64 protein-coding genes (2 of these 64 running past the window's edge) are annotated in these 56,075 nt (G+C 48.1%); 43 read left to right on the top strand and 21 right to left on the bottom strand.

Going from position 1 to position 56,075, the window contains the following annotated elements:
- Positions 1 to 624, top strand: the 3' portion of a protein-coding gene (locus RQP18_RS08090; RefSeq protein WP_342387225.1) for a dipeptidase. 360 nt of this gene lie to the left of the window's left edge; only the last 624 of its 984 coding nucleotides appear in the window; its start codon lies off the left edge, out of view; its stop codon occupies positions 622 to 624.
- Positions 625 to 665: 41 nt separating this feature from the next.
- Here RQP18_RS08090 and RQP18_RS08085 read toward each other — a convergent pair whose 3' ends face one another.
- On the bottom strand, positions 666 to 1,160 hold the full coding sequence (locus tag RQP18_RS08085; protein ID WP_342387224.1) for a hypothetical protein: 495 nt from the start codon (positions 1,158 to 1,160) through the stop codon (positions 666 to 668).
- Positions 1,161 to 1,255: 95 nt separating this feature from the next.
- Between RQP18_RS08085 and RQP18_RS08080 the strand changes: the two genes are divergently transcribed.
- Both RQP18_RS08080 and RQP18_RS08075 read left to right on the top strand, forming a co-directional pair.
- On the top strand, positions 1,256 to 2,401 hold the full coding sequence (locus RQP18_RS08080; protein ID WP_342387223.1) for an MFS transporter: 1,146 nt from the start codon (positions 1,256 to 1,258) through the stop codon (positions 2,399 to 2,401).
- A 25-nt stretch (positions 2,402 to 2,426) separates the two neighbouring features.
- Complete coding sequence (locus RQP18_RS08075; RefSeq protein WP_342387222.1) at positions 2,427 to 2,726, top strand: hypothetical protein; 300 nt, start codon at positions 2,427 to 2,429, stop codon at positions 2,724 to 2,726.
- A gap of 69 nt (positions 2,727 to 2,795) precedes the next feature.
- Here RQP18_RS08075 and RQP18_RS08070 read toward each other — a convergent pair whose 3' ends face one another.
- Complete coding sequence (locus tag RQP18_RS08070; RefSeq protein ID WP_342387221.1) at positions 2,796 to 3,422, bottom strand: hypothetical protein; 627 nt, start codon at positions 3,420 to 3,422, stop codon at positions 2,796 to 2,798.
- Between the two features lie 331 nt (positions 3,423 to 3,753).
- Between RQP18_RS08070 and cls the strand changes: the two genes are divergently transcribed.
- Together cls and RQP18_RS08060 are read left to right on the top strand one after the other, a co-directional pair.
- On the top strand, positions 3,754 to 5,175 hold the full coding sequence (gene cls / locus RQP18_RS08065) for a cardiolipin synthase (protein WP_342387220.1): 1,422 nt from the start codon (positions 3,754 to 3,756) through the stop codon (positions 5,173 to 5,175).
- Positions 5,176 to 5,226: 51 nt separating this feature from the next.
- A complete protein-coding gene (locus tag RQP18_RS08060) occupies positions 5,227 to 6,417 on the top strand; it encodes a DUF418 domain-containing protein (RefSeq protein ID WP_342387219.1) in 1,191 nt (396 codons plus the stop codon).
- Between the two features lie 13 nt (positions 6,418 to 6,430).
- Here RQP18_RS08060 and RQP18_RS08055 read toward each other — a convergent pair whose 3' ends face one another.
- From RQP18_RS08055 to RQP18_RS08045, 3 genes are all read right to left on the bottom strand, one after another.
- Complete coding sequence (locus RQP18_RS08055) at positions 6,431 to 6,892, bottom strand: DUF421 domain-containing protein (RefSeq protein WP_423246908.1); 462 nt, start codon at positions 6,890 to 6,892, stop codon at positions 6,431 to 6,433.
- An 88-nt stretch (positions 6,893 to 6,980) separates the two neighbouring features.
- Positions 6,981 to 8,033, bottom strand: coding sequence for a C45 family autoproteolytic acyltransferase/hydolase (locus tag RQP18_RS08050; protein ID WP_342387217.1), 1,053 nt, complete (start codon positions 8,031 to 8,033; stop codon positions 6,981 to 6,983).
- Positions 8,034 to 8,048: 15 nt separating this feature from the next.
- The gene (locus tag RQP18_RS08045; protein WP_373446002.1) at positions 8,049 to 8,621 is read right to left on the bottom strand and encodes a histidine phosphatase family protein; all 573 of its coding nucleotides are present in this window, start codon (positions 8,619 to 8,621) and stop codon (positions 8,049 to 8,051) included.
- A gap of 134 nt (positions 8,622 to 8,755) precedes the next feature.
- Between RQP18_RS08045 and RQP18_RS08040 the strand changes: the two genes are divergently transcribed.
- The 3 genes from RQP18_RS08040 to RQP18_RS08030 are packed head-to-tail and all read left to right on the top strand — an operon-like array spanning position 8,756 to position 10,914.
- Entirely contained in the window at positions 8,756 to 9,478 is a 723-nt protein-coding gene (locus RQP18_RS08040) for a metallophosphoesterase family protein (RefSeq protein ID WP_342387215.1), read from the top strand.
- Between the two features lie 3 nt (positions 9,479 to 9,481).
- Positions 9,482 to 9,976: a GNAT family N-acetyltransferase gene (locus RQP18_RS08035; RefSeq protein WP_342387214.1), complete on the top strand. Its 495-nt coding sequence runs from the start codon at positions 9,482 to 9,484 to the stop codon at positions 9,974 to 9,976.
- A gap of 17 nt (positions 9,977 to 9,993) precedes the next feature.
- Positions 9,994 to 10,914 (top strand): alpha/beta hydrolase, encoded by a 921-nt coding sequence (locus RQP18_RS08030; RefSeq protein WP_342387213.1) that lies wholly within the window; start codon positions 9,994 to 9,996, stop codon positions 10,912 to 10,914.
- A 12-nt stretch (positions 10,915 to 10,926) separates the two neighbouring features.
- Here the strand turns inward: RQP18_RS08030 and RQP18_RS08025 are convergent, their stop codons facing one another.
- Positions 10,927 to 11,133: a hypothetical protein gene (locus tag RQP18_RS08025; RefSeq protein WP_342387212.1), complete on the bottom strand. Its 207-nt coding sequence runs from the start codon at positions 11,131 to 11,133 to the stop codon at positions 10,927 to 10,929.
- A gap of 91 nt (positions 11,134 to 11,224) precedes the next feature.
- On the opposite strand from RQP18_RS08025, the gene RQP18_RS08020 reads away from it, so the two are divergent.
- The gene (locus tag RQP18_RS08020; RefSeq protein ID WP_342387211.1) at positions 11,225 to 11,851 is read left to right on the top strand and encodes a GNAT family protein; all 627 of its coding nucleotides are present in this window, start codon (positions 11,225 to 11,227) and stop codon (positions 11,849 to 11,851) included.
- A 22-nt stretch (positions 11,852 to 11,873) separates the two neighbouring features.
- Here RQP18_RS08020 and RQP18_RS08015 read toward each other — a convergent pair whose 3' ends face one another.
- Positions 11,874 to 13,397, bottom strand: a complete 1,524-nt coding sequence (locus RQP18_RS08015; RefSeq protein WP_342389394.1) for a BCCT family transporter — start codon at positions 13,395 to 13,397, stop codon at positions 11,874 to 11,876.
- Positions 13,398 to 13,563: 166 nt separating this feature from the next.
- Between RQP18_RS08015 and RQP18_RS08010 the strand changes: the two genes are divergently transcribed.
- A complete protein-coding gene (locus RQP18_RS08010) occupies positions 13,564 to 13,917 on the top strand; it encodes an STAS/SEC14 domain-containing protein (protein ID WP_342389393.1) in 354 nt (117 codons plus the stop codon).
- Here the strand turns inward: RQP18_RS08010 and RQP18_RS08005 are convergent.
- Complete coding sequence (locus tag RQP18_RS08005; RefSeq protein WP_342387210.1) at positions 13,908 to 14,660, bottom strand: YqjF family protein; 753 nt, start codon at positions 14,658 to 14,660, stop codon at positions 13,908 to 13,910. The genes RQP18_RS08010 and RQP18_RS08005 overlap by 10 nt on opposite strands.
- 125 nt (positions 14,661 to 14,785) lie before the next feature.
- Between RQP18_RS08005 and RQP18_RS08000 the strand changes: the two genes are divergently transcribed.
- The 3 genes from RQP18_RS08000 to RQP18_RS07990 all read left to right on the top strand — a co-directional run bounded on the left by RQP18_RS08000 (position 14,786) and on the right by RQP18_RS07990 (position 17,230).
- On the top strand, positions 14,786 to 15,166 hold the full coding sequence (locus RQP18_RS08000; protein ID WP_342387209.1) for a YndM family protein: 381 nt from the start codon (positions 14,786 to 14,788) through the stop codon (positions 15,164 to 15,166).
- Positions 15,167 to 15,279: 113 nt separating this feature from the next.
- Positions 15,280 to 15,963, top strand: a complete 684-nt coding sequence (locus RQP18_RS07995; protein ID WP_342387208.1) for a DUF421 domain-containing protein — start codon at positions 15,280 to 15,282, stop codon at positions 15,961 to 15,963.
- 88 nt (positions 15,964 to 16,051) lie between these two features.
- The gene (locus tag RQP18_RS07990; protein ID WP_342387207.1) at positions 16,052 to 17,230 is read left to right on the top strand and encodes a M20 metallopeptidase family protein; all 1,179 of its coding nucleotides are present in this window, start codon (positions 16,052 to 16,054) and stop codon (positions 17,228 to 17,230) included.
- Between the two features lies 1 nt (position 17,231).
- On the opposite strand, the gene RQP18_RS07985 is transcribed toward RQP18_RS07990, so the two are convergent.
- From RQP18_RS07985 to RQP18_RS07960, 6 genes are all read right to left on the bottom strand, one after another.
- Complete coding sequence (locus RQP18_RS07985) at positions 17,232 to 17,645, bottom strand: hypothetical protein (protein WP_342387206.1); 414 nt, start codon at positions 17,643 to 17,645, stop codon at positions 17,232 to 17,234.
- Between the two features lie 147 nt (positions 17,646 to 17,792).
- Positions 17,793 to 18,449: a potassium channel family protein gene (locus RQP18_RS07980; protein ID WP_342387205.1), complete on the bottom strand. Its 657-nt coding sequence runs from the start codon at positions 18,447 to 18,449 to the stop codon at positions 17,793 to 17,795.
- Between the two features lie 171 nt (positions 18,450 to 18,620).
- Entirely contained in the window at positions 18,621 to 19,703 is a 1,083-nt protein-coding gene (locus tag RQP18_RS07975) for a helix-turn-helix transcriptional regulator (RefSeq protein WP_342387204.1), read from the bottom strand.
- A gap of 183 nt (positions 19,704 to 19,886) precedes the next feature.
- A complete protein-coding gene (locus tag RQP18_RS07970) occupies positions 19,887 to 20,540 on the bottom strand; it encodes a 3'-5' exonuclease (RefSeq protein WP_342387203.1) in 654 nt (217 codons plus the stop codon).
- 122 nt (positions 20,541 to 20,662) lie between these two features.
- Positions 20,663 to 21,118, bottom strand: coding sequence for an ImmA/IrrE family metallo-endopeptidase (locus tag RQP18_RS07965; protein WP_342387202.1), 456 nt, complete (start codon positions 21,116 to 21,118; stop codon positions 20,663 to 20,665).
- A 9-nt stretch (positions 21,119 to 21,127) separates the two neighbouring features.
- Positions 21,128 to 21,457, bottom strand: a complete 330-nt coding sequence (locus RQP18_RS07960) for a helix-turn-helix domain-containing protein (RefSeq protein ID WP_342387201.1) — start codon at positions 21,455 to 21,457, stop codon at positions 21,128 to 21,130.
- A gap of 172 nt (positions 21,458 to 21,629) precedes the next feature.
- Between RQP18_RS07960 and RQP18_RS07955 the strand changes: the two genes are divergently transcribed.
- The 9 genes from RQP18_RS07955 to RQP18_RS07915 all read left to right on the top strand — a co-directional run bounded on the left by RQP18_RS07955 (position 21,630) and on the right by RQP18_RS07915 (position 26,903).
- Positions 21,630 to 21,839: a helix-turn-helix domain-containing protein gene (locus RQP18_RS07955; protein ID WP_342387200.1), complete on the top strand. Its 210-nt coding sequence runs from the start codon at positions 21,630 to 21,632 to the stop codon at positions 21,837 to 21,839.
- Positions 21,840 to 21,972: 133 nt separating this feature from the next.
- Positions 21,973 to 22,677 (top strand): helix-turn-helix domain-containing protein, encoded by a 705-nt coding sequence (locus RQP18_RS07950; protein WP_342387199.1) that lies wholly within the window; start codon positions 21,973 to 21,975, stop codon positions 22,675 to 22,677.
- Between the two features lie 8 nt (positions 22,678 to 22,685).
- Positions 22,686 to 23,030 (top strand): hypothetical protein, encoded by a 345-nt coding sequence (locus RQP18_RS07945; protein ID WP_342387198.1) that lies wholly within the window; start codon positions 22,686 to 22,688, stop codon positions 23,028 to 23,030.
- Positions 23,023 to 24,306: a DnaB-like helicase C-terminal domain-containing protein gene (locus tag RQP18_RS07940; RefSeq protein ID WP_342387197.1), complete on the top strand. Its 1,284-nt coding sequence runs from the start codon at positions 23,023 to 23,025 to the stop codon at positions 24,304 to 24,306. Before RQP18_RS07945 ends, RQP18_RS07940 begins: the two co-directional genes overlap by 8 nt.
- Positions 24,306 to 24,659 (top strand): hypothetical protein, encoded by a 354-nt coding sequence (locus RQP18_RS07935; RefSeq protein WP_342387196.1) that lies wholly within the window; start codon positions 24,306 to 24,308, stop codon positions 24,657 to 24,659. The genes RQP18_RS07940 and RQP18_RS07935 overlap by 1 nt, the downstream gene beginning before the upstream one ends.
- Positions 24,660 to 24,728: 69 nt before the next feature.
- A complete protein-coding gene (locus RQP18_RS07930; RefSeq protein WP_342387195.1) occupies positions 24,729 to 25,181 on the top strand; it encodes an ArpU family phage packaging/lysis transcriptional regulator in 453 nt (150 codons plus the stop codon).
- A 261-nt stretch (positions 25,182 to 25,442) separates the two neighbouring features.
- Positions 25,443 to 25,700 carry a hemolysin XhlA family protein gene (locus RQP18_RS07925; RefSeq protein WP_342387194.1) on the top strand — a complete coding sequence of 86 codons (258 nt, stop codon included), beginning with the start codon at positions 25,443 to 25,445 and terminating at the stop codon, positions 25,698 to 25,700.
- Between the two features lie 16 nt (positions 25,701 to 25,716).
- Positions 25,717 to 25,968 carry a phage holin gene (locus RQP18_RS07920; protein WP_342387193.1) on the top strand — a complete coding sequence of 84 codons (252 nt, stop codon included), beginning with the start codon at positions 25,717 to 25,719 and terminating at the stop codon, positions 25,966 to 25,968.
- A 53-nt stretch (positions 25,969 to 26,021) separates the two neighbouring features.
- On the top strand, positions 26,022 to 26,903 hold the full coding sequence (locus tag RQP18_RS07915) for an N-acetylmuramoyl-L-alanine amidase (RefSeq protein WP_342387192.1): 882 nt from the start codon (positions 26,022 to 26,024) through the stop codon (positions 26,901 to 26,903).
- A gap of 259 nt (positions 26,904 to 27,162) precedes the next feature.
- Here the strand turns inward: RQP18_RS07915 and rpsD are convergent, their stop codons facing one another.
- Positions 27,163 to 27,765, bottom strand: coding sequence for a 30S ribosomal protein S4 (rpsD, locus tag RQP18_RS07910; RefSeq protein WP_342387191.1), 603 nt, complete (start codon positions 27,763 to 27,765; stop codon positions 27,163 to 27,165).
- A 225-nt stretch (positions 27,766 to 27,990) separates the two neighbouring features.
- Positions 27,991 to 28,461, bottom strand: coding sequence for a GAF domain-containing protein (locus RQP18_RS07905; RefSeq protein WP_342387190.1), 471 nt, complete (start codon positions 28,459 to 28,461; stop codon positions 27,991 to 27,993).
- A 103-nt stretch (positions 28,462 to 28,564) separates the two neighbouring features.
- Between RQP18_RS07905 and RQP18_RS07900 the strand changes: the two genes are divergently transcribed.
- The 4 genes from RQP18_RS07900 to RQP18_RS07885 all read left to right on the top strand — a co-directional run bounded on the left by RQP18_RS07900 (position 28,565) and on the right by RQP18_RS07885 (position 33,417).
- Positions 28,565 to 30,259 carry a septation ring formation regulator EzrA gene (locus tag RQP18_RS07900; protein ID WP_342387189.1) on the top strand — a complete coding sequence of 565 codons (1,695 nt, stop codon included), beginning with the start codon at positions 28,565 to 28,567 and terminating at the stop codon, positions 30,257 to 30,259.
- Between the two features lie 64 nt (positions 30,260 to 30,323).
- A complete protein-coding gene (locus RQP18_RS07895) occupies positions 30,324 to 31,442 on the top strand; it encodes a cysteine desulfurase family protein (protein WP_342389392.1) in 1,119 nt (372 codons plus the stop codon).
- Complete coding sequence (gene thiI, locus RQP18_RS07890) at positions 31,439 to 32,638, top strand: tRNA uracil 4-sulfurtransferase ThiI (protein ID WP_342387188.1); 1,200 nt, start codon at positions 31,439 to 31,441, stop codon at positions 32,636 to 32,638. Before RQP18_RS07895 ends, thiI begins: the two co-directional genes overlap by 4 nt.
- Before the next feature lie 5 nt (positions 32,639 to 32,643).
- Positions 32,644 to 33,417 carry a TSUP family transporter gene (locus RQP18_RS07885; protein WP_342389391.1) on the top strand — a complete coding sequence of 258 codons (774 nt, stop codon included), beginning with the start codon at positions 32,644 to 32,646 and terminating at the stop codon, positions 33,415 to 33,417.
- A gap of 17 nt (positions 33,418 to 33,434) precedes the next feature.
- Here the strand turns inward: RQP18_RS07885 and RQP18_RS07880 are convergent, their stop codons facing one another.
- Positions 33,435 to 34,235, bottom strand: coding sequence for an NAD kinase (locus RQP18_RS07880; protein ID WP_373446001.1), 801 nt, complete (start codon positions 34,233 to 34,235; stop codon positions 33,435 to 33,437).
- A gap of 83 nt (positions 34,236 to 34,318) precedes the next feature.
- Between RQP18_RS07880 and sppA the strand changes: the two genes are divergently transcribed.
- From sppA to RQP18_RS07855, 5 genes are all read left to right on the top strand, one after another.
- Positions 34,319 to 35,317, top strand: coding sequence for a signal peptide peptidase SppA (gene sppA, locus RQP18_RS07875; protein WP_342387186.1), 999 nt, complete (start codon positions 34,319 to 34,321; stop codon positions 35,315 to 35,317).
- Between the two features lie 12 nt (positions 35,318 to 35,329).
- A complete protein-coding gene (locus RQP18_RS07870; protein WP_342387185.1) occupies positions 35,330 to 35,869 on the top strand; it encodes an RDD family protein in 540 nt (179 codons plus the stop codon).
- A 23-nt stretch (positions 35,870 to 35,892) separates the two neighbouring features.
- Positions 35,893 to 36,390 (top strand): thiol peroxidase, encoded by a 498-nt coding sequence (gene tpx, locus RQP18_RS07865; RefSeq protein WP_342387184.1) that lies wholly within the window; start codon positions 35,893 to 35,895, stop codon positions 36,388 to 36,390.
- A gap of 69 nt (positions 36,391 to 36,459) precedes the next feature.
- Positions 36,460 to 37,356, top strand: a complete 897-nt coding sequence (locus RQP18_RS07860) for a class I SAM-dependent methyltransferase (RefSeq protein WP_342387183.1) — start codon at positions 36,460 to 36,462, stop codon at positions 37,354 to 37,356.
- 17 nt (positions 37,357 to 37,373) lie between these two features.
- Positions 37,374 to 38,564: an acetate kinase gene (locus RQP18_RS07855; RefSeq protein WP_342387182.1), complete on the top strand. Its 1,191-nt coding sequence runs from the start codon at positions 37,374 to 37,376 to the stop codon at positions 38,562 to 38,564.
- Between the two features lie 50 nt (positions 38,565 to 38,614).
- Here the strand turns inward: RQP18_RS07855 and RQP18_RS07850 are convergent, their stop codons facing one another.
- Complete coding sequence (locus RQP18_RS07850; RefSeq protein ID WP_031544499.1) at positions 38,615 to 39,112, bottom strand: universal stress protein; 498 nt, start codon at positions 39,110 to 39,112, stop codon at positions 38,615 to 38,617.
- Between the two features lie 156 nt (positions 39,113 to 39,268).
- Here RQP18_RS07850 and ald point away from each other — a divergent pair, with 156 nt between their 5' ends.
- Entirely contained in the window at positions 39,269 to 40,381 is a 1,113-nt protein-coding gene (gene ald, locus RQP18_RS07845) for an alanine dehydrogenase (protein ID WP_342387181.1), read from the top strand.
- A gap of 71 nt (positions 40,382 to 40,452) precedes the next feature.
- On the opposite strand, the gene RQP18_RS07840 is transcribed toward ald, so the two are convergent.
- Positions 40,453 to 41,583: an alcohol dehydrogenase catalytic domain-containing protein gene (locus RQP18_RS07840; RefSeq protein ID WP_342387180.1), complete on the bottom strand. Its 1,131-nt coding sequence runs from the start codon at positions 41,581 to 41,583 to the stop codon at positions 40,453 to 40,455.
- A gap of 62 nt (positions 41,584 to 41,645) precedes the next feature.
- Positions 41,646 to 42,224, bottom strand: coding sequence for a hypothetical protein (locus RQP18_RS07835; RefSeq protein ID WP_342387179.1), 579 nt, complete (start codon positions 42,222 to 42,224; stop codon positions 41,646 to 41,648).
- Between the two features lie 99 nt (positions 42,225 to 42,323).
- Here RQP18_RS07835 and RQP18_RS07830 point away from each other — a divergent pair, with 99 nt between their 5' ends.
- The gene (locus RQP18_RS07830) at positions 42,324 to 43,010 is read left to right on the top strand and encodes a metal-dependent hydrolase (RefSeq protein WP_342387178.1); all 687 of its coding nucleotides are present in this window, start codon (positions 42,324 to 42,326) and stop codon (positions 43,008 to 43,010) included.
- 79 nt (positions 43,011 to 43,089) lie between these two features.
- A complete protein-coding gene (locus RQP18_RS07825; protein ID WP_342387177.1) occupies positions 43,090 to 44,355 on the top strand; it encodes a DRTGG domain-containing protein in 1,266 nt (421 codons plus the stop codon).
- 19 nt (positions 44,356 to 44,374) lie between these two features.
- On the opposite strand, the gene RQP18_RS07820 is transcribed toward RQP18_RS07825, so the two are convergent.
- Positions 44,375 to 44,722 carry a YtpI family protein gene (locus RQP18_RS07820; protein WP_342387176.1) on the bottom strand — a complete coding sequence of 116 codons (348 nt, stop codon included), beginning with the start codon at positions 44,720 to 44,722 and terminating at the stop codon, positions 44,375 to 44,377.
- Positions 44,723 to 44,799: 77 nt separating this feature from the next.
- On the opposite strand from RQP18_RS07820, the gene RQP18_RS07815 reads away from it, so the two are divergent.
- The 9 genes from RQP18_RS07815 to RQP18_RS07775 all read left to right on the top strand — a co-directional run.
- Complete coding sequence (locus RQP18_RS07815) at positions 44,800 to 45,762, top strand: DHH family phosphoesterase (RefSeq protein ID WP_342387175.1); 963 nt, start codon at positions 44,800 to 44,802, stop codon at positions 45,760 to 45,762.
- A gap of 15 nt (positions 45,763 to 45,777) precedes the next feature.
- A complete protein-coding gene (locus RQP18_RS07810; RefSeq protein WP_342387174.1) occupies positions 45,778 to 48,918 on the top strand; it encodes a DNA polymerase III subunit alpha in 3,141 nt (1,046 codons plus the stop codon).
- A gap of 71 nt (positions 48,919 to 48,989) precedes the next feature.
- Positions 48,990 to 50,213, top strand: coding sequence for an NAD(P)-dependent malic enzyme (locus tag RQP18_RS07805; RefSeq protein ID WP_342387173.1), 1,224 nt, complete (start codon positions 48,990 to 48,992; stop codon positions 50,211 to 50,213).
- A gap of 11 nt (positions 50,214 to 50,224) precedes the next feature.
- On the top strand, positions 50,225 to 50,650 hold the full coding sequence (locus tag RQP18_RS07800) for a FadR/GntR family transcriptional regulator (RefSeq protein ID WP_342387172.1): 426 nt from the start codon (positions 50,225 to 50,227) through the stop codon (positions 50,648 to 50,650).
- A gap of 18 nt (positions 50,651 to 50,668) precedes the next feature.
- On the top strand, positions 50,669 to 51,520 hold the full coding sequence (gene accD, locus RQP18_RS07795; RefSeq protein ID WP_342387171.1) for an acetyl-CoA carboxylase, carboxyltransferase subunit beta: 852 nt from the start codon (positions 50,669 to 50,671) through the stop codon (positions 51,518 to 51,520).
- A 2-nt stretch (positions 51,521 to 51,522) separates the two neighbouring features.
- The gene (locus RQP18_RS07790) at positions 51,523 to 52,476 is read left to right on the top strand and encodes an acetyl-CoA carboxylase carboxyltransferase subunit alpha (protein WP_342387170.1); all 954 of its coding nucleotides are present in this window, start codon (positions 51,523 to 51,525) and stop codon (positions 52,474 to 52,476) included.
- Positions 52,477 to 52,586: 110 nt separating this feature from the next.
- Complete coding sequence (pfkA, locus tag RQP18_RS07785) at positions 52,587 to 53,546, top strand: 6-phosphofructokinase (protein ID WP_342387169.1); 960 nt, start codon at positions 52,587 to 52,589, stop codon at positions 53,544 to 53,546.
- 11 nt (positions 53,547 to 53,557) lie between these two features.
- Complete coding sequence (pyk, locus tag RQP18_RS07780) at positions 53,558 to 55,318, top strand: pyruvate kinase (RefSeq protein ID WP_342387168.1); 1,761 nt, start codon at positions 53,558 to 53,560, stop codon at positions 55,316 to 55,318.
- A gap of 113 nt (positions 55,319 to 55,431) precedes the next feature.
- Positions 55,432 to 56,075, top strand: the 5' portion of a protein-coding gene (locus tag RQP18_RS07775) for a hypothetical protein (protein ID WP_373446000.1). Its footprint extends 64 nt past the window's final position; only the first 644 of its 708 coding nucleotides appear in the window; its start codon is at positions 55,432 to 55,434; its stop codon lies off the right edge, out of view.

Below are 56,075 nucleotides of genomic sequence, written 5' to 3'. Positions count from 1 at the left end.
CTGATGAAGCTGCGGACCCTCTTCAGGCTGGGTGTACTATCTGTCGGCCTGACATGGAACGATACCAATCTTGCTGCTGACGGGGTTGGAGAGCAGAGGGGTGCCGGACTGTCCAAATTCGGTCTTGAGCTTGTAGAGTGCTGCAACAGTCATGATATCCTCGTCGATGTCAGCCACCTGAATCCGGAAGGGGTGGATGATGTGATTGGAAATGCCGACCGTGTCATTGCAACACATTCCAATGCAAGAGGTGTATTCGACCATCGAAGGAATCTCTACGATGAGCAGATCAGGGCGCTGATTGACAAAGGCGGCATGGTGAACATCGTATTCAATCCGCCATTCATTAAAAAAGGGAATCCCGGCATAGAAGATCTTTTCCCTCACATAGATCGCATCATCGAGCTTGGGGGAGAACACGCCATCGGACTCGGATCGGATTTTGATGGCATCGGATCATATGTAGGTGGGCTCGAGGATGCAGGCGATTATCAGAATCTTGTAGAGGCGCTTGTCCAGAACTACGGAGAGGCATTCACCGAAAGAATCACACATCTGAACTTCAAAGAAAAGTTCGTAAAAAAAGACTTGTCCGGTACCGACCCCCAAAAGTTAGAGTTGTAAATCTAACTTTTAGGGGTAACCACCTCCTAGGACAAGTCTTTTTATGAGCTTTCATCTGAAGTCAGTGATTCGTATTTTTCCTGGATCTGGCTATGGCGTTCCTCCACCTGATTCTCCTGAGATTCTATTTCAGCAAGGAGGTCATCGACTTCCTCTTTGAATTCAGTGTCTCCAAGCGGATTGTAGCTGATGACTGTACGGTTGAATTCCCCATTCAATTCGACCAGTGTTTCCAGGGAATCGATATAGGTGAGCATCTCTTCCTTAAGCTGCTCGTGTTCTGTTCCGGTGACCGAATAGTTATGGATGGTCCTTCTGAAATCTTCAATTCTTGGAAGCATCTCATCATATATCATCTTGAGTTGGGCTTCCCGGTCACCGCCGTCTTCCATCTCACTGAGCATATCGGAAAATTCATTTTCAAGTTCATTATGATTCCTTTCAAAAGCCTCGTATAGTTCATCCAGCGCATCCTGATCAGCCTGTGTACACCCTGCGAGAAGCAGAAATATCAACAACGGGAGAAATTTTCTCATAATACCACCTCCAATACATTTTAACATGTATTGGTTTGATTGGACCGTGTTATGTTGTATAATAGCCAGGTTGACTTTTTGAATAGGTGATTATAATGAACAGAAAATTATTAATAACATTTACTGTCGGCGTCTTTCTTCTGGGCATGATGGAACTCATCATTTCAGGCATATTGGAACTGATGAGTTCGGATCTTGGTATTTCAAATGCCCTGACAGGACAGCTGATTACAGTATATGCAGTGAGTTTTGCGGTTTTTGGCCCCATACTCGTCAAAGCGACTGAAAAATTAAGGCCGAAACCCGTCATTCTTGTTTCCCTGGTTGTCTTCGTCCTTGGGAATATAATCTTCGGACTGTCCAGCACATTCATGATGCTGGCGTTGGGACGGGTCATTACAGCGCTTGCAGCAGCAGTCTTCATCGTCAAGATCATGGATATGACTGTGCTGCTTTCAGAGCCGGCCATACGCGGACGCATGATTGCACTGGTCTATATGGGCTTCAGTGCAGCGAATGTCTTCGGCATTCCGATCGGCACGATCATCGGTCAGCAGTTCGGCTGGCGAATCATTTTCTGGCTTGTCATTGCCATTGCGGTTATAGTAGGATTAGGCATCATTGCTCTGGCTCCGAATAAAAGGGGCGAGGATCTGGGTGATCCCGTTCCGGACAAGATACTGGACAAGAGGAACATCGTACTCTACATAGGGGTGACGATGTCTGTACTGATCGGAAACTATATTGTGCTCGGCTATATTTCGCCGCTCATGACAACCAACGGCTACAGCATAGAAAATGTCTCCATTGCACTGTTGATTGCCGGTGTAGGCGGCATGCTCGGGACCATCCTCGGCGGCAACCTGGTCGATAGGATCGGTACAAGGCGGACGTTGATGATCATGCTGTCGCTGTTCATCGTATCAATGGCGATCATGCCGCTGATATATGGAATTCCGGCGCTGTTCTATATCAACCTCTTCCTCTGGAGTCTCTTCCAGTGGAGTACAAGCCCGGCAGTCCAAAGCGGCCTGGTCGAGAATGTGCAGGGTTCTGCAGCTGTCGTCTTCAGCTGGAACATGTCCGGGCTCAACCTCGGCATCGGCATCGGCGCCGTCATCGGCGGCATCTACATCAGCCAGTTCGACATCGGGTATGCACCATGGCTCAGCGTATTCATCATTGCGCTGGGACTTGTATGTGCGATATTCGTCAAAGAACCGGAGCAGACATACCAATAAGCCAGTAAAAAGGGTGTGAGGTCAAATGTTCATCAGATTGATACTAATTATTGCGCTCTCATTTTTCGTCATATACGGACTCAACTACCTTGATCTGGCAGACATCGGCTACAGTTTCCAATCTGTGGCGGTCACTGCCATCACGTTGGTCGTCCTCGGGTTGCTTTATCGCGTCTTTACGAAATTCCTGAAAGTGTTTCTGTTCATATTCGTATTTCTGCCCCTTGTGGCACTGCTCATATATTATCTCTATTCATATGTCACAGGCACTCCGGTGGAGACGATTGATATAGATTGGATAGGAAAAGGAACTCAATGGTTTTGAGTTCCTTTTTTAATATCTGAAAGTATAGGTGCAACTGCAAGTCCGCCTTCGGTCAATCGGGAATCAGGCTCAAGATCTGAATAGCGTAACCAGTGCTGCAATAATGAGTGCACCTCCCAGGAAAGCGAAGTAATTTTTGAAAGTGCCTTCCTTCAATTCATCTTTGAAAACGTTGAAGATGATTCCTCCGGCAAGAAGAGAGACGGCGATGCTTACTGCCACTTCGTGCACCTTCAATGTGATGCCGATCAGCCATCCGATCAGGATGGCTGCACTCAGAAGCCATCTGCCATATTTTTCATAGTTTTTCTCATGAATCTCCTTCAGTGTGAAATCCGTAGCAATGAAGTGTGCGGACAAAGCGATGAAATAGGTTGCCATGCCCATATGGCTTGAGAATTCTTCTCGTACCAGCAAGTATCCGATTGTGACATTGTACAGAAAGAAAGCAGTCATATGAACGAGAAGTACCGGCAACGAACGGGAGGGCGGATTGTCACTTTCCATCCCATCCCTGCTTTTGGCCAGCATATCCATACCGTAGTATATAAGCAGCCCGAAAAGGGCGAGCAGATACGTATAGTTGTCCAGGTATATCGTCCAGCTTTCCACTGCCGTCTTGACCCTCTCGAGATACTTGTTCAACTCAGGCAGAAGGATGAGGAATACATAGGCAAGTGCAGCACCCCCAAACATTGAAAACCAGAGACTCCTCGGAGAAGCGGTCGAGAGTTTTATATATTTAGAAGTGAAATGTACAGCTATGAAGCCGACGACAAATAAAAGACTTAGCCAATGCGTGGCTGACACAAAACCCCTCCTTTTACCCCGCAAGATCTGAGGATGATATTCTTCCATGTGCTGTTTAGTAGTTATATCCGAAACAGTGCACTCTATTCAATATATTACAAAAATGCAGGAGTTTTAAGGGATATCAAAAAGGAAACAGTACAATATTGAAGTAACAGAAAGAGATCAGGAAGCAGGTGGCAGTATGTTTTGGATGGATTGGCAATGGTGGAATACAGTGAGCAATATCGCTCTGATCATGAATATTATCCTGGCAGCTTTCATTGTCATTTTTGGAAAAAAGGATGCCACATCCTTGTGGGCATGGCTGATGGTCCTGTTCTTCCTCCCGGTACTCGGCTTCTTCCTCTATCTGCTCCTTGGCAGGTCGGCTGGAAAGAAGGAATGGTCCAATGACACGCTTCCATCAAGCGAGGGGATGCTGAAAGACCAGAAAGCAGCATTTGATGGGAATCGTCTGTTTCTTCCGGACTCGCTTCCCGAAAAATTCAGTTCCTTGATTGGCATGCTGCTAAAGAATGACGATTCCCCGCTTTCCGAGAACAATAAGATACAGATGTATACGGATGGCCACGAGAAATTCGAAGCGCTTTTTGAGGACATACGGGCAGCCAGACAGCATATCCACCTGCAATACTACATTATGCGGAAAGATGAGCTCGGCAGCCAACTGCGCGACTTGCTTACGGAAAAGGCGAAGGAAGGTGTCCAAGTGCGTTTCCTGTACGACGGCTTCGGTTCGCGTAAAATTGGAAGAAAATTCTTTTCTGAACTTCATAGACATGGCGGAGAAACGCAAGCCTCCTTTCCCATTTTCTCGTCGCTTCTGAAATTCCGTCTGAATTTCAGAAACCACCGTAAACTGGTGATGATCGACGGCAGGATCGGCTACATGGGCGGGTATAATGTCGGCGATGAATACCTTGGAGGCAACAAGGATCTCGGTTACTGGAGGGACACGCATCTCCGTATGGAAGGAAGTTCTGTCCACAGGCTCCAGGAGCGTTTCATCTCGGACTGGAACAAGGCCAGGCGAAATGGAGGAATCGACTTTGACGACCACTATTTCCCAGCCTCCTCTTCAGATGGGGACGTGCCGCTGCAGATTGTTTCCAGCGGACCGGATGCGCGGGGCGGAGAGATTTTGCACGGCTTCATCAAAATTGTCCAGGAAGCTGAAGACTATATCTACATTCAGAGTCCCTATTTCATTCCAACACCGGGTTTCCTCGCTTCCCTCCGTGTCGCAGCTTTGAGTGGTGTGGATGTGCGGATCATGATACCCAACAAGCCCGATCACCCGTTTGTCTACCCGGTAACATTCTCCTTCGTAGCCGAGATGATGAGGGCAGGTGCAAAAATCTATATATACGAGCACGGTTTCCTCCATGCAAAGTCGATGGTGATCGATGACAAAGTCTCTTCAGTCGGAACGGCAAATGTGGACATGAGGAGCGCCGAACTGAATTTCGAAATAAACACTTTCATCTATCACGAAAGATTTGCAGAAGAGATGAGAGAGACCTTCCAAAAGGATATGGCATCTTCCACACAGCTTACTGAAGAGATGTATGAGAGCCGCTCCTTCTATCAGAAAACAAAAGAATCCGTCTCCCGTATGCTTTCTCCACTGCTCTAGCTGGAATATGGTATGATTTAATAAAGAATTCTGTATTTCAGGAGGCATGCTATGCAACAGGACTACTCGCCCGTACAGTCATCAGAAAGGGTGTTCGAAATTGATGCGGTACGCGGATTTGCACTTTTCGGCATTCTGATGATGAATATCATGAGTTTTGCCGGACCACATATGGAGGACCAGCTGACGATGAATACGAGTGACATCTATTCCGGTACCAATTCAATCGTCATCTTTCTGATCAATACGCTTGTGACGTCCAATTTCTACACGATGTTTTCCTTCCTTTTCGGACTCGGTTTCTATATTTTCCTCTCCAGGGCTGAAAAGAAATCGGGTTCCACATATCTTCTGTTCATTCGCAGAATGATCATACTGCTCGTCATCGGCCTCATCCATGCGGTATTCATCTGGTATGGTGATATCCTTACCGTCTATGCGATAACAGGATTGCTGCTGCTTTTTTTCTATCGGCTGCCTCCGAAGTTCAACCTCGTCATCTCGGGTGTGATTCTTCTGCTCGGCACCGTATTTGTACTGCTGCTCACACTCCTGATGTTTTCGATACGGGATATGGACATGGGTGCGGTTTCCGCTTCCAGTTACGGTGTGGATATGATGGCGGCGGCTTCCGGTTCCTATGGAGACATCATATCCCTGAATATGTCGATACTCGGACTGATGATGACGAACAATGTAGTGATGGTGCCTCTTGTACTGGCAGTGTTTCTGATTGGTCTGTATGTTGGCCAGAAGGGCTATTTCGATAGACTGTCCTCCATCCGTGGACTGCTGTGGAAAGTAGCGCTTTTCGGCATTGGCATCGGGCTGCCGATAAAGCTGGCTACCGGATACGGGATGACATACGGCATGGATGACCCCGCATGGTCGATCGCAACCATGCTTGCCTATACTGCGGGCGGACCATTGATGTCACTCGGCTATGTAGCGGTGCTGCTGCTCATGCTCGGACGGTTCAAAGGACTGACCAGGCTTCTCCAGCCGGTGGGCCAGATGGCACTGACGAACTACATCCTGCAGAGTGTTCTGATGATCGTCCTATTTTTCGGTTTCGACCTGTTCAATACGATCGGGGCAGTGTGGTTCCCTGTAGTTGTGCTTGCAACGTTCATGTTGCAGATTGTACTCAGCCATCTGTGGATGAAGGCCTTCAGCTATGGTCCGCTCGAGTGGATCTGGCGTACATTGACATATGGCAGGATATTGCCGATAAAAAAATAAGACCTCACAGGTCTTATTTTTTTACCTCTTTGAACAGCTTATCCAGACTCGGCTCATCGGATTGATTGCTGATGACGGAAATGCTGCCGTCGGTTTCAAGCACGACTGCCATGACTTCGGCCATGTCGTCCTTGCCGCTGGAGCGGGCCGCCTGTCTGATTTCGATTTCCAGCACCCGTTCCTTCTTCATGTTCTGTGTCAAAAATTCTCCATTGTAATAGAGCAGGGCGGGCTGAGATTTTATGAGATTGCTGAATGCTTGGCTCTTTACAGACAGCTTGGTGAAGATATACTGCATGATGACAAGCACAAGGAATGCAGTGATGCCCTGGGCAAGTGTGATGTCCTTGCTCGTGATGATGCTGGCCAGGATGGAACCGAGTGCGATTGTTACGATGAAATCGAAGGCATTCATCTTGGTCAGGGTCCGCTTGCCGCTCACCCGGAGGAGGACAACAAGGGAAAGGTAGGCCATGACTCCGACCAGCACAGTCCGTATAATGACATCAAAGTTACTGAATATGACTTTATCGAATTCGAGGATACTATCCACCTCCCTGGGTTTATATTCTGGATTTCAACTGCCAGTCGGCACTGGTGAAGCTGAGATCCGTATCAATCTTTCCATCAATCTGTGTCTGCATGATGTCGCCACCATCCAGCCAGTCTGCAAAATCAAATTCATGTACGTGTCCCTCTCCACCGAGGCGTATGCCGGCTTTCAGGTTCTTCCTGTCATACAGGGATGTATGGATGGTGCCAGCCCAGCTTCTGTAGTTGTCCACGAAAAGTCCGTGGGCCGGACCAGTGAAGAGGGCGAGTAGTTCGCTCTTTGAAGTGGAGTGTATATCCTGAAGGATATCAAGACGCTCCTTCGAGTCGACAAGGTATCTCCTGTTTTCATGTGCAAGCTTCTCGTAGTGGTTCGTACATATGTGGGCTTCGCGGAATTCCATGCCACGGGCGGAAGTTTCTGCAATGAAGGAATCATTCTCCCTGTCCTGAATGATATAGCTGAATCCGCCACGATGGGGGAGTGCCTGAAGCAGTGCTTTCGCCTCATCCGCCGTTTTGCACAGTTCCAGGATGAAGCGGCCGATGATGAAGCATGTAAAACCATCGAACGGTTGTTTCCTGTTCATGAAATTGTAGGCCATGATGAGGCCGTGTTCGTTCATGCCGTCCATTCTACCCGTTACCCGGGACGCAGGACCGATATGCGCATATCCATGATCGGGCTGAAAAAGTTTGTACATCCCATCGTAAGTATTCGGATGATAATCATAGTTTCTGATGAATACATCATCATCCATATAGACACTGCATCCATTATCGCGTGGTGAGACCCTGTAATGGGCAAGATTGAGCAACACCTCACGGTCGGTGATCCCGAGTGACTCCTGGAGCCCCATGATCTCCTCCCAGATGCGGGGGGCAAAGTGCATATAGAGCTGCTTTGTTTCATCGTAGTCGAGGTCGAACTTCGGTCGGCGCTTTATCCACTCGTAGTTCCTGTTCTGCATGTAATGGGTCTGTTCCAGCCATCTGCCCTGCTGTATGCCATAGTCGAAATGGCTCCCTCTGAAGGGCTGGACCAAAGCGTTTATCTTCTGCATATGATTGATGCTCCTCTATTTTTTGTGCTCTTCCTGGGCGCTTTCCGCATATGTCTGTACATTATACTCGTGCACATGCCATTTCGAGTCTAAGAATTCGATATGGCTCAGACTGCAGTTGTCGAGCTTTGTCCGGAGCATGTCGATTTCATCGCTGTATAGTGCCAGTATGGATTTGATCGTCCTGGAGTGTGCGGTCAGCAGCACATATTGGCCTTCGAACTGTTCATGGATATGTCTTATGGCTTTTTCCGCACGGGCGGATAGCGCGTCGAATGTTTCAGCTCCGGGCAGTTCGCCATTCGGGTACTTTTCGATGATATCATCGATGTGGCTCCCTTCAAGTGTTCCGAAGTGCTGCTCTTTCAATTCGTCCATCGTATGGATTGGCAGCTGATGGTGCTGGTTTATGATTTCCGCTGTACGGTGGGCGCGTCCGAGCGGGCTTGAAACTATCGCATCGAAGGGTTCATCCTTCAATTTTTCAGCGGCACATTCCGCCTGATATTCCCCTTCAGCATTCAGAGGGATGTCGGAAGAACCCTGGAGTTTCCTCAAATGGTTGTATTCTGTCAGACCGTGTCTCACTAGGCAAATTCTAGTCATGTCACACCTCAATTGTATTTTATATATATGATAACATGAGATTGAAATGATAGGTGAACCAAGGAACTTTTGTTAAAATGGAGCATAAGAGCGAAAATTGATGGAGGGTGTGGACATTGAACAGGAAGATAGCGGTCATTTCCGATATCCATGGCAACCACCATGCATTATCCAGTGTAATAGAGGATATGGGAAAGTTTGATATTGATGCGGTCTATTGCCTTGGGGATGTCATTTCCCTGGGGCATCAGACGAATGAAGTGCTGGAGTTGCTTGAAAGACTGGATAATCTCACCATCATCCGGGGCAATCACGATGATGAGGTGGTGAAGGCATTGCGGAACATGCCTTCTGAAGTCACTGGTCCTGAGCATGACCATCATTTATGGGTGGCGGAACATCTGGACCCGAAATATCAGCAGTTCCTCGGGGCGCTGCCCCTGACTTTGGAGAGGGAAGTCGGAGTCTGCAGCATCCTCCTCACCCATTACCATCTGGATGCGGATGCCGCCTACAGCCCAATCGATCCGGCTCCGTCTGTAAAAAGTCTGGCGCATACCTATCAGGATGAAAAGTATGACCTTGTCCTTTTTGGCCACGACCATATGAGGCACCATTTTGAAACGGACCATCAGATATTCCTCAATCCGGGGCCGCTGGGGGTCACATCGAAAGCCTATGCACCATATGCCATCATGGAAATCGAAAATGATGGTGCCATCCATATCATGCATAGGAATATCCATTATGACCGCAAGTCCTTCATTGATGGACTCAGGAAAGAAAATCCACCAGCGATCGATTTCATACTGAATGTATTGCTTAAGGAAGGAGGTTAGAGCATGGAAATCCGTCCGATAGAAATGCGGGATATTGAACAATTCCTCAATTTACTGCTGACATTGGAAGCAAACAGCAAAGATGATCTGTATGAGGAACAGGCCCTCAACATCTCGAATACGGAGTCACTCCTATCGTCTGTACTGCAGAATGCAAAACGGCAGATTTTTGTCGCCATCGAGCAGGAGAGGATGATGGGCTACATCAGCCTGTTGGGGAATCATAATGAAATGACGGCGCACCGGGCCAACGTGTCCCTTGGTGTGCTGCAGACAGATCAGCAGAACAGCATAGGAAGAAATCTGTTGAATGCAGCCATCCACTGGGCGGAAGGGAACCGGATCCACCGGCTTGAGCTTTCCATCCGGGATGATTTTGAAGAAGAGATCGAGCTGTATACGGCGCTCGGGTTCAAAAAGGAAGGCGAACGGATCGACGCGCTGTTCATAGATGGGGAATACAGAAATGAAATATACCTTTATAGACTGATCAACTGAAATGGTGGGGGAGACATATGAATCTGCAAAGTTTTTATATTGGTGACAAACATGCCGAAGTGACGATGATGCTTGGTGAAAGTGCAGTGTATGAGAAGGAGGGGAGACCGGCGGTTGTCATCTGTCCGGGCGGAAGCTACATGTATGTATCCGAAAGGGAGGCGGAACCTGTAGGGTACGAGTTTCTGGCGAAAGGATACCATGTGTTCATACTCAGGTATTCGACCATCGGCACGGCGATGAGAAGGGAGGACAGACGGACGAACAGGGACGAACTGTATCAGATCGCCTCCATGGTCGGGGAGGACGAGGTGCTCGGCTCCGAGTTTCCGGGACCTCTGGTGGAACTGGCACAGACGATTACCTTCATCCGGGAAAACTGCCATGAGTTCAATGTGAATCCGGATCAGATCGGTACAGTCGGATTCTCTGCGGGCGGCCATCTGGCAGCGAGTCTTGGCGTACACTGGAATTCGGCATGGCTCAGTGAACTCACAGCTCAGGAGTCAAGGTGGTACCGGCCGAATTTCCAGGTGCTGGCCTATCCGATCCTGGACTATATGCTGAACAGGGATATTGCCGAGGAACGGGGCATCGGGGAGCCGAGGTACATGTCGACGGCCTCCAGAATGGTATTCGGCCACAATATCGAGGATGAAACCATCGAACGGGCTGACCTCAAGGCTCATGTCTCCAAAGATACACCACCGACTTTCATCTGGCATACCGTCGAAGACAAGCTCGTATTCGTGCAGAACGCACTCGATTTTGCGAAAGCGTTGGAGACGAACCAGATACCCTGGGAACTCCATACATTCAAGAGTGGGAACCATGGCCTGAGCCTGGCGACAGGAGTGACCGGCATGGTGGACGAACGCGCATCACAATGGACGAACCTCATGTTCAGCTGGCTGAGTGAGATTCTGGAACAAAATTAAAAGACGCTGGACTCAGCGTCTTTTAGTATAATTGATCCTGAATTGTGTAAATGTTTCTGTATGCCCGGGGTAGATGAACTGGATGAACTTGTCGTTTTCGGAGGAAATTTCCTGGAGGATATATTCCGATTTATCAAATTCATTCACTTTATCATTCCGGATATACTGGAAATCCGTCCTGTCGTTCGTGCTGTCCTTAACCTTTACCAAGATTGCCATATGCACCAACTCCTCATTATGTATATATCCGCAGTACCCTGGGCTCAAACGTGACATATTGAGCATATTATAAATAAAAAAGGATGATTTGATGGATTTTAAAACGCTGCATCTCGGAGACCTGCCGGAATTGCTCTTTCTTCAGAAAAAAGTATATGAAAGCCTTGAAGACAAGGAAGTGCTGCAGACACTGACGGAGAGGGAATTCAAGGAAATTATTGCACAGGGTTTCATAATCGGCGCCTATGATGAAGGACGTCTGGTAGCCTCCCGGTCCATGTATATTCCAACACCTGATGAAGGTGAGCATCTGGCGGACGATGTGGGCATTAAAGATAAGAAAAGCGTAATATACTCCGAGATCAGCTTCATCGCCCCTTCACACAGAGGCAAAGGCCTCCAGACCAGGATGGGCAGGCAGCTGATTGAAATGGTTCGGGCGGATGGAAGGTTCCGGGATGTCCTGACAACAGTAATGCCGGGGAACATACCAAGCCTCAAGGATAAATTCAGGCTCGGTTTCAAGATAAGGAAGACTACATACAAATATAATGGAAAGAAGCGTCATGTAATGCATCTGAATCTTTCGCAGCCGTATGTACGGTCCGGCGAGCCGACGCGCGTCCATTATACGGATACCGGATGGATGCTAGAAAACGGTGACGATTATGTAGGCAATGAATTTGATGGGGAATATATATCCTATTACAGGAAATGAAAAGATGAGGAGACGGTAGGAACTACCAGTGCTCCTCATCTTTAATTTTCTGGTTGCTCCGTCCTTCGGTGCGCAGATTCCTGTAGAGGGCGATCATCATGAAGATCATTATGACGCCGAAAGGCAGAGCGGTGATCGTAGCAATGGACTGCAGGCCGTTCAGTCCCCCGCTCAGAAGCAGCACGGAAGCAATGGACGAGAGCAGGATCCCCCATGTAACCAGCACTCTGTTTGAAGGATTGAGATTACCTTCAGATGTGAAGACCCCCAGTACATATGTCGCTGAATTTGCCGATGTGATGAAGAATATTGCAATCAGTACAAGGGCCATGATATTGAGCAGGATTGCACCATGAAACTGGTCGAGCAGAAGGAAGAGTCCCACTTCAGGCGTCTGCGTGACTGTGTCCGACATTGAAGTCTGACCGCCAAGTTCCATGAATAATCCGGACCCGCCGAAAACCACGAACCATATCAATGTACCAAGCGTGGGAATGACCAGTACACCGAACATGAACTCACCCAGTGTACGCCCCTTTGAAACGCGGGCAATGAATGTGCCGACGAATGGGCTCCATGAAATGAGCCATGCCCAATAGAAAAGGGTCCAGTTGCTCATCCAAGCATTATCCTCACTGTAGGGTGTGGTGTTGAATGTCATCCCGAAAAGATCACTGCCGTATCCTCCTATGGTTTTTGAAACATGCTCAATCAGATAGGTGGTGGGACCCAGAATGAGTACAATGGCAAGCAATGCAGCCGCAATGATAAGGTTGGTCACACTCAAGTACTTCATGCCTTTGCTGATGCCTGTAACTGCCGATACCAGAAAAATTACGGTGACTGCCCCAATAATGACGAGCTGGCTGATATTGTTGTTGGGCAGACCGAATACATGTTCAAGACCAACACCAAATTGCATCGCACTCAGACCGAAGGAAGTGGCAATCCCTACAGTCGTTGCAAGCACGGCGATGATATCGATGATTTTGCCAGGCCATTTTGAGATGTAGGAACCGATCAGTGGATAGAAGGTCGAACTGATCAGCCCGGGAAGATCCTTTCTGAATTTGGCAAAGGCGAGACCGAGTGCGACGATGGAGTATATCGCCCAAGGGTGTATTCCCCAATGGAATACGCTGAGCACCAGGCTCTGTTCTGCTGCTGCCTGGGATTTGGGTTCAAGCCCTGCAGGCGGATCCGCAAAGTGGGAAAGGGGTTCTGCAGTTCCCCAGAATACGAGACCTACACCCATCCCTGCAGCAAAAAGCATGCCGATCCACTGAAAATAAGTATATTCTGCCTCATCGTCCCGTTTCCCGAGTTTCATATTACGAAACGGACCGACGCCGAGATAGAGACAGAAGATGATGAACAGGGCAGTGGAAATAACGTAGAACCATCCAAATTCTGCCGTGATGAAATCCATTATGCTGCCGGTGGTGGAAACCATACTGTCCGGCATGAAGACGCCCCAGACTACTACAGCCAATACGATGATTGCCGAGATGAAGAGTACAGCATTATCTTTGAGCAGCCCGACCATTCTTGCCACAAGATCCCTCCTACTATTTTCAAATCTTTGAGTATTCTACCCGTCCCTACGGGGAATTAAAACCGGTATGGATCTATGAAACCCTTCCGCCAATGTTTCTATTCGCTTAAAAAGGGTAGCGGATTGTAAAAACAGTTCAAGGAGTGATGGTACCGTGATGAAACTTGAAGAAAGCGAATATCCGAATGTGGTATACGTCGAAGTGGATGGGAAAGTGACCGAGGAGGATGCAGAGAAATCGGAAGCCTTCATTAAGAAACACTATGGCAATGAAAAGAAGCTCAACGCGCTGGTCTATATTAAAGATATGGAAGGTGCAGATATCGGTGCCATCCTGAAAGGCAGTGTCATTGATGTCAAGCATTGGGAACAATATGGGAAGTTTGCATTGGTGGCGAACCCTGCCTGGATCGAAGGTGGCTCGACTGTTGCCGATCTCATGCCTGATATAGAAGTGAGGCATTTCGATAAGGCCCAGATTGATAAGGCCTGGGAGTGGCTTCAGGAGTAGGGTGCAGGCGCCTTGCTCTGCACCGGCCAGAAGATGACATCTAGTGCTTCGACATAGTGTGCGAGCACCGGCTCACCTTCGATGTCACCTGGCAGAAGTGAATTGATGCCGCCGATTTCATACACCGCGGATGCACGGGCCGGCTTCCATGGCAGGTGATGGATGCCCACATGGACAACAGTATCGCCCACCGTGTTGAAAAGGTAGTAGCGTTCCAGAAGCCAGTAGTCGAGTGTGGCGAGCATGGGCTTACCGGGCTTTGAAATGGATTTGTATCTCCCTTTGAAATAGGTGGGTGAGCCATGCTGACGCTGACTATGGTAATGGATCCACCCATCCTTTTCCGCCGCTTTCATATGCGCTTTGTAGTAGGGCAGTGTGCCCATTCGGGCACCAATCACGGGAATGGATTTTTCAGCATCCAGGCTGAAGAAATATATTCCGGGTATATTTTTATATCTAACGTATGTTCTGACATTGAGTTCAAGGAAATCGTGGAAGTATGGAAACTTCGGCAGACCCCTGAACTGCATGCCCCGTACCTTGAAAGGAAAGACGGAAAGCCAGGCACAACCGTCATATATATCAAGTTCGAGTTCCTTGGGCACGTGGGGCGCAAGTTCATCCGGGTCCACCGGTATGTGCATGCATAATAGATTTTCCCATCGCTGATACAGTGTCCAGGGACCATGGGGCAATGGTGCGTTCCTGTGTTCGGTGAAGTTCAGCAATTCCTGTTTCATGTTTTCCCTCCGTCCTTTTCTATCTGTATAGCCTTGAATGCTTCTATCCAAACCATATGTTTTACCCCTATGATGCCGGGTAAAGATGGAGTAGATAAATTATATATAAGAATGGAGGTAGACAGATGGAACATGTAAAGGCGTTATTGATTAAAGCTGTTATGACACTTGCTGTTTTATGGATTGTACTTGGTGCCGGATATGGCATGGACTTCTGGCCGATGATTCTTGTTACGACAGTCGTACTTGGAGTCATTTCCTACTTTGCAGGTGATCTCGGTATACTTCCGGCAGCAGGCAACATGGTTGCTACAATTTCCGATCTTGTTCTTACTTTCTTGGTGGTATGGTTGCTAGGCCTATTGATGACTGATGTATCAGGAGGCACAGTCGCAGTGGCAGCTCTGATTTCTGCAGTTGTCATCGGCGTCGGAGAGTATCTATTCCACATGTATATGCTGAAAAGCGGGCCCATTGCACATGAAAGAGCGAACACTAAAGTCTGATAAGCACCGCATTTTGAAGGTTGCCATATTAACCCCGTGTGACTGTTAAAACAGCGCCGGGGTTTTCTTGCTACGCATTTATTTAAAAAATATGTATGAAAAAAGGTGAAACCATGGAAGATATGCTTACTTATGTGGTCAAACTCACGACCGGCCTGATTGGCGTCATCATTGTGATCAGACTGCTCGGCAAGAAGGAAATGGCCCAGATTACACCACTTGATTTCGTCTATGCATTGATTCTTGGCAGTGTCATCGAAGAGGCCTTGTACGAAACGACAATGCCGTTTTATGAAATGCTTTTCGCGCTCGCCTACTGGGGTCTGTTGATATATGTGATAGAAAAATTTGCATTGAAGAACGAGCGTTTCAGGAGGGTGATGAAAGGCGAACCAGAAATATTGATTAATGATGGCATCATCGATGTTAAAGTGATGGACAGGAATAACATGGATGTAGATGAAGTGAAGGAACTGTTGAGAATGCAGAGGATCTTTTCATTGAAAAGTGTCAAGTATGCAGTGCTTGAAAACAGTGGTATGCTGTCTGTCCTCCAGTATGCCAGCGAAGAACCTGCAGTCAGAAGGGAACTGAAGGATGACTATGACGAAAATGAAATCACATACTTATTCATTGATGCCGGAAAAATAGAGTATGACGAACTGGAACGGGCAGGAGTTGATGAGGAATGGCTCAGGGAGAAGCTTGAAAAGGATACCGATTATGATGTAGATGAAGTATATTTTGCAGAATGGAGCAGGAACACAGGATTTTTTGCCCAGGCCAAAGATAAGTGATATGTGAAAATTCCAAAACAATCGGATCCTATTATGTTAATATTTAAAAGTACCTTCTTGAGAATAAAAAGTGAAAGGTGTTTTTAATATGACGCTTGACTCTCATATAGTGGAAGAAGTTGTTGAATTCAGGAGACTGCTGCATAGGAATCCCGAACTGAGCGGAGAAGAGCAGGAGACATCACAGCGTATCCAGGAAAAGCTGGATGCAATCGGTGTGCCGTATGAGACCGGATTTGCAGGGACCGGAGTCCTCGGAATCATTGAAGGGGAGAATCCAGGGCCGACCATCGGGCTCAGGGCTGATATCGATGCGTTGCCGATTATGGAAAGTTCAGGCGAGGCATTTTCCTCTGAACAGGATGGCGTGATGCATGCATGCGGCCATGATGCGCACACCGCGATGCTCTTTGGGACGGCGAAGTATCTGCTGCAGCGCCGTAATGAAATCGAAGGTAAAATTCTGCTCGTTTTCCAGCCGGCAGAAGAACAGTCGCCGACGGGTGGATCGAAACAGATGATGGAGGATGGCGTATTCGATGAACACGAGCCGGAGGTGCTGATTGCCCAGCATGTATGGCCACAGTTGCCTGTCGGCCAGTTCGGGGTGATGGCCGGGCCGATCATGGGAAACTCGGACCGCTTCAAGATCAAGGTGACAGGGTCCGGCGGCCATGCCTCCATGCCGCATGACACCATTGACGCAATCGTCGCCGCCAACCAGATTGTGACCAGCCTGCAGACGATTGCCAGCCGGAATGCCAATCCATTCGACCCGGCAGTGGTCACGGTAGGGAAGTTCAATGCAGGATTCCAGTACAATGTCATTGCGGAAACGGCAGAACTGGAAGGCACCATCCGTACACAGAGTGATGAAATGAAGCAGAAAGTGAAGAGACGTTTCTTCGAAATCGTGGAGAATGTAGCCGAAGCGATGGGTGCCAAAGTCGAAATCACCTATCTGGATGGATATCCTGCGACCATCAACGATGCCGAATGGGCGGAACAGGTCCATTCCACAGTGAACAGCATGTATGGGGAGGCGGCCCTGCCTGCACTGACACCAAGTCTCGGCGGAGAGGATTTCAGCAGGTTCCTGCAGAAATACCCGGGCGTCTACTACTGGCTTGGCAGTTCTGTCGGAGAAGGGCAGAAACCGTTGCACAACCCTTCCTTCAGATTCAATGAAGAAGCGATTCCCTACGGCATCGAAGCGATGACACAGGTCGCGATTGATACGCTACAGACACTCAAGAATAAAGGCTAGCCTATATATTCATAGCTGCATAATGAAAGCCACCTGGAAAGGTGGCTTTCGCTGTGTGTATTTCGAATAGTCTTTCAATCTCCTGGCCCGGTGTAATGTGGGAAGAATCGTCATCCACTTCCTCATTCTCCGTTCCAGGAGCCTGGTCTTCAGTAATCTCTTCGTCTTGCTCATCACCGAAGAAGAGACCTGTACATGATCCGAGAAAGACGAGTATGGCAATGAATGCAACGGTCAGAATCAGGCATCCATTGATGCCTGTTCTTTTATTTGCCTCATACCTTCCCTCCTCACCCGACTGCCTTTTTGTCCTCTTCTTTTTCCTTATCGTCTCCTCATCATCATTTTCATAGATGTTGGCGTCATCCTCCCAGTTTATTTCCTTATCATCAAACTGATCCCTCTTGCCATTCATCCAGACCCCCCTAAGTATTTTTGTATTACATTACCCTCATATTGGAATAAAAAGCATCCAATAATCAATTAGCATCCATGTTTAAGAAGTAAGAGGCGGGAAACTGTATAAAAAAAGCCGCAGAAGCGGCTTGATACTGGCGGGAGGCTACATGCCTTCTTTTTCGAAACGGTCTATATCATCATTCCGGCCGATGATGATTAATGTGTCCCCTTCATGGATGACTTCATCTATTGGGGGAGAGATATTGAATTCCGCGCCCCTCTGGATGCCGACGATCGTACAGCCATATCTGACCCGCAGATTCAGTTTTTCAAGGGTGATGCCATCAATCTTGGGAGTCGCCTCGATTTCAACAATACTGTACTGATCCGACAGTTCTATGAAGTCGATCATCTTGTCGGAAACGATGTGCTTTGCAATCCGCTTAGCCACATCGTGGGAAGGCTGTATTACCCGGTCCACCCCGATTTTCTCCAGAACTTTGGTATGATGGGCATTCTGGGATTTCGTCCAAACTTTAGGGACCCCCATATCCTTTAGAAGGAGAGAGGTCAATATACTCGCCTGAAGGTCGTCGCCGAAGGAAACAAAAGCATGATTGACATTTCTGACCCCCATATCATTCAAAGTCGTTTCATCAATCTGGGAAATGCGCACCGCATAAGTTGCCAGGTCGGAATATGCCTTGACCTTGTCCTCGTCCCTATCCACAGCGATGACCTCTATGCCACTCTCGTGGAATGCTTTAACAAGTGTGCCGCCAAATCGTCCCAGGCCGAACACCGCAAAAGATTTTTCCATGCCTTCTCCTCCAGTTCTCATATTGGTTTCCCTATTCGACAGTCATCTTACTCCCACCACGTGCTTTTGTAAAGGAAAATTTCATGATGTGATTTTGAGATGGAAAATATGGTTGAAGCGGGGGAGTATTAATCAAAAGATATAAAATCTTCAAAGTTAGGTATCAAATTGTTATCGATTACGCCAGTTGCTGATCAATTGCATGTACTGAGAGTCCCCATATCCAAGTGATGGAAAACGGTGTATCAGAACTTTGACGAGTTCCTTGTTAGTCAAATGATCGTTTCTGCTGATATAAGACGTGACGATATTGTCTTCCTGCAACATTTCCAAATAAAGGCGACTAGATTGATGCAGGGCAGGGGACAGAGTATCTTCCGGGAATTCATTCCTGATCAGCAGTTTTTCGTACACCCTGTAATAGTTGCCCAATTCAATTTTAAATTGATCGACTTTAAACTCGTCATCCCTGAAACTGTTCAGGTACACTTCACCTCTATAGCCAATCTGTTCGAGATATGCCAAAAGTGTCAACAAGTTCATCTGACAGAACATATCCTCCCCGAACCAAAGGACGATTACTCTATATTTTTTCTGTCTGATTTTATTGATGTTTTCGATGACTTTCTTCATATAGTCCTCAACCGGAACATTGTGTCCCTCTGCTCTCAAACGGATGAACTGGTCATCAAAAAGGGGAGAACTGGCGATATTCACACACATTGCTTCATTGAAAGGGATATAATCCGATTTTTCCATCATTTCTTTTCTGCTGAATTCATCGTACATATGCTGACCGTTGAGTATGTTCATAATTTCTGTATCATCACAATCACCCGGTATCCTCGGCAAAGCACCCATATTGATATTTTCCGGATAAACCAAATCACTCATCTCCTTACTCCTGTCCAACACAATCTTATATATTGATTGTATAGGTAGATTTTCAGATTTGAATCGCCCAGGCGTCATGCCGTATAGATTTTTAAAGGCCCTGCTGTAGGACTCTTGGGATGAATAGTTATACTTGATCGCAATATCAATTATTTTATTCTGCTGTTCCAAATCTTTGGTGGAGAGATATAATCTTCTGCTCTTTACATAGCTTTTGATTGTAACACCTGTAATCTGATGGAATTTGAACGAACAGTAGTAAGGGGAATAGCCAATATATTCCGCAAGATCATCCAAGTTGAATTCTCCTGCCAGATTCTCTTCTATCCAGTTTATCATTGATTGGATCAATGTATTCATGATGACACCTCCCTCTATACATTTTATCAGGACCCGTTCATAAGTATTTGATAATAGTTGTGAATTAATTATGATTACCCTGAGAAAGTAATGCCATCAGTCCTAATTATCTGGGAAAAGATCAAAAATGGCACAGCTTTTATAGCTGTGCCATGATATATGTCTGATCAGTAATGTAGGTTTCTAAAATTCTTTTAAAGATTTTTCATATAATAATAGAGCCAGTTTTCCGGTCGCCCTACAATCGTTGAGTGCATCGTGGGAATGTCCACTATCAAGATCAAACACCTTTTTAAGAGTAGGCAATTTGTGGTTGGGAACATTCCTGATATATCTTCGTGCGAAGGAAAGGGTATCAATCACCCCGAACCTTCCATGCTCGATATTTGCCTCAGCTAGATTTTGCAATAGAAACTTCATATCGAAAGCGGCGTTATGTGCAACTATTGTTTTATCTTTTAAGGAGCAATACAATTCTTCGATTACTTCCTCGATTCCGGGGGAGTTTCTTACGGTACTATCGGATATTCCTGTTATGCTTGTGATTTTTCGTGGTATCCCAAAATCAGGCTTTATATACTGGGACTTTTCATTTACGACTCTGCCATTCTCATATTCAACCAGTCCATATTGGATGATCTCATTTTCCAAAGGTCGGAATCCAGTAGTTTCAAAATCCAGTACTACAAAAGTATCTGTCAACTTTCCCACTTTCAAATAATCATACTTCCTGGGAGCGGCAGTATATTTTTTATTGAGCCATAGGTTTCTTTCCTCTTGAATAAAAATATGAATTACCTCCATTTTACATCGTGAAGTATGCTGATCATATTCCATTGAATCAGTCATATGAGCGTAAATGCCGAGCTGTACCTCGGTGGTATTTCCTCAGGCACCTGGCTATGCTCTCGGTTGAGCGGTTATCCATAATCAGCAAGTCACCATTGAATTATGCATGATTAGCTTCGTTTTATTTTCAATGGCTCGAATTCTATGAGATAGCCGTCATATTTTACATAGGATCCAAACTGCTGCTTATAATCCTCGATTGCTTCTTCAAAGTAGCTTCTGTCAATCTCCAGGTGCAGACACATCGCATACAGATCACCCCAGTGCCCTTTCTCATAGCAGTCGATCAGACTCTCCAGAGGCAGAACAAGTTTTATGCCGACGCGACGGGCACGGATTTCCTGCCTCATATTATTGATGTCTTTATAGTTTGTGATATGACCATTTGATGTATAGTAGTGGCCGATCTCTTCAGCGAGCACCGCTACATTTTTGTAGTAGTCATTGTTTGCGTTAAGCCGTATATTATCATCGTAGTAGAGACCATCCAGACTTTTGGGCATGAGATGGTCATGCGTAATATTCACTTCCGGAACACGCGAAATCAATCTTTCAAGCTGTTGCACCTTATCACCTTACTTGCCTTTATGCTGGGATTTGATAAACTCGATATACTTCACAATATCATCCATCTCTTCTTCGGTAACATCATCGTCAATATGGGCGGCGATGGTATCAATGGGAGCTGCTTCAGTTTCTTTTTCTTCAGTCCATCCCATCAGGAATGCTGGGGTGGTTCTCAACTTCTCAGCAATCTTTTTCAGTGTGACTGCAGGCATTTTTTCTATATCGCCTCTTTCATATCTGAAGATCGTTGCCCTCGAAACCCCCACAAAGTTCGCAAGCGCATCAGCAGAAACGTCCAGCTCTTTCCGTCGATGTCTAATTCTTTCCCCTACATCCATGGTTTTATCCTCCCCGGAATACCCTTAATTTATACTTGTATTATATATACGTTGTTGCAAATACGCAACTAATATTGTCGCATTTATGATATTAATTTATTGACATCACTTTTTGTTGTGTTACTATATTAATCACCTGGTCGCATAAACGCGATTTAAGGAGGCATGAAAAATGGTGGATACTTTAAAGCTTAAAGAACTTCTGACCAAGAAAAACATGACGCAGGAAAAAGTGGCTGCAGCCATAGGAATGGATCGTTCTACATTTTACAGAAAGATGAAGGGTGGTGGAGAATCATTCACCATTGGTGATATTCAAAAGATGGTAGAGGTGATTCCTCTGACGAAGGGGGAGGCAAAAGATATTTTTTTAACATCATAGTCGCATAAACGCGATTTTATGAAATTGTTAGAGGCAATGGAAGAGAGCCACAGGTAAAAAGAACGCAATGGAAAAAAACGGTACGATAATAAATATTCCAAAATAAATAAGGCACGAATCGGAGGCATTCAATATGGAGAATCATCCAAGCTACTTTGGATTCATTACTGCCGAGGTACGGTATGACCCCGACCTTACCGGTGATGAAAAGATATTATATGCAGAAATCACTGCACTATCGAATAAGCATGGCTACTGCTACGCATCCAATGACTACTTTGCCAATCTCTTCAGCGTAACGGATGTCACCGTATCCCGGCGGTTGAAGAAACTGAAATCGAGAGGGTATATCAGCATCGTCTATAAGAGAAATGGCACTGTCGTAACGAATAGGAAGATATACCCGTCAACACAGACGGCAACGGCTGTTGACCATTCTGATAATGGACCGTTGTCAGGCGGGGCACCGGCCGTTGACGGAACTGTTAAAGAGAATAGCATAACTGATAATAATATAACCAGGAATAATATAACCAATAAAGAACATGCGCACTTTGAAGACTTCTACACGCTCTACAGCAAGAAGAAGGCGAGGCCCAAAGCTTCCAAAGCATTCGACAGGGCCATAAGAAATCATGAGTGGGACATCATCAGGGCCGGCACCATCGCATATCTCAAGAGCATCAAGGCTGAGGATAAACGGTTCCAGGCATATCCAGCCACCTTCCTGAATGAAGAGCGGTTCCTGGATGATCACGAATATGTCAAAGGCAATCTGTATGAAGCGGACAGCAAACCAGCTTCAGAAGATGGCAATGCCTTCCTGAAAGGATTGTAGGTGGTTCCATGAATTATGAAGAAGCCAAAGAAGTGCTGGGTCGCATCAAATCCTATTACCCATCCTTTCTCAATGATGCAGATATCGCAACGAAGCAGGCATGGGTGCGGCAGATCATGAAAGGCGATCATTACATGACGATGGCCAAACTTGATGATTATGCGACCAAAGAGATATTTCCACCAAAACTGGCACATATCGTGCATATCAGGGAAATACACAGTGATGACCGGATGCAGGCAGATATTGAACAGGTCGAGCGTGAAAAGGCAGACCCGAAACTTGCGAGGGAACGTGAAGAGAAACTGGAAAAGCTCCAGGCGATGCTCAAGGGAGGTGCCGGCCATGAATGACCTCTCCCGATTTACCGAAGTGGAATACTTCGAAAAGACCGTACTCGCCAAAGCACTCAATTTCCCGAATCTCAGAAGACGGCTGAGACTGGAACCAGGATACTTCGAAAATGAAAAGCATGCTGCATTGGCCGCCCGGTTGCTCAACGATCCTGAATTTGATAAACAGCAGCTCATCAGTGAATCAGTGAAGGCTCCGGAAGTATATGGTGGCTATGAATTCGTGAAACAGATTGCCTATATGGAAGTACCAACCGACAAGGGCTTCATGTTCGATCAGGAGCAGGTGCTGGAGCACTACAAACACCGGGAACTTGATAAAGCCATTGAAAGGTACATGAATGCACCGACCCCTGCAAGCCGCATGGATATCCGCAACCGGATCGACAAGTTGGAGAAGGTTGACCTGGTGCAGGCAGATGGGAAACGCGACACACTGAAGACCATATTCAACAGTCTGTATAACGAAGATTCAACAACCATCATCAAGACGGGCCTGGTGTCACTGGACAGGCTCATATCCGGGGTCTCACCCAAGCAATTGATTCTGGTAGGTGCAAGGCCTTCAATGGGCAAGACAGCCCTGGCGCTTCAGATGGCCCAGAATATGCAGAGTGAACAGAATGAAATCATATTCTTTTCTGCAGAAACAACAGAGGTCAGTGTAACGCAGCGCATCCTGGCAACACTGACAGGAGTTAATCTCACTAAATTCAAAGAACCGAGCAGGATGATGACCAATGAAGAGATTGACAAAGTCATTGACGGAATCAAATGCTATCACGCCTCGAGCATCAAAATAATGGATGATTCGACTGTAACACCAAACAAAGTGAGGACCGCCGCCAATAACATACCGGAAGGGAGACAGGGGATCATCTTCATCGATTACATCCAGCTTATGCAATCAGATGACGGGCTGCGTGACCGGCGGGCAGAACTTGAAGAGATATCGAGGGCACTGAAGGTCATAGCGAAAGACATGAATGTGACCATCATCGCATTGTCCCAGCTCTCCCGCGCGAGCGATGTCAGGCAGGATAAGCGGCCGGTACTGAGCGACCTCAGGGAGACCGGACAGCTGGAACAGGATGCAGACATGGTGTTCTTCTGCCACAGGGAGGACTACTACATCCGGAACGGGGGAGACCCTTCAGGCTCGACTGAAGGCAGCCGTATGGAAATCATCGTTGCGAAAAACAAGGACGGACCGACGGGCACGGCACTCACGACATTCCGCCGGCACGACCAAATGATTTCCGGGGGTTCAGGCTGATGGGAATCATCGATCAGCTGGAAGTCATTGAAACGACTATAGATGAAGCGTCTCAAATGGCCGGGGGAGAAGCTGCAGCCAGACTGTTTACAGTGTACAGGCATGTTCTGCTGTATCTCCTGGAGAACAACAGGCTGGATATCGCTGGCGATTCTGAACAGTTGTGGGATTATATCAGAAATTATACGCCCGGTGCACTCTACAGGGTGGCCAGATACCACCGTAAAAGACATGGCCAACCGGCATTGGATTGCCAGCAATCGATATTCCATATCAAAGAGGACACCATGAATGATTATCAGGCCAGGGAGGCGTTTGAAAGTGAATCAGCAAGAGCCGCAAATGGATTCTGACCCGCAGGACCATAAGAACATTCTGGAGAAAGTGAAAGCACTGTTGAACAAATAAATGGAGGGTTACAGATGTCACTGATAAAAATTGAGAACCTGGACACCGTCGCTACACGCAATGCTGTCCATAAATTCATTAATGAGTACCACCAGCTGCTTCACCTTTCCCCGTTGAGGGAAGAGCCGTCCGTCACACAATCCTTCAGCTTCATTCCACCGACGACCAACCGCAGCCTGAACAATGTCGAACAGGCTGCCAGCAGGAACATCAAACGGCAGGAGCTGATGGAAAGGCGTGAAGAGACCATGGCCAAGATGCATGAAGCAGTGGAGTGCCTGAAGCCGAATGAGCGGTATATCATCGTATACAAATATCTTCAGGAGGAGAAGATGATGGATGTGGAGCTTTATACGGAACTCGGAATCAGCCGCACGAAGTACTATGAACTGAAGAACGATGCCATAGTGAGGCTCGCCTTCTTCCTGGGCTTGGAGGTGTACGGGAAAGGTGAAGGGGAGACGTGAACTTCGTAGAAACCGTAATGCATGTGTACTTTTGCCGGACTTCATCTGTACCATTCATGTACGGCAGATGGACACATTCAGCCTGGTGAGGCATTACAATTGTATTGTAGGAATCTATAGATAGGTTGCTACAATATGAAATCCTTTTACCGGTGAAATGGACGAAACAGCATCATAGGAACTGAGGTCGGCCGGATGGTCGGCCTTTTCTATTGAAGGAGGTGGAAGTATATACCAACTATAGAAGAAGGGAGTGGTGCAATGCCGAATGAAGACAAGGATATTGCGATAAGAATTTTTGACAGGCTCGGTCAGATTGACGGCAAATTAAGCGGATTGGAACAGATCAGGCAACGTGCTGATGATGCCTATGATAAATCGAATGCGGCTTTCGGCATGGCAGAAGCTACAGAAGAAAATCTGCAGGAATTGAAAACAACATTGAAATGGGTTGCCGGCTTTGCATCAGGAATCCTCGTGCCTTTCATCATATTCGTGTTGGGATTCATATTCATTTGATGAAAGGAGGTGGGAGATGGCACAGGATAAGGTTAAACAGCTGGTGGCTATGATTGGTGGGTTTCTGGGTGCCTTGTTCCTTGCACTTCAAGGGATGGGAATCCATTTTGACTGGTTCAACCAGGAAGTGATCGACCTATGGATCCAGGTGTTGATGACAGGCATACCACTCGCTTTTGCATTTTATGGCATCTGGAAGAATACGTTTCTTGTAACTGAAAAGGCACGCGATCAAGAAGAAGAATTGAAGAAGCAGGGTTTAAAGTAGGACGTCTCAAAAATTGAGGGGTCTTTTTATTATGAAAAAGGAGAGGATTATTTATGACATTGAAAATTGGAGTTTCCAGAGGACACGGAAAGTACACGGCAGGCAAGCGTTCACCCGCAGGAGAAAGAGAATGGTATTTTAATGACCCAGTGGCAGATGCGTTTATGAAGATGATGGAACATTATGATGATGTGGAAATCATCGAAGTATCAGACCCGATAGGCGAAGTGGATACGCCACTGACGACACGCACCAACTTTGCGAACCAAAATAAGGTCGATGTATATATCGCTTTCCACCACAATGCCTACCGGGGTGTATGGTTCAATGGTGGCGGATCAGAGGTGCATGTCAGACCATATGCACCGCAGTCATACGAGCTTGCTTCCACTGTCGCACCATTGGTTTCAAAAGCGATGGGCATCACGAATAGGGGTGTGAAAGTTACAAACCTTCATGAAACACGGGAACCCCATCAGCTTGCGATACTCGTCGAAGGAGGATTCATGGATTCAAATCAGGATATTGTGGCAATGAGGGATAAAAACAAACTCAAAGCACAGGGTGAAGCCGTAGCACGCGGTGTGGCGGAGTACTTTGGACTCAATATGATTTCCGCACCTGCGCCAAAAGCTACCCCTTATACAATCGGAGAGTGGAAGACCAACCAATATGGTACGCAATGGATCGAGGCACGCGGCACGTTCACTGTAGGCGGCACGCGCATCATGTCACGCTTCGGCAGTCCATTCCTATCAGCGCCGGAGGGCGGGTATGCCAATCCGGGATGGTCCACGGAATATGTGGAACTCATGCGACAGGATGGCCATGTCTGGATCGGCTACTACGTCAACGGCAGGTATAAGACGCTCCCGGTAAAAACGTGGGACAAAGCAACCGGCATCGTCGGGACAGATTGGGGTACGTTCAGCTAGGATCAATAGCAGTAGCGAATGAAAAGAATATAATATATTGCCTCCCCCCAGTGGGGAGGATACATAATCATTGAAAAAGGAAGCAGTGGGAAAGATCAGCGAAGCTGCTGATTCAAATACTGGCCAATTATATATAATCGTAAAATACATCCGTCCTTGTCAGAAATATGACGGGATTTGACGGGTTATACATGATAATAAAAAAGGCTCCAAATCCTCATATGAGGATTTGGAGCCTTTTGGGTACTGTTTCAACCTATTATCTGGAGTAGTACTCGACGATAAGCTGTTCGTTGATTTCAGCAGCGAGCTCGGAACGCTCTGGCTGACGTACGAAAGTACCTTCCATTTTTTCTTCGTCGAATGTAAGGTATTCAGGCACGAAGTTGTTGTACTCGATCGCTTCTTTGACGATATCGAGGTTGCGGGATTTTTCACGCAGGCCGATAGTCTGACCAGCTTTAAGCGTGAAGGATGGGATATCCACACGTTTGCCATCTACAGTCACGTGACCGTGGTTGACGAGCTGACGCGCCTGACGGCGTGTTCTTGCAAGTCCGAGCTGGTATACAACTGCATCCAGACGGGAAGCGAGAAGGATCATGAAGTTTTCACCATGAACACCTTTCATTTTTGCAGAACGGTCGAAGATTGTACGGAACTGGCGTTCAGTAATTCCATACATGAAACGGAGCTTCTGCTTCTCCTGAAGCTGCATTCCGTATTCGGAAAGCTTTCTTCTTTGTGTTGGGCCGTGGTCACCAGGGGCGTACGGACGGCGTTCGAGTTCTTTGCCTGTGCCACTCAGTGAGATTCCGAGACGGCGGGACTTTTTCCAAGTTGAACCTGTAAAACGAGCCATTTTGACTCCTCCTTATTGTTTTGTCTATGCAAAAGACATCATAAGGGTGATAACCACTTACATGGGCATGCGATTTTAAGTGCCTTCGCCTTATAGCATCAGTTACGCAGCACACCACCAAGGGAACCGCATGCTGACATGTAATGGTCATCCGCTACTTAATCCGTTCATTTACACAATTAATGATTATACACAAATGGTTGATGCTTGTCAATGGACGTTCTTCTAGATATACTGTTTCAATACTTCCACGAAGTCGCTGAGCCCCTTGCGGTCTTCTTCCGTGAAACGGTCGAAAGTGGGGGAGTCGATATCGAGTACGCCGATTGGTGTACCGTCCTTGTAGATCGGTACGACGATTTCCGAACGGCTGTTTGCATCACATGCGATGTGTCCGGGGAATTGTGTGACATCATCGACGATGAAGATGTCATTTCCCTTGAAGGCAAGGCCGCAGACGCCTTTTCCATTCTGGATCCTCACGCAGGCGGGCAGTCCCTGGAACGGGCCGAGCACGAGCTCGTCTGCCGCTTCGTCATACAGGTAGAAGCCGACCCAGTTGATGTCTTCGAGGAATACGTTGAGCAGGCTTGACGCATTGGACAGATTGGCGATGCGGTCCGTCTCGTCTTCAATCAGGCCTTTGAGCATCTGGTTCAGTTGTGTGTAGTCTTTGATTTGAGTTTCTGTAAACATTTAATCACCCTGTCTATATAAATATTAATGAATTATACATTTATATGTTTTTTCTTTCAATTTTTTAAGCTATAATCTAATTATATACTTAGGAGGTAGCTGTATGTGGGTCTATGTTTTAATCGTTGTCATACTTGCCATCGTAATCGCGATCGGCACGCTGTTATATATGCGTAACATCAGAAAAGATGACATAAAGACGCAATATGTAAAACTCGAGGGAATGCGGAATCTGCCGTTTCAGGACGAGCTTGTCAAAGTCAAGAACTACAATCTCCATGGCGAAGCACGGTCCCTGTACAAGACTTGGCAGTCGGACTGGCAGAACGTACTTAAACATTCTCTGGTAGAGGCCCAAAATGACCTGGATCAGGCTACTGAAGATGTTGAGAAATTTCGTTTCAATGACAGTCGTGCAAAGACTGAAAGTGCAAATGCAAAGCTTGAAAGCGTCGAGGGGAAGTACAAGGAACTGTCCGGTGAAATCCATGAGCTGATCGACGCGAACAAAGAGGGCGAGAGGAAGTACAATGAAGCGGAGCGGCTCTACCGCGAAGCGAAGCGTGATGTGCTTGCGAACGGACATCAGTTTGGGGATGCACAGCCTCATCTTGAAAAGCTGATAGAGACATATGAACCCGAACTGAAAGCGTACGAAAAACAGGTGAACGAGGGCAACTATGTCACTGCGAACAAGGAGATAGATGAAGTGCATGAAGAGCTCTCCATCCTCAAGGAGAACATGGATGAAATACCGCTCCTGATCAAAGAGGTCCAGAAGGATCTGCCCCAGCAGTTCCAGGAAGTGCGTTTCGGATGCCGTGACCTGAAAGCGGAAGGATATGACCTTGAACACATCAAAGTGGAAGGCAAACTGGCCACACTCAAAGGGAAACTGAACCTTGTGGAGCCGCTGATCACACGCCTTGAACTCGATGAAGCCAGGGACATCCTGGATGATATCAATACCCAGCTGGATGACATGCTTGAACTCGTGGAGCACGAGGTCATGGCGAAGACGAAGGTCGATCACGAAAAGGATATCATTACGGACAACCTGTTTCATGCAAAGGATATGAACTATACGCTGCGCACGGAGATCGATTATGTCAAAGAGCAGTTCCACATCAATGAAACGGATATCCATCAGGTTCAGAAGTACGAGCATGAAATCGAAAGCATGATCGAAGTCTATGACGAGATCATTTCCGAAACTTCCAAGACGATGGCACGGTACAGCGAAGTACTCGACAATCTGGAGTACATCAAGGGTAATATCGGCTCCATCAACGAAGAGCAGCAGCAGATCCAGCAGTACCTGATCAACCTGCGCGAAGATGAGGCGGAGGCACGGGAGAATGCACTGCTGGTCCAGGACCGGAAAGAGGAAATCTACAGGGAACTTCTCGGTTCGAACCTTACAAGCGTTCCCGAAAAGTTCCTGGTCATGAAAAACGAGCTGGACATAGATGTCAAAGAAATCAACAAGTATTTTAAGCGGCGTCCTTTGAATGTCCAGTACATCAAGGATAAGGTGAACCGCACTGTAATCCTGATGAATAAATATGAGCAGGAAGCATATGAAATACTCCAGGAAGCCCGCTTGACGGAAGTCATGATCCAATACGGCAACCGCTACAGAAGGGACGACCCGGACTTCAGCCATAAGCTGAATGAAGCGGAACGCCTCTTCAGGGAGAATCGCTACAAGCGTGCACTGGAGATTGTCAGGATGGCACTCGACAAAGTGGAGCCGGGTGCAGCAGAACGTATTGAGAAAGAATTTGATAAGCGATAGAATAGGAGACTTGGGATGACAGATCCCGAGTCCCTTTTATTTAAGGAGTGATATTTTGATATACATGGATAACGCAGCAACGACGCGTCCATATGATGACGTGCTGGACACATATATGAATGTCAACAGGTCGTACTATTTCAATACGGCAAGCATCCACCAGGCAGGGCGGGAAGCGGCAAAGCTGCTGGAAGCATCGAGAAGGCAGGTTATTGATCTGATGGGTCTCGGGAATCATGACTGCGTATTCACCTCCGGCGCAACGGAGAGCAACAATATCGCAGTCCAGAGTGTACTTCGCCATAAGAAGCCCTTCGGCAGGACGATGCTCATCAGCGAACTTGAACACCCGAGTGTCATTAATGTGGCAGAAGCGATGAAAGATGAAGGGTTCAACGTCCGGTATATCCGCGCCCTGTCTGACGGAACAGTGAATATGGCGCATCTCGGGGAACTGCTCGATGATGATGTCGTATTCGTCACTGTAATGGCAGTCAACAATATTGTCGGCAGCATCCAGCCGATTGAAAAAATCTGCGAAGTCCTGAAGCAATACCCGAGGGTACACTTCCATGTCGATGCGACACAAGCTGTCGGCAAGATCAGGGTGGATTACAGCGAAGCGGACTCCGTCAGCATCAGCGCCCACAAATTTCATGGAGTGAAAGGTGTCGGCGCGCTCATGGCGAAGGAAGTGAAGACACTGTCCGCCATCACATACGGAGGCGGGCATGAAGGGAATATCAGAAGTGGCACCGTCAATCTGCCGGGGGCTGCAGCAATGGCCCGGGCGTTGAGAATAAGTGATGAGCAGCTGGACGAATCATATACACGGGTGGCTGCCTATAACAGACAGGTCAGAGAGGCATTGGACGGGTTCCATGCGGTTCAAATCCAGCCTTCCGGTGTGCCGCATATTATGAATATCTCATTCACTGGTGCAAAAGGGGAAGTTGTGGTCAATGCGCTCGGCAGCCATGATATCTTCGTCTCGACGACCAGTGCATGCGCATCAAAGCTCAGTAAGCTGAACGAAACACTGCTCGCCATGGGGAATACACAACCGGTGATAGAAGGCAGCATAAGAATTTCCTTCAGCAGCCAGACTGGAGACGCAGAAGTGAAAAGACTGATCACCGCACTGCAGGCGGTGCATAATGAAATAGGAGATGTATTGAAATGATTTATGACCATATTCTGGTGAGATACGGTGAAATCACCCTGAAGACAAGGAACAGGAAGATGTTCATCAACGCGTTGAGACAAAATATGAAGCGTGCATTGGCGGATTTTGATGTTGAACTCAATGCACATTGGGACCGCGCCTATATTACTTTGGGTGACGAGGCACCTGGCGCAGTCATGGATGCTCTGGAGAATGTGAACGGAATACTGAGCGTGTCCCCGGTGGCGAAGCTCGAACGGTCTGAAGCGGCGATGAAGGACACGGCCGTCCATTTCGCAAACGGGTTCGGTGAGGGGGATACCTTCAAGATCGAGGTCAAGCGGGCAGATAAGAGCTATCATCTGAAGACGTTCGATATCCAGCAGATGCTCGGTGGATATGTGCTGGATAATGTGCCGAAATTGGAGGTCGATGTAAAACATCCCGAGCATCAGATCATGGTGGAAGTGAGGATCGACGGCATCTACATGTATCATGAAGTGAGGCAGTGCATCGGCGGGCTGCCGATTGGAACAGGCGGCCGGGCACTGCTGATGCTCTCGGGAGGCATCGATTCTCCGGTTGCAGGACTGGAAGTGATGAAAAAGGGTGTAGAGATTGAAGCGATTCATTTCCACTCCCCGCCTTATACGAGCCCTCAGGCGACCGAAAAGGTCAAGCAGCTGGTCGACATCATGTCGAAACGGACAGGGGCGGACATCAAACTCCATATCGTACCTTTCACGGAGCTGCAGACGAAGATATATGACTGGATTCCGGACAACATGTCCATGACGACGACGCGGCGGATCATGCTCATCATCGCAGAGCGTCTGGCAAAACAGGTCGATGCGAAGGCGATCGTCAATGGTGAAAACCTAGGGCAGGTCGCTTCACAGACGCTGGCCAGCATGCACGCAATCAATGCAGTCACAAATTTCCCAGTGCTCCGGCCACTGCTGACACTGGAGAAGAATGAAATTGTAGCCATGGCACGCAACTATGGCACCTACGAGACGTCCGTACTGCCGTATGAAGACTGCTGTACCATATTCAAACCCAAATCACCGAAGACGAAGCCTGTGGTGGAGAAGGTCGAGAAGTTCGAATCCAAGGTGGATTTCGAACCGATGATCGAAAAGGCACTGGCTGGTATTGAATGCTATTCTGTGAACGATGCAGAAGAAAAAGAAGCATTCAGGTCATTGCTCTAGGCCAGATGCCGGATATCGAACTTTCCGCTCTGCTGCTGGTCATCGCGCTTGGTTTTCTGGCGGCGTTCATCGATGCCGTGGTCGGCGGGGGCGGGCTGGTTTCCATTCCTGCCCTGCTGGCAACAGGCATGAGCCCCGCCACTGCGCTTGGTACGAACAAGCTTGCCTCATCTTTCGGGTCCTTGACAAGCTCCTTGAAGTTTCTGAGGGCGCGGCATGTCGACTTCCGGATGGTGATGAAGCTTTTCCCGCTCAGCTTCCTGCTTTCCATATGCGGGGCACTTCTGGCAGTCAGGATGCCGGGGGAGATACTGAAGCCCCTCGTTTTGGTCATGCTCATTTTCGTGCTCATCTATACATTGGTGAAAAAGGACTGGGGCGGTATTGAGAAGAAGGCGGTATTCACCCGGAAAAAAGTTGTTTTTCTTATATTTTTCGTCATCATCATCGGATTTTATGACGGATTCATGGGTGGAGGGACGGGATCATTTCTGATGTTTCTGATGCTTTTTTCCGGCTTTGACTTCCTGAGGTCCGCCGGGAACGCCAAAGTGCTGAACTTCGGCAGCAACATCGGTGGACTGCTGCTCTTCATCATCATGGGTGAAGTGAATTACACATATGGCCTCGCCATGGGAGCCAGCATGATCCTCGGTTCGTATGCCGGTGCCCATATGGCGATTTCCAAAGGCGTCGGCTATGTGAAGGCGCTGTTCATCATCGTCACGTCGATACTCATCCTCGCCAACCTATATGACTTTTTCCAGTCGAACATATAAAAACTTCCTCTGATCCATCAGAGGAAGTTTCTTTGTGTCTTATGCCAGAATGTATTGTTCTTCAATTTCAGTGTCTTGATCAGCTTATCGCTCATCTTCAGCTCCACCTTTTCAGTATTGCGTACGCTCAGTGCCTCATTATCCAGGGACATGACCGGATAGTAGTCGGTGTTCTTGTCGATCAGCAGGGTCAGAGGACGCTCCCTGTTCAGGAGGAAGCTTGTACCGAGTGTGCGGTGGGTGTTGTTGTTGACACTTGCCAGTTCCGTCACCTGCATGGCACGGATCAGCGGATCGACGACTGCGCCGCCAATCGATTTGTTGTAGCCGGTCGAGCCTGTCGGAGTGGAAACAAGTATGCCGTCCCCATTGAACTGTTCGAAGAGGAAATCATTGATGTATACATCCATTTTTATTGTTCTGACGATGCTTGAACGGAGTGTGAATTCATTCAGGCAATAGCTTGGTTTGTTGTCATTCACTTTGACTTCCAGGGCAGGGTAGTTCCTGACATCGATATCATCTTTTTCAAATGCCTCTTCGAGACTTCTTATATCCTGATAGTGGAAATCCACATAGAAGTATCTGGCGTTGTCGATTGCGATGCCCAGGTAGACGCAATCCTCTCTGAAATTGCTGCGTCTGACTGCCTGTAGGAAGGCGCCGTCTCCACCGAGGGAGGCAATTATGTCCGCTTCCTTGTCGGATTCGACAGTGCTTATGCCGAGCCTATTGAACAGCTCTGAAAGCTCTTCTCTGATTTCTTGCGTTTCTTCTCCATGAGGAGCATAGAAGTAGACGGTTTTATAATTGATCAAGCAGTTCACTCCCGTTTCCTGTTAATAATAAGTATATGGTATCATAATAGCAGTATATAGCATAATCAGAAAGGGATGTTAATGTGAAAAGGATAATTGCAGTTGTCATTGCATTGGCCTTGCTTGTTTTCGGCGTCATCGCATCGATTTTCAACGCCATGTGGGCAAGCAACTGGGAAGATGTATTCGAAGAGTATGCGGGCAGTGAATTTCCACCTTCCTTTGTAGTGGAAGCAGGGGACGCGAACAGCAGGATCGCCATCCTGAACATCGAAGGGACGATCATGGATTCAGGTTCGTCGAACATGTTCAACACGGAAGCATACGATCACACGATGACGGTGGAGGCCCTGAAGGAAATCATAGGTGATGACAGCATCAAAGGCGTGCTTCTTAACGTGGATTCCCCGGGTGGTGGCGTCTACGAAAGTGCCGAGATACATAAGTATCTTGTGGAGGCAAAAGAAGCGGGCAAGACCATCTACAGTTCGATGGCAGGCATGGCGGCATCAGGCGGATACTACGTATCAGCACCCGCTGACCAGATCTATGCTTCTGACGAGACGCTTACAGGATCGATCGGCGTCATCATGCAGAGCATCAACTACAGTCAGCTTGCAGAAGATTACGGTATCGAATTCGAAACATATGCAAGTGGGGATATGAAGGAGATGCTTGGCGGCCATAAGGATCCGACTCAGGAAGAGGAGCAATATGTCCAGGGCATGGTCGACAGTATGTATCAGGACTTCGTCAATGTCGTTGCCGAAGGCAGGGACATGAGTCAGGCGGAAGTCGAGAACCTTGCAGACGGCAGGATCTACCTTGGTGAGGATGCAATGGAGAATGGTCTCGTCGACCAGATGGGATATCTTGAAGATGCACTGGCCGAGCTCAAGGAGAATGTCGGAGGCAACCCTGAAGTCATAGAATATGGACGTGGTGGAAACAATCAGATCTCCTTCAGCTATAAGGCAAAGGAATTCATCAATGGCTTCATTGGAGACACGGAAATTGCACAGATAGAGTCACTACTCAAGAACAGACAGGGCGTCCAACCGATGTACCTGTATGAACAGTAAGGAGGGGTCTGTTTGGAACAGAATGAAAGATATGGACCGGAACACGATACACTGTTCGATAAGCTGGATTACATGGCCACGGCACATTTTTTCACGAGATTCTTCAGCTATATCATCGACATCATCATACTGTGGGCGGTGTCACAGATCCTCATCTATCCCATCCTGAATGTTTTTGAAATCAGGGATGCATATTTGTGGATACCATTCTTCAGTATTGATAACATTATGACAGCACTCATATATTTCTCCTATTTTGTGCTGATGACGCACTTCTTCCAGCAGACGCTCGGCAAGATGATCACCGGCATCAGCGTAATCTCCCAGGACGGCAGAAGATTGACTTTTGCTCAAGTGATCTATCGTGAACTGGTTGGACGGTTCATCAACAACCAGCTCTTCTACCTGCCATACCTGATGGTCATTTTCACGGAGAACAGAATCGGGCTGCATGACTTCTTTGCTGACACATATGTCGTCAAGAACAACTATCAAAGTTATAAGAACATGATTAAAGCCCGCTATTTAAGGGAAACATATGATGGACAGTAACTATACCAGGAGGATGATTGGACATGGCAAACGTAACATTTAAAGGAAATCCGATGACCCTGACAGGGGAAGAATTGAAAGTCGGGGACCAGGCACCGGACTTCACGGTACTCAACACAAGTTTGGAAGAAGTCAATCTCAGTGATTATGAAGGAAAGAGGAAGCTCATCAGCGTCATTCCTTCGATTGATACAGGGGTCTGCAGCACACAGACGAAGACGTTCAACGAAAGGGCAGCCGGCGTCGATAATGTCGAAGTTCTGACGATCTCCAATGACCTGCCGTTTGCACAGAAGAGATGGACGGCGGATGAAGGATTGGAAAACGCAGTTACGCTGAGTGACCACAGAGACCTTTCCTTCGGCGAAAACTACGGGGTTGTGATGGAAGAGCTGAGGCTTCTCGCCCGCAGCGTGTTCATCCTGGACGAAAACAACAAGGTAGTGTACGTCGAGTATGTAGCTGAAGGTACAGATCACCCGGATTACGACAAAGCAATTGAAGCATTGCAATCAATGTAATATAATAGTAAAAAGATTCTGGACTGCCACCTACTGGCAGTCCATATTTTATGGCAATGAGGAGATTTTATGGAACAGACAAATATGGAAAAAACGTATCAGAAAATCATACAGGAAGCAGATCAGCTGATAGCTGAGAACCCCGATGCATCGAGACTTGAAGCGCTCGGAGAAGCCCTTTTGTATGTCGAAGGTGAAGGGTCGTTCGATGAACGGAGAAAAGCGTTCCAGTTCGCCTATCTCTATCAGGTGCAGAAGGAGCAGGTCCAGCCGAACCACCAGCTGACGCCCGACTCGATCGGCTATATGGTGGCGCACCTGGTCCAGCTCTTCAATGGAAATTCCGTGGAAATCCTTGATGCAGGAAGCGGTACGGGCCACCTCTCCATGACAGTGAAGGAACAGGTGGAAAACGCTCAATTGAATGGCATTGAAGTGGATCCTGTACTGGCGCGTCTGAATGCAAATCTATGCGAATTCCTGGAAGTTCCGATGGACATCTACCCGCAGGATATCATTGAACCTGCACGTATAAACCAGGTGGATGCAGCAATCGGTGACCTGCCAATCGGCTATTACCCACTGGAAGTGGACGGATTCACCACCGCTTTCAAAAAGGGGAGAAGCTTTGCACACCTCCTGATGCTCGAAAGTGCCATGACCTACGTCAAGGATGACGGTATCGGTGTATTCGTCGTCCCATCGGATATGCTGGAGAAGGATAATGAAACGATTAAGCAGTACCTGTCTGAAAGCGCGACACTGCTCATGTTCCTGAACCTGCCGAAGAGCATCTTCAAAACTGAAAATCAGCGGAAGTCCATCATCGTGATGAAGAAGAACTTCTCACCGCTCAAAAATAACGAAGTGCTCATCGGGGATGTTCCTGACTTCAAGAATGCATCACAATTCAAACACTTCTTGGAACAGACGGAATCATGGTATGATAGTTATGCTAGGAATTAATATATCGGGAGGAAGTTATGTCTAAGATTATTGCTATAAATGCAGGCAGTTCATCTTTTAAATTCCAATTGTTTGAAATGCCCGAAGAGAAAGAGATTGCCAAGGGTCTTGTGGAACGCATAGGGCTTGAAAATGGCATCTTCTCCATCACCATCGATGGAGAGAAGCATAAACTGGAACAGGATTTCAAAGATCACGAAGAAGCCGTGAACCTCATGCTCAAGAAACTTGTGGAATACGATGTCATCAAAGACATCAATGATATTGAAGCAAGCGGCCACAGGGTGGTCCATGGTGGCGAAACATTCGACGATTCTGTGCTGATAGATGATGAAGTGGCCCACCACATCCAGGAGCTCAGTGAACTTGCGCCCCTCCACAACCCGGCCAATCTGATGGGGATCAATGCATTCAGGGAGCTGCTTCCGGATGTTCCGCATGTGGCGGTCTTTGATACTTCATTCCACCAGACCATGCCTGAGAGTTCCTACCTGTACAGCCTGCCGTATCATTATTATAAGGATTACGGCATCAGAAAATACGGCTTCCACGGCACGAGTCATAAATATGTGACACAGCGCGCCAGTGAACTCCTCGGCAGACCACTGGAGGAGCTGAGGCTGATCAGCTGTCACCTCGGCAATGGTGCAAGCATCGCTGCAGTCAAAGGCGGAAAATCCGTGGATACTTCCATGGGCTTCACCCCCCTTGCCGGCGTGACCATGGGTACACGGTCCGGAAACATCGATCCGGCGCTGATCCCGTACATCATGGAGAAGACCGGCAAATCGGCAGTTGAAGTACTGAATGTGCTCAATAAGGAATCCGGACTCCTCGGTGTGAGTGGATTCTCAAGTGACCTCCGTGATATAGAAAGCGAGGCGCAGAAGGGTAACGAGAGGGCCATTCTGGCACTTGAAGTCTTTGGTGAAAGGATTCATAAGTATATGGGTTCATATGCGACCCGTATGGGCGGTCTGGATGCCATCATCTTCACAGCCGGTGTTGGTGAAAATTCGAACATCGTCCGCGAGAAGGTCATCGAAGGCCTCGAGTTCATGGGTGTGTACTTCGATCCATCAATGAACAATGTACGGGGGCAGGAGAAATTCATCAACCACCCGTATTCACCGGTCAAGATCATCATCATCCCGACAGACGAAGAAGTCATGATCGCAAGGGATGTCATGAGAATCGCCGGACTATAAATTTAAAGCCCTTGGAATGCTCAGCATTCCAGGGGCTTTTTCAATGGCAGTTATTTATTTTCGTTCATGAATTCTTCCGTTGCGACAACAGGTTCGAAATCATCCGGCAGTGTCTCAGTTCTGACGACCAGTACATCACAAGGTGCATGGCGGACAATGGCTTCTGATACGGAGCCGATGATGAAGCGTTCAACAGCATTGAGACCTGTGGCACCACAGGCGATCAGGTCGGCGCCTGTCTTTTTGACCGCTTTCTTCGGGATGATGGACTTTGGAGAGCCGTAGTCGATGATCTTGTCGACTTCTTCGACGCCTCTGTCCAGGGCAAGTGCTTCGTAGCCATCAAGCAGTTTTTGGGCGAAATCATTGGCACGCTGTGAAATGGTACGGTCGTAGGCTTCTACTGAAGCGAAGGAGCGCGTGTCGATGACGTTGATGATGGAAAGCTTGGAGTTGTTACGCTTTGCGATGTCGATTGCTTTGTGGAACGCCCATTCAGCTTCCCGGGATCCGTCTACTGCGATTAGAATGTTATCATACTTAAGCATTTTAAATACCCCTTTCCTTGCTGTATCGCTTTCATGTATACTATACCACATTTTGAGAAAATTATAACTTTTTACAAGGGAACTTCATGACTAATTTGTTAACTCTATGATACAATTGTCTCGTTGCGAAGTTTATAAATGAAAGGGGTTTCAAAAATGAGAATTGGTGTGCCTAAGGAAATCAAAAACAATGAGAGCAGGGTTGGCCTGACACCGGGTGGGGTGCATGCTTTTGTTGAAGCAGGCCATACTGTGCTGGTGGAGAAGGATGCAGGGGCAGACTCCTATTTTGAGGATGTGGACTACACTGATGCGGGTGCAAAGATTGTAGACACTGCCGATGAAGCGTGGGATGTCGAAATGGTGGTCAAGGTCAAGGAACCGCTGCCGGAGGAATTCGGATATTTCAAGGAGGAAATGATCCTGTTTACATATCTTCACCTGGCTCCTGAAAAAGAGCTGACACAGGCGCTTCTTGAGAAGAAGGTCACTGCCATTGCATATGAAACGATCCAGCTGCCCGATGGTTCCCTTCCATTGCTGTCACCGATGAGTGAAGTGGCGGGGCGTATGGCGACGCAGATCGGCGCAGAATACCTCCAGAAGATCAATGGGGGGAAAGGCATCCTGCTGAGTGGCGTACCTGGTGTCTCACGCGGCAAGGTGACGATCATCGGCGGCGGCATGGCTGGAACCAATGCTGCCAAGATGGCTGTTGGACTGGGAGCCGATGTAACGATACTGGACCTTAACCCTAAACGACTGAGGGAACTGGATGACCTGTTTGGCACAAGTGTGCAGACGCTCATGTCCTCTCCGTTGAACATTGCCCAGGCGGTCAAGAACAGCGATCTCGTCGTCGGAGCAGTACTTATTCCCGGGGCACGTGCACCCCGTCTCGTCACTGAAGATATGATCCGATCCATGAATGCCGGCTCTGTGGTTGTGGATATCGCCATCGACCAGGGCGGCATCTTCGAGACGACCGACAAGGTGACGACGCATGATGATCCGATCTACTTCAAGCATGACGTCGTCCACTACGCCGTAGCAAACATGCCGGGTGCCGTACCACGCACTTCCACAATCGCATTGACGAATGCAACGATGGCATATGGGCTCCAGATTGCGAATAAAGGCTATAGTGAAGCAGCTAAGAAAAATCCATCATTGCTCGGTGGGTTCAATACGCTCGGTGGCCATGTTACATACAAGGCCGTGGCGGAAGCGCAGAACCTGGAATACAAAGATGTGAACGAGCTTCTGTAGAATGTGATTGTCCAATAGAAAAGGCCTGCAGAGCGAGTGTGTGCGCTGCAGGCCTTTTTCAATATTGAATTTTATGGCTTCATGACGACTTTTATACATTCATCTTCATGGCCATCGAATATCTTGTACATCTTCTCCGCTTTTTTAAGCGGAACATTATGCGTGATGATATCCGTCGGGTCTATTTTTCCGTCCTCCACCATTCTGTAGAGTTCAGGCATGAAATGTATGACGGGCGCCTGGCCACTTTTTACTGTAACGTTTCTTGAGAAAATCTTTGGCAGCGGATAGCCTGTTGCCGGGGCACCATAGACGCCAGTCAACTGGATGGTTCCAAATTTTTTGACCGAGTCTGCAGCGGTGATGATCGGATCGATTGTTCCAATCTGTCCGCCGAGTGTCTTGATGCGGTCCTTCGCCGTGATCTCGCCGTCCATTCCAACGCAGTCGATGACGACTTCGGCACCACCTTTGGTGGATTCATGAAGATTCTTGCCAACGTCGTCGTATTCTTTGTAGTTGAACGTTTCAACATTGTTTGTGTGTTTGGCATGGTTCAACCTGATAGGGTCATGGTCGACGGCGATGACACGTTTGGCGCCTTTCATCCAGGCGAATTTCTGTGCCATCAGGCCAATGGGACCGGAGCCGAGGATGATCACTGTATCTCCATTTTTGACACCGCTATTGATTACGCTCCAGTATGCTGTAGGCATGACATCGGATAGGAACAATACGCTTTCATCTTCGAGTTCGCTATCTTCCGGTACAACGAATGAAGTGAAGTCAGCATAAGGTACCCTTAAGTATTCTGCCTGTCCGCCCGGATAGTTCCCGAACTGTTCAGAGAAACCGAAGTAGGCACCAGTGTCATTGTGTGGGTTTGAAACATCACATTGACTTTCCATCTGATTCTGACAGAAGTGGCATTCCCCGCAACTGATGTTGAATGGGATTACTACGCGGTCGCCCTTTTTGATCTTCTGGACGCCTGGTCCGACTTCTTCGACGATGCCCATCGGTTCATGTCCGATAATGTAGTCATCTGATATGGGCATACTCTTCCTATAAAGGTGCAGGTCCGAACCGCAGATGGCTGTGGATGTTACTTTGATGATCATGTCCGTTCCTTCCTGTATTTCGGGCGCTTTCATCTTCTTAACCTTGACTTTGCTTTTTCCTTGTACAGTTACAGCTTGCAATATTGACACATCCTTTGCATGAGTGTTGCATACTTTATTCCCCTATAAAGGGATTATAAACATCACTCTGCAACACAGACGACCTCGAAAGGGATGTTGCGTGTCAATGCCTTCTTCTGTTCTTCGTCTTTGACGACCGGTATGAGGACGATGCGCTTTTTTGCATGGATCTTCAGTTTTGCGAGGGGCTGCAGTGCATTGAAGTCGTCCGGATCCATATCCCTTACGTCATACATCACACCTGATACATCGTGTGAAACAAGTTCATCGAGCAGCCGGCTCTGGAGGAATGGAGGTACCTTGCTGAAGCTCGGACCGGCGATGAAATGGCGGTTGCCGATGATATTTGAGAGTTCACTGACAAACGTCAGATTGATGTGATGATGGCGGTCCTCAAAAATCTGATCGGTGATGAAGCCATCGGCATCCTCTAGCATGCGTACGGTCTCCACGATGATGTTCTTCTGCAGGAAGGGATCCGATTCCTCCCAGTGGTTGATGGAAACGAAGTGTTCGCTGCCTGGATACAGCGCCTTCTTCATGCCCGTGAGGGCCAAATTTGGTGTGCTGAAATCCGGTTTTGCCAATATTTCAGATGTATAATCTTTGGAAAGTTCATGATTCAGATGAATCGTTTTCATATATTTCACCTCATAAAAATTGTATCATAATAATGAATGAATCGAAGGTCTTCGGGTAAAGTAATAACATGCAACAATCATTCAGGAAGGAAGGATTTCATGAAATTAAGCTATCACGGCCATTCAATCATCCAACTCGAAAACAATGATTCAAAAGTCATCGTGGATCCGTTCATCAATGGCAATGAACTGACGGATTTGAACGCAGATGATGTAAAAGTGGACTATATACTCCTGACCCATGGCCATAACGACCATGTGGGGGATACAGTCACGATTGCGAAAAACAATGATGCTACGGTTGTCGCTCCCGTGGAGCTGGCCGGCTATCTTGAAGGCCAGGGGCTCGAGACAATCGGAATGAACATCGGCGGTAGGAAGTCGTTCGAATTCGGTTCGATAAAATTTGTACATGCCTTCCACAGTTCCAGCTTCACCGATGATGAAGGCAATGTACATTATACGGGGATGCCGACGGGCATCATCATCGAAGCGGGAGAGAAGAAAGTCTACCATGCCGGTGATACAGGGATTTTCGGTGACATGAAGCTCATTTCCGACCTCAATGGACCGTTCGATGTGGCATTTGTACCAATCGGCGACCACTTTACAATGGGCATCGAAGATGCGGCCCATGCAACAGACGAACTGATCCGTCCAAAAGTTGCCGTGCCGGTGCACTATGACACTTTCCCTCCGATCAAACAGGATGCGGAAGCATTCAAAAGCAGGGCAAAGACACAGGTCCAGGTATTGAAACCGGGCGAAACGGTGGATTTTCAATAGGGATTCTGAATATAATGACAGGTGGGGGACACCAGGAGTGGTGTTCCTCATTTTTATAAAATGGATGCCAGGTGATTAGATGTCAAAACATGATGAAATTCTTGAATATATATACAGCCTCCCGGAAGGCGCTAAAATTTCGGTCAGGCAGATCTCTGCCCATCTCGGTGTTTCGGATGGGACGAGCTACAGGGCGATAAAGGATGCTGAAAAGGAAGGTCTGGTCAAAACAATCGAAAGGGTCGGCACGATCAGAGTCGCCCCCAAAGCGCAATACATAGAAGGAAACCTGAGTTTCGAGCAGGTGAACCGGGTGATCGAAGGCAAGGTACTGGCCGGTGCGGAAGGACTGGACCGTGAAATCAGTAAATTCATCATCGGTGCGATGCGTACGGACGCACTGGAAACCTACCTGGAAGAAGGGGCGCTCCTGATCGTCGGGAACCGGGAGGATGCCCAGTGGCGTGCGCTCGAAAACTACTCTGGAATACTGATTACAGGTGGTTTCGGTGCGGATGCTGCAATCCTCAGAAAAGCCGAAGCACTGGCGCTCCCGGTCATATCGACCACAGCGGATACATTCTCCGTTGCATCGATCATCCAAAGGGAACTCTACAGCATGCTCCTGATGACGAATGTGATTACCGCGAGCGATCTTGTCATCAGGCAGGACGAGTATGTCTATGATATCAAGAGGGATGCCGGGAAGGAGTATTTCCCGGCGGATAAGATTACAGTGCTTACGGCAGAGGGAAAATACAAAGGTGTGATAAAGTCCTCCGAACTTCCAGAGCTGATTGAAAGAGGGGTGGATGCGACCCCTTCCGACATAGTTGCGACCACTTCCAGTACACTGCAGCGTCTAAGGCAGCTGATGAGCTGGCATCAGCTGAATATCGTCCCGGTCGTAGAAGAGGATGGCACGCTGGTAGGCATTGTGCACCGCCGGGATGTATTCAAGCAGAGGGAGTCAAGCAAGCTTGGCAGCGCCCTCTCCTCGGACACGCTGATGGACCGGGAGATGAGGATTGAGGAGAACAGTATCCATATCAAAGTCATGCCGTTCATGACAGATGAATATGGCAGTATCGCGCAGTCCGAATTCATGCGGCTCATCGAACGTCTCGCAGAAGTGGTGCTCAATAACAACGGCATCCACAGTTATCATATCGACACGCTCAATGTGATGAACATCAAGCTGGTCCAGATGAACCAGGAACTGGCCATCGAAGGGCACATACTGGACCTGGGAGACCAGTTCCTGAGGCTTGAGATAGAGGCGCTGTCGAATGGGGAAATGTATTCGAAGGCGATGCTGCTCATCCAATATTACAAAGAAAAATAGACAAGTGGAATCCACTTGTCTATTTTCCGGACTTGCGATTGAAGTCTGCCCATGCCTTGTCTTCAATTGGCAGATTGCCTTTGAAGTATTTCCTTGCAGCATTGAAATGCCATATATTATATGCACCGACAGCAATGAACAGTACGCCAATAATATATGAAACGGCTGTAGGAAACTGGAACATCGTGTTAAGACCGAATGACAGGATCAATACACCAAGCCAGATTCTTGATATGCTGTTGTAGTATGCCTTTCTGACATCACGGTCGCTCCTTACCATCCTCACTTTATAGAGGATGAACATGAAAAAGCTGAGTAGGAGCACGGTGACGAGAAAGGAGACAGCAATCTGATATAACATTTCCATCGGATACAACTCCATTCCATATTGTAGTATAATTTATTATACTGACCAAGTAAATCCAAATAGAGGGAGATTTTTAATTGTTCACAGAATATATAAATGGATTTCCAACATTAAAAAGCAATCATAAGACACTTCTCAACATGATCAACGAGTACGATGAAATCATCATATTGAGGCATGTGAGACCCGATCCCGATGCCATCGGAGCCCAATTGGGACTGAAGGCGATATTGAAATCGATCTTTCCGAACAAGAAAGTGACGGCGCTCGGGGAAACGGAGCCTTCACTGGCATTCCTCGGGGAAATGGATACCGCAACCTCAGTCGAAAAGCCGCTCCTCATCGTAGTGGATACTGCAGGCGTGGACCGGATTGACGGAGATCTGTCCCTCGGGGACAAAGTCGTCAAAATAGACCACCACCCGAATCACGATCCTTTTGGTGACCTCAATATTGTGGAACCTGGCGTATCATCGACTTCGGAGCTGATATTCCTGCTGTCCTTTGTATGGGGCTTCGACAATGACTACATCAATGATGTTTCAGCCAGGCTGCTGTTTGCAGGGATCGTCGGGGACACCGGCAGGTTCCTGTTCGACAACACGAGCAGCATGACGCATAAAGTGGCATCTGAACTGAAGAAGTTCAATTTTGACGCCACAAAAGACATGAGCGATATGAACAGGCAGTCCATCAGGCAGTTCAAATTCAAAGGGTATCTCATCGACAATTTCGAGATGACGGAGAAGGGCGTACTTTCTGTATGGGTGCCGAAGTCCATACTCGAGGAATATGATATCAACAGCAACGAGGCGAGCATGCATGTCAACCTCTACAGGGAGATAGAGGAAGCTGCCATATGGTTCATGGCGGTCGAAGAGGAGGACGAGATCCGTGTCAGGCTGCGTTCCAGGAAAACCGTCATCAATGATGTGGCAGAAAGATTCGGCGGCGGTGGCCATCCTCTGGCAAGCGGAGTGAGCGTCGCCTCCCGTGAGGAACTGGATGCATTGATTAAAGCGTTGGACAGCAAACTTTAAAAGGGGGGCAGCCCTATGATCAATTTGAATGTGCACAGCTGTTATGAATTTCTGAATAGCAATATCAGAATTGATCAGCTGCTTAAAAAGGTGTCTTCGGACGGACAGGAAGCTGTCGCATTGACCGATTTCAACCGCCTCCATGGCGTCTACCATTTTGTCAGACGGGCGGAGCATTTCGGTGTGAAGCCACTGATCGGCATGGAAATATCGATCGACAACCAGCTGAACGGCATTCCGGTGGTCCTGATTGCAAAGAACACATCGGGATACCGGGAGCTGATCCGTCTTTCAGCCATGCTCTCCTATAAGGATCTCCACTATACACCGCAGAACTTCCTGGCCAAAAACATCCATGACTGCCTTGTGATCGCCAAAGATGCATCCGGCATCGGTGTGCTGGAGGCGATGGCCGTTGATGAAACGGACAAATACACAAGTCATGATGTGCAGGACTCACCGTACCAGAGCGTATTCATGAAGCAGGCCAACTACATATCCCCGGAGGATCTGTCTGCAAAAGAAGTGCTGAACGCCATCCGCGACAATGGGAGGATCGATCCGGCAGAAATCCGGAATGTACGGGGGGAGGATTTCGTAAGGGCGTCCGAAGATCTGGACGAGGCGGAAAGGCGCCACCTGGAAAACAACATGGCACTGGTCGGAAAGTGTGATGTCACATTGCCCAGGGCGGAGCGGACATTGCCGCATTATCCGCATGCGGACAATCATGATTCGAAAGCCTTCCTATGGAATATGCTGAAGGAACAGCTCGAAGTCAAGACCGATGGCAGTAATGCATACTTGGAAAGGCTTGAATATGAATACGAAATCATCGTGGAGATGGGCTATGAAGACTACTTCCTCATTGTGCAGGACGCAGTAAACCATGCGAAGCAGCAGGGGATATATGTCGGTCCGGGCAGAGGGTCTTCGAGTGCAAGCCTCGTCTCCTTTCTGCTGAACATCACTGAAATAGATCCGCTGAAATACAATCTGCTGTTCGAGCGTTTCCTGAACCCCGAGCGTGTCACGATGCCGGATATCGACATAGACTTCGAAGATACGAGAAGAGACGAAGTGGTCGAATATCTTATTGAAAAATATGGAGAGATGAATGTCGCCCATATCGTCACCTATGGAACGTTGAGTGCCAAGATGGCGGCACGTGATGTGGGGCGGGTGTTGGGATTCAGTGAAGATGAATTGAAAATGATTTCCAGCATCATTCCGGATGCTCCGGGTACGAAACTGGAAGAGGCGTTTGCCACGGAAGCGTTCCAGTCGCTTGTACAGGCAGACCAGAAGTACAGTGTCTATGCCACCCTGTGCCAGAAAATCGAAGGGCTGCCACGTCATACTTCCACACATGCAGCAGGTGTGCTGCTCAGTGAGGAAAGGCTGACGGACAATGTGCCGGTCATCTTCAGTGAGGGGCACACCCTGAGCCAGTGGCCGATGAATGAAGTGGAGGGCTCAGGGCTGCTCAAGATCGATATTCTCGGCCTGAGGAACCTGTCACTGCTCAAACATATGGTGAACCAGATAAAAAGGTGGGATGATGCATTCAATCTGGGCGATATCCCGGATGATTCCGATGTATACCGGCTGCTCGGCCGCGGGATGACGCTGGGCGTGTTCCAGCTGGAATCGGACGGCATCCGGAAAGTCATCCGGGAAATGAAGCCCGAGCAGTTTCTGGATATCGTAGCTGTCAATGCCCTCTACCGACCAGGTCCGATGAAGGAAATTCCCAATTTCATCGCCGGCAAAAGAAATCCTTCCTCTGTCAAATACCCCCATTCCGATATAAAGGATATCCTCAAGGAAACCTACGGTGTCATCGTCTATCAGGAACAGATCATGCAGATCGCATCCAGAATTGCGGGATATTCCTATGCGGAAGCGGATATTCTGAGACGTGCAATGAGCAAGAAGGACAGGGAAACACTGGAGCGGGAGCGTGGTCATTTTGAGAAGGGAGCGGTAGAGCGCGGATACAGCAGTAACGTGGGACACCATATCTTCAATCTGATCCTCGAATTTGCAGATTACGGCTTCCCAAAGAGCCATGCCGTCGCCTACAGCAGAATCTCCTATATGCTCTCCTACATCAAGACGAAGTTTCCAGAAATCTTCTACTCGGTCATCCTGTCCCACCATTTCGGCAATGATGCGAAAGTCAAACAGGTCATCAATGAGGTGAAGCAGAGGCATATCAGAATGCATCCACCGGATATCAACCGCTCGGTATGGAGCAATAGAAGCGTGGATGGCATCCAACTCGGCTTTTCAATGATCCGGGGTGTGACATACCGGATGAGTGAAGCGATGATCGAGGCGCGTAAAGACGGGCCGTTCGAGGACATCTATGACCTCAAGACGCGTGTGAAGGATGTGGTGCTCAACAGGAAGGTGCTGACGCAGCTCATTCTCTCTGGTGCTCTGGACGGGTTTGAAGAGAACAGGAAGACATTGCTCCAGTCACTGCCCATGCTCGATGAACTGAATTCGGAAGAGTACGCCCACGACTCATTTTTAAGTACATTGGGCTTCAATATAAAGAAGGAATACCATTATGCGGATGAAATGGATGAAATTGAAAAGATAGAAGGGGAGAAGGAAGTCTTCGGCTTCCACCTGTCGGATCATCCCATCATTTCATTGCAGAAATCCCTGCAGTATATCCCTTTTTCCCTGCTTCACCAGAAGAGGCAGGGAACTTACCTCGTCTTTTTTGAGAATATCAAGACGATACGTACAAAAAAGGGGCAGAATATGGCCTTCGTCAGAATATCCGATGGATATCAGGAGATGGAAGGCGTCATCTTCCCGAAAGTCTATTTCAATGTACATCCTAAACTGTCCCGCAAAATCGTTGCAGTGACCGGAAGGATGGAAACGAGGAAGTCGCAGTCGCAGCTGATCATAGATGCAGTGGAGGATGTGGAGGCGTTCCGGGAGGGCTGCATCCGTTCGGCGAAACGTGTCGTCATCCGCAATTCGCAAGATTATGACCTCTCCGGACTCCTCGATGAAGCAGGCATACCCGTCCATGATTTTGACAGGAAGGAAAAGCTTGGTAATATTGAAACATCGAATATCCATAAGCTGCTGCAGCACATCAGCCTGACCGATATCCGCCTGCTTGGGTGAATCTGTTGTCATGGAAATTGGATAATGTTAATATAATTGGTGGTATGACCACTTAAGAAAGGAAGATCATATTGTCCCTAAGAGATGATGCACTAGAGATGCACAGAGAAAAGCAAGGAAAACTTTCCGTAAACTCCAAAGTGGAAATAAAAGACAAGGAGGCGCTGAGCCTCGCCTATTCCCCGGGGGTCGCAGAGCCCTGCAAAGAAATCTATGAAGATGAACGCACTGTTTTCGACTATACAATAAAGAGCAATACTGTCGGAGTCATCACCGATGGCTCCGCTGTACTCGGCCTGGGCAATATTGGTGCGATGGCGAGTCTGCCTGTAATGGAAGGCAAAAGCGCCCTGTTCAAAAACTTTGCCGGAGTAGACTCCTTCCCGCTTGCGCTGGATACGAATGATGTGGACGAAATAGTGAGGACTGTAAAGCTGCTCACACCTGTCTTCGGCGGCATCAACCTGGAGGACATATCCGCACCGAGGTGTTTCGAGATTGAAGAACGTCTTGGCCGTGAGACGGACATACCTGTCTTCCACGATGACCAGCATGGTACGGCAATCGTCACTCTAAGTGGTCTGATGAATGCTCTGAAACTGACCGGCAAATCCCTCAACCAGATCAAGGTGGTTCTGAATGGTGCCGGTGCTGCCGGTGTGGCAATCGTGAAACTGCTGCACAGCTTCGGTGTCAAAGAGATGATCATGTGCGACTCCAGAGGAGCCATCTATGAAGGCAGGCCCAATGGAATGAACGCTGTGAAAACTGAGGTAAGCCGCTTCACCAACCATGCCCACAAGGAAGGGGAGCTTGGTGATGTCATCGAAGATGCGGATGTATTCATCGGTGTATCCGTTGCAGGTGCACTGACAGCGGAGATGGTGGAAAGCATGGCTGATGATCCGATCATATTCGCCATGGCGAACCCCAATCCTGAAATCATGCCGGAAGATGCGAAAGCTGCTGGCGCACTCGTAGTCGGTACGGGACGCAGTGACTTTCCGAACCAGATCAACAATGTGCTGGCCTTCCCCGGCATCTTCAGAGGGGCGCTCGATGTCAGGGCGACGCATATCAATGATGAGATGAAGAAGGCTGCTGTCCTTGCGATTGCCGACCTGATCGATGAGAGCGATCTGAACAGCAACTATGTCATCCCCGAACCGTTCAATAAAGAGGTGGCACCCAATGTAGCGAGGGCGGTGGCGAAAGCTGCGATGCAGACGGGAGTCAGCCGCATCAAGGTGGACCCGGATGAAGTCTATGAGAAAGCGCGCAGGTTGACGCTATAGTGTCTGATGAAATGACGGAAAAAAAAGGTCTGGAAAATATTGTTGAAGAAATTCACAATCTCATCGAGTCTGAAAACATCCAGGTCGGCGAAAAATTGCCGAGTGAGAGGTATCTCAAAGAAAAGCTGAATGTAAGCAGGCAGAGTGTAAGAGAAGCATTGAGAGCACTCGAACTGCTCGGCATCATCTATGTCCGCCGTGGAGAAGGGACCTTTTTGGCCGATATCGACAGCCATCAGCTTTTCCAGCTCATCGGCAGATATCTGATCAGGACAGAAAGGCAACAGAATGAAATAGTTGAAATAAAACAGATGATCGAGGCATATGTGAAATCAAAGCATCATGATGACGAGGCGACTGTCCATGATGATGACAATCAGATCATGAAGAAGATATATGTCCTGCTCGACAAATATTCAAAAGCTTTCAAATCGTAAAGAAGCAAGGGGTTTATTATGCTAAAAGACTTGTTCTCCAAACTGAATAAAAAAGTCAATGAAACCAACCGCAACGACGGCACTTTTGAAAACAGCGAGTCAATTATGACCAAGTGCCCGAATTGCAAGAAGATACTGTATTCCAAGGAACTCTATAAAAGATTGAATGTCTGCACAAACTGCGAGCACCATCTGCCAATAACTGCTCCGGACCGGATGGAGGCCCTCATGGATGAAGGAACGGTCAAACCGATCCTGGAAAATATCATATCCGCCAATCCCCTGAACTTCCCGAACTATGAAGCGAAGCTGAACAAGGATAGGGAGAAGACGGGATTGAATGAGGCAGTCATCTGTGCAGAAGGCACCATCGAGGGTACACCCTCTGTGGTGGCAATCATGGACTCGCGCTTCAGAATGGGCAGCATGGGCTCTGCCGTTGGCGAAAAGCTGGCCAGAACCTTCGAATATGCAACCGAACGCCGTTTGCCCGTCATCGTCTTTACAGCAAGCGGCGGGGCACGCATGCAGGAGGGCATCATCTCACTGATGCAGATGGCTAAAGTGAGCGTGGCCATTGAGCGTCATAATCAGGCCGGGCTCCTCTATATCGCCTATATGACAAATCCGACGACCGGTGGGGTGTCTGCAAGTTTCGCTTCCGTCGGGGATATCAACCTTGCTGAACGGGGTGCGCTCATCGGCTTTGCCGGCAGACGTGTGATAGAAGAGACCATCAAGGAAAAACTGCCGGACGATTTTCAGACAGCCGAATTCCTGCTGAAGCATGGACAGCTGGATGAGGTCGTCAACCGGAGGGATATGAAAAACTATCTCGGAAGAATACTGAAACTGCATAGTGGGGTGTGACCATGGCGTTTGAATTTGAAAAGCCGATTTATGAGCTGGAAGACAAAATTGGAGAACTTGAGAAATATGCTGCAAAGAACAAGCTCGATCTGACGAAGGAAATCAGTTTTCTGGAGAAGAAGGTCAACGATAAGAAAGACGAGGTCTACAGCAGCCTGACACCATGGCAGCGTGTGGAAATTGCCAGGTATGCCAAACGCCCGACGACATTGGAATACATTGAAGAAATGTTCGATGATTTCATCGAATTCTTCGGGGACCGTGTCCATAGTGATGATGCTGCCATCGTAGGTGGGATCGCCTCATATAAGGGCAGTCCTGTAACAGTCATCGGCCATCAGCGGGGCCGCGATACGAAGGGCAATATCCACAGGAACTTCGGAATGGCGCATCCGGATGGCTACCGCAAGGCACTGCGATTGATGAAACAGGCGGATAAATTCAACCGTCCGGTCATATGCTTCATCGATACGAAGGGAGCATATCCGGGGAAAGCGGCAGAAGAGCGTGGCCAGAGCGAGTCCATTGCCAGGAATCTTGTAGAGATGGCCGGCCTCAAAGTGCCTGTGATCAGCATCGTCATTGGAGAAGGCGGCTCTGGAGGGGCTTTGGCCCTCGGTGTATGCAACCGTCTCCTGATGCTCGAGAATGCGACATATTCCGTCATTTCTCCGGAAGGTGCAGCAAGCATACTGTTCAAGGATGCCTCCCTCAAGGAGATAGCGGCGGAGTCCCTGAAGATTACAGCAGCGGATCTGAAGTCGTTCGGCATTGCAGATGAAGTCATCATGGAGCCCAAGGGAGGCGCCCATAATGACAGGGAAGCAGTCATCTCCTCCCTTGATGGAGCGATCCAGAGGCACCTGGATGAACTCCGGTCCATGGATGGCCAGGCATTGATGGATGACCGTTACGACAAATACATGAATATTGGCGTGTTTACCGAACAGTCCTGATTCCGACTGTTCTTTTTTGGCTTTAAAACGGTTTCAACCATTCAAATTATGGCTAAGGATAAGCAGTTGTGCTATTTTAAAGATAAGATCATGTTTTAACGGAGGGAACTATGAAGAAAATTGCAGTACTGACAAGCGGAGGCGATTCTCCCGGCATGAATGCCGCAGTAAGAGCCGTAGTAAGAAAAAGCATATATGAAGGGATAGAGGTATACGGTGTATACCAGGGCTATCAGGGCCTTGTCACCGATAATATAAAAAAACTCGAACTGGGGGATGTCGGTGACATCATCCAGCGGGGAGGCACTAAGCTCTATTCTGCGAGATGTCCTGAATTCATAGAACCCGATGTCAGGAAAAAGGCGATTGAAAATCTTCAGAAACGCGGAATCGACTCCCTCGTGGTCATCGGCGGGGACGGTTCCTACAGAGGGGCCCAACGGCTGGATGAAGAGGGGATCCGGACGGTTGGAGTGCCGGGCACCATAGACAATGACATCAATGGTACCGACTATACCATCGGGTTTGATACGGCACTGAATACCATACTGGATGCAGTCGACAGGATCAGGGACACGGCAACAAGCCATGAAAGGACGTTCATCATCGAAGTCATGGGCCGGGATGCCGGCGACCTTGCACTGTGGGCCGGCGTAGCTGGTGGTGCGGAGACCATCCTCATTCCGGAATCCCCTTCCGATATCAAAGAGGTTGCCGGAAGGATCGAGACCGGCATGAAACGCGGCAAGAAGCATTCCATCATCATCGTAGCGGAAGGTGTGATGAGCGCCGCGGAATGTGCCGAGGAATTGCGCAAATACATCAATGTAGATACGCGTGAAAGTGTACTTGGGCATATGCAGCGTGGCGGAAAACCGACAGGCAGCGATCGTGTGCTGGCGTCCCGCCTGGGTGCATTTGCTGTGGAACTGCTGCTGAACGATATTCATGGACACGCCGTCGGAATCGAGAACAACCGTATGACCAGGACAAGCTTCGACCAGGTCTTTGAAGAAACCCACAAAATAGACGAAGGTCTATACAGGCTCTCAAGAGAGCTATCCATATAGGAGGAATTGAAATGCGCAACACTAAAATAGTATGTACGATAGGACCGGCTTCCGAATCACCTGAAATGCTGGAGAAGCTTATAGATGCCGGGATGAATATTGCCCGGCTGAACTTTTCACACGGTGATCATGAAGAGCATAGGGCAAGAATCGAGAACATAAGAAAGACTGCAGACAGGCTGAACCGCACTGTAGCCATCCTGCTCGATACAAAAGGCCCGGAAATCCGTACACATACGATGGAAAACGGGGAGATTGAACTGTCGAAGGGGCAGGAGATCACCGTATCGATGGAAGAAGTTGTCGGCAATACTGAAAAGTTTTCTGTAACGTACTCAGGGCTGATTGATGATGTCGACACAGAAGACCGTATACTGCTGGATGACGGACTGATCGAGCTCAAGATAGACGACATCGACCTCGACGCCAATGAAATACACTGTCATGTACTGAATGATGGTGTGCTGAAAAATAAGAAGGGCGTCAATGTGCCGGGGGTCTCGGTAAAACTTCCGGGCATCACTGAAAAGGACCGCGAAGACATCATCTTCGGAATCGGTGAAGGTGTGGACTTCATTGCCGCCAGCTTCATACGTACGAATAGTGATGTACTCGAAATACGTGAGCTGCTTGAAGAGCAGTCGGCCGAATACATCAAGATCATTCCAAAGATCGAGAATCAGGAAGGCATCGACAATATTGATGAAATTCTGGAAGTTTCCGACGGCCTGATGGTGGCGCGTGGGGACATGGGTGTTGAAATCCCGCCGGAATCCGTGCCGATGGTCCAGAAGGATCTCATCAAAAGATGCAATATGCTCGGCAAGCCGGTCATCACGGCCACCCAGATGCTGGATTCAATGCAGTACAATCCACGCTGTACGCGGGCAGAAGCCAGTGATGTCGCGAACGCCATCTATGATGGAACGGATGCCGTAATGCTGAGCGGTGAGACGGCTGCCGGGGACTATCCACTCGAATCCGTACAGACGATGGCAAGCATTGCCGTTTCAGCAGAAGAAGCTCAGGACTATAAGAAGCTTCTCTCAGCGAGAACCAAGTCGCTCCAGACGAACCTTGTCACGGCCATTGGCGTATCCGTTGCCCATACGGCCCTCAACCTGCAGTGCCGTGCGATTGTGGCAGCGACGGAATCCGGCCATACAGCCAGAATGATTTCGAAATACCGTCCGCATGCTGATATCGTCGCCGTGACACCCCATGAATATGTAGCGCGGCAGCTCCAGCTTGTCTGGGGGGTCCATCCCGTCGTCAAGGAAGGAAAAAGGGATACGGACGAACTATTGAATGTTTCCGTATCAGCCGCAATGGAAAAAGGATTCGCGACCCATGGCGACCTGCTGATCATTACCGCCGGTGTACCTACCGGAGAAGCGGGAACAACCAATCTGATGAAGCTGCACATTGTCGGAGATGTACTGGTTCGGGCACAGGGCATAGGCAGAAGAAGTACTGTCGGTGAAGTTGTCATCGTAAATTCATCAGACGACCTTTCAAAAAAGGATATCGAAGGAAAAATCGTCGTTGTCCAGTCTGTTGGTTCCGATATGACCACTTATCTGGAGAAGGCCGCTGGTCTGGTCACAGCAGAGGGCGGATTGACTTCCCATGGCGCCATTGTGGGGCTGAATCTGAATCTGCCGACGATTGTAGGGGCAACTGATGCCCTGAAAGTTCTTGAAGAGGGAATGACGATTACTGTAGATTCCGAACAGAACTGCATCTTCAGCGGCCATGCCAATGTACTATAGCAGAATGCAGGAAAGGGTACTTTGACAGTACCCTTTTTATTGTTGTGGACTAAAGAGACGGCCGGTATAATGTAGATGAGGTGGCGGAGATGAAAAAGTTATTATTATTGGCAATGATGCTATTGTTGGCTGCATGCGGAAATGAAGACGGCGATTCCGGCATTCAGGATGATGGAACACCGGAATCCACTGGAGAGGAAGCGCAATCTGATGGAGAAGACGGTGGATCGATGGAAGCTTCCGACATAATAGGGGAAGCGTCATCGGCATGGGGAGACACTGTAAGCTACGAAGCAAGACAGACTTCCACCATTTCTTCCGGAGACAGCCAATATGTAGTCAGGACGATCACTACAAGAAGTGAACAGAATGAAATAAAGGTGGAAGTCGACGATGGAGAGGAAATAAAGACCCATTATATCTTCGAAGGCGACCATTTCATCTATCAGGGCGGAACCATCGAAGCGCAGGACACGCCACGTGAAATCGAAGACAGCCGGTATGGCGATCTTGTTTCACGTCTCGAACCGCTCAGGGAGGGTACGGCATCCGAACAGGAATCAGGCTATGAGGTACGATACACCATAGATGAAAAAGAGGATGCCGTGCCGTTCTTTAATGAAGAGATGACAAGTGCACTTGAAAATGTGGATACATTCAATGGCCTTGTGACGGTCCAGTTCAATGAAGAGTACCAGTATACCGGAGCAAAACTTACATTGACGGTAGGCTCCGGGGAAGAAGAGATGAATATCAT

The organism is Salinicoccus sp. Bachu38 (assembly GCF_038561955.2).
GTDB classification, from domain to species: domain Bacteria; phylum Bacillota; class Bacilli; order Staphylococcales; family Salinicoccaceae; genus Salinicoccus; species Salinicoccus bachuensis.
This window is presented reverse-complemented; position numbering and strand designations above follow the sequence as displayed.

What these genes read in the sequence shown, in the direction of transcription:
- RQP18_RS07990 (WP_342387207.1), top strand. Translation starts at nt 16,052, where the DNA reads ATGACGCTTGACTCTCATATAGTGGAAGAAGTTGTTGAATTCAGGAGA.
- RQP18_RS07930 (WP_342387195.1), top strand. Translation starts at nt 24,729, where the DNA reads ATGTCACTGATAAAAATTGAGAACCTGGACACCGTCGCTACACGCAAT.
- RQP18_RS07900 (WP_342387189.1), top strand. Translation starts at nt 28,565, where the DNA reads ATGTGGGTCTATGTTTTAATCGTTGTCATACTTGCCATCGTAATCGCG.
- RQP18_RS07920 (WP_342387193.1), top strand. Translation starts at nt 25,717, where the DNA reads ATGGCACAGGATAAGGTTAAACAGCTGGTGGCTATGATTGGTGGGTTT.
- RQP18_RS07935 (WP_342387196.1), top strand. Translation starts at nt 24,306, where the DNA reads ATGGGAATCATCGATCAGCTGGAAGTCATTGAAACGACTATAGATGAA.
- RQP18_RS07995 (WP_342387208.1), top strand. Translation starts at nt 15,280, where the DNA reads ATGGAAGATATGCTTACTTATGTGGTCAAACTCACGACCGGCCTGATT.
- RQP18_RS07790 (WP_342387170.1), top strand. Translation starts at nt 51,523, where the DNA reads ATGGCGTTTGAATTTGAAAAGCCGATTTATGAGCTGGAAGACAAAATT.
- RQP18_RS07825 (WP_342387177.1), top strand. Translation starts at nt 43,090, where the DNA reads ATGTCAAAACATGATGAAATTCTTGAATATATATACAGCCTCCCGGAA.
- accD (WP_342387171.1), top strand. Translation starts at nt 50,669, where the DNA reads ATGCTAAAAGACTTGTTCTCCAAACTGAATAAAAAAGTCAATGAAACC.
- RQP18_RS07925 (WP_342387194.1), top strand. Translation starts at nt 25,443, where the DNA reads ATGCCGAATGAAGACAAGGATATTGCGATAAGAATTTTTGACAGGCTC.
- RQP18_RS07800 (WP_342387172.1), top strand. Translation starts at nt 50,225, where the DNA reads ATGACGGAAAAAAAAGGTCTGGAAAATATTGTTGAAGAAATTCACAAT.
- RQP18_RS07985 (WP_342387206.1), bottom strand. Translation starts at nt 17,645, where the DNA reads ATGAATGGCAAGAGGGATCAGTTTGATGATAAGGAAATAAACTGGGAG.
- rpsD (WP_342387191.1), bottom strand. Translation starts at nt 27,765, where the DNA reads ATGGCTCGTTTTACAGGTTCAACTTGGAAAAAGTCCCGCCGTCTCGGA.
- RQP18_RS08020 (WP_342387211.1), top strand. Translation starts at nt 11,225, where the DNA reads ATGGATTTTAAAACGCTGCATCTCGGAGACCTGCCGGAATTGCTCTTT.
- RQP18_RS08000 (WP_342387209.1), top strand. Translation starts at nt 14,786, where the DNA reads ATGGAACATGTAAAGGCGTTATTGATTAAAGCTGTTATGACACTTGCT.
- RQP18_RS07810 (WP_342387174.1), top strand. Translation starts at nt 45,778, where the DNA reads ATGATCAATTTGAATGTGCACAGCTGTTATGAATTTCTGAATAGCAAT.
- RQP18_RS07905 (WP_342387190.1), bottom strand. Translation starts at nt 28,461, where the DNA reads ATGTTTACAGAAACTCAAATCAAAGACTACACACAACTGAACCAGATG.
- RQP18_RS07895 (WP_342389392.1), top strand. Translation starts at nt 30,324, where the DNA reads ATGGATAACGCAGCAACGACGCGTCCATATGATGACGTGCTGGACACA.
- RQP18_RS07940 (WP_342387197.1), top strand. Translation starts at nt 23,023, where the DNA reads ATGAATGACCTCTCCCGATTTACCGAAGTGGAATACTTCGAAAAGACC.
- RQP18_RS08060 (WP_342387219.1), top strand. Translation starts at nt 5,227, where the DNA reads ATGCAACAGGACTACTCGCCCGTACAGTCATCAGAAAGGGTGTTCGAA.
- tpx (WP_342387184.1), top strand. Translation starts at nt 35,893, where the DNA reads ATGGCAAACGTAACATTTAAAGGAAATCCGATGACCCTGACAGGGGAA.
- RQP18_RS07835 (WP_342387179.1), bottom strand. Translation starts at nt 42,224, where the DNA reads ATGAAAACGATTCATCTGAATCATGAACTTTCCAAAGATTATACATCT.
- RQP18_RS07955 (WP_342387200.1), top strand. Translation starts at nt 21,630, where the DNA reads ATGGTGGATACTTTAAAGCTTAAAGAACTTCTGACCAAGAAAAACATG.
- RQP18_RS07970 (WP_342387203.1), bottom strand. Translation starts at nt 20,540, where the DNA reads ATGGAATATGATCAGCATACTTCACGATGTAAAATGGAGGTAATTCAT.
- RQP18_RS08005 (WP_342387210.1), bottom strand. Translation starts at nt 14,660, where the DNA reads ATGAAACAGGAATTGCTGAACTTCACCGAACACAGGAACGCACCATTG.
- RQP18_RS08035 (WP_342387214.1), top strand. Translation starts at nt 9,482, where the DNA reads ATGGAAATCCGTCCGATAGAAATGCGGGATATTGAACAATTCCTCAAT.
- RQP18_RS08070 (WP_342387221.1), bottom strand. Translation starts at nt 3,422, where the DNA reads ATGTTTGGGGGTGCTGCACTTGCCTATGTATTCCTCATCCTTCTGCCT.
- RQP18_RS08015 (WP_342389394.1), bottom strand. Translation starts at nt 13,397, where the DNA reads ATGGTCGGGCTGCTCAAAGATAATGCTGTACTCTTCATCTCGGCAATC.
- pyk (WP_342387168.1), top strand. Translation starts at nt 53,558, where the DNA reads ATGCGCAACACTAAAATAGTATGTACGATAGGACCGGCTTCCGAATCA.
- RQP18_RS08080 (WP_342387223.1), top strand. Translation starts at nt 1,256, where the DNA reads ATGAACAGAAAATTATTAATAACATTTACTGTCGGCGTCTTTCTTCTG.
- RQP18_RS07850 (WP_031544499.1), bottom strand. Translation starts at nt 39,112, where the DNA reads ATGCTTAAGTATGATAACATTCTAATCGCAGTAGACGGATCCCGGGAA.
- RQP18_RS08050 (WP_342387217.1), bottom strand. Translation starts at nt 8,033, where the DNA reads ATGCAGAAGATAAACGCTTTGGTCCAGCCCTTCAGAGGGAGCCATTTC.
- RQP18_RS07860 (WP_342387183.1), top strand. Translation starts at nt 36,460, where the DNA reads ATGGAACAGACAAATATGGAAAAAACGTATCAGAAAATCATACAGGAA.
- ald (WP_342387181.1), top strand. Translation starts at nt 39,269, where the DNA reads ATGAGAATTGGTGTGCCTAAGGAAATCAAAAACAATGAGAGCAGGGTT.
- RQP18_RS08055 (WP_423246908.1), bottom strand. Translation starts at nt 6,892, where the DNA reads ATGGCCTACCTTTCCCTTGTTGTCCTCCTCCGGGTGAGCGGCAAGCGG.
- RQP18_RS08025 (WP_342387212.1), bottom strand. Translation starts at nt 11,133, where the DNA reads ATGGCAATCTTGGTAAAGGTTAAGGACAGCACGAACGACAGGACGGAT.
- RQP18_RS08010 (WP_342389393.1), top strand. Translation starts at nt 13,564, where the DNA reads ATGAAACTTGAAGAAAGCGAATATCCGAATGTGGTATACGTCGAAGTG.
- RQP18_RS07980 (WP_342387205.1), bottom strand. Translation starts at nt 18,449, where the DNA reads ATGGAAAAATCTTTTGCGGTGTTCGGCCTGGGACGATTTGGCGGCACA.
- RQP18_RS07975 (WP_342387204.1), bottom strand. Translation starts at nt 19,703, where the DNA reads ATGAATACATTGATCCAATCAATGATAAACTGGATAGAAGAGAATCTG.
- RQP18_RS07820 (WP_342387176.1), bottom strand. Translation starts at nt 44,722, where the DNA reads ATGGAAATGTTATATCAGATTGCTGTCTCCTTTCTCGTCACCGTGCTC.
- RQP18_RS07855 (WP_342387182.1), top strand. Translation starts at nt 37,374, where the DNA reads ATGTCTAAGATTATTGCTATAAATGCAGGCAGTTCATCTTTTAAATTC.
- RQP18_RS07960 (WP_342387201.1), bottom strand. Translation starts at nt 21,457, where the DNA reads ATGGATGTAGGGGAAAGAATTAGACATCGACGGAAAGAGCTGGACGTT.
- thiI (WP_342387188.1), top strand. Translation starts at nt 31,439, where the DNA reads ATGATTTATGACCATATTCTGGTGAGATACGGTGAAATCACCCTGAAG.
- RQP18_RS08030 (WP_342387213.1), top strand. Translation starts at nt 9,994, where the DNA reads ATGAATCTGCAAAGTTTTTATATTGGTGACAAACATGCCGAAGTGACG.
- RQP18_RS07915 (WP_342387192.1), top strand. Translation starts at nt 26,022, where the DNA reads ATGACATTGAAAATTGGAGTTTCCAGAGGACACGGAAAGTACACGGCA.
- RQP18_RS08085 (WP_342387224.1), bottom strand. Translation starts at nt 1,160, where the DNA reads ATGAGAAAATTTCTCCCGTTGTTGATATTTCTGCTTCTCGCAGGGTGT.
- RQP18_RS07945 (WP_342387198.1), top strand. Translation starts at nt 22,686, where the DNA reads ATGAATTATGAAGAAGCCAAAGAAGTGCTGGGTCGCATCAAATCCTAT.
- pfkA (WP_342387169.1), top strand. Translation starts at nt 52,587, where the DNA reads ATGAAGAAAATTGCAGTACTGACAAGCGGAGGCGATTCTCCCGGCATG.
- RQP18_RS07885 (WP_342389391.1), top strand. Translation starts at nt 32,644, where the DNA reads ATGCCGGATATCGAACTTTCCGCTCTGCTGCTGGTCATCGCGCTTGGT.
- RQP18_RS08075 (WP_342387222.1), top strand. Translation starts at nt 2,427, where the DNA reads ATGTTCATCAGATTGATACTAATTATTGCGCTCTCATTTTTCGTCATA.
- RQP18_RS07950 (WP_342387199.1), top strand. Translation starts at nt 21,973, where the DNA reads ATGGAGAATCATCCAAGCTACTTTGGATTCATTACTGCCGAGGTACGG.
- RQP18_RS07830 (WP_342387178.1), top strand. Translation starts at nt 42,324, where the DNA reads ATGAAATTAAGCTATCACGGCCATTCAATCATCCAACTCGAAAACAAT.